General features: G+C 39.6%; 39 protein-coding genes and 16 pseudogenes (1 of these 55 only partly in view). 35 read left to right on the forward strand and 20 right to left on the reverse strand.

Going from position 1 to position 57,671, the window contains the following annotated elements:
• Positions 1 to 375: pseudogene (locus BTN49_RS05645) on the forward strand (IS5 family transposase); it begins 520 nt to the left of the window's first position.
• A gap of 1,078 nt (positions 376 to 1,453) precedes the next feature.
• Positions 1,454 to 2,578: a ribonuclease D gene (rnd, locus tag BTN49_RS05650; protein ID WP_097356366.1), complete on the forward strand. Its 1,125-nt coding sequence runs from the start codon at positions 1,454 to 1,456 to the stop codon at positions 2,576 to 2,578.
• A gap of 647 nt (positions 2,579 to 3,225) precedes the next feature.
• Here rnd and minE read toward each other — a convergent pair.
• Genes minE through minC form a run of 3 tightly spaced genes read right to left on the reverse strand, consistent with a single transcriptional unit; the run spans position 3,226 to position 4,987 of the window.
• Complete coding sequence (gene minE, locus BTN49_RS05655; RefSeq protein WP_097356367.1) at positions 3,226 to 3,489, reverse strand: cell division topological specificity factor MinE; 264 nt, start codon at positions 3,487 to 3,489, stop codon at positions 3,226 to 3,228.
• Between the two features lie 3 nt (positions 3,490 to 3,492).
• A complete protein-coding gene (gene minD, locus BTN49_RS05660; protein ID WP_097356368.1) occupies positions 3,493 to 4,305 on the reverse strand; it encodes a septum site-determining protein MinD in 813 nt (270 codons plus the stop codon).
• Between the two features lie 19 nt (positions 4,306 to 4,324).
• Positions 4,325 to 4,987 (reverse strand): septum site-determining protein MinC, encoded by a 663-nt coding sequence (gene minC / locus BTN49_RS05665; RefSeq protein WP_097356369.1) that lies wholly within the window; start codon positions 4,985 to 4,987, stop codon positions 4,325 to 4,327.
• Between the two features lie 372 nt (positions 4,988 to 5,359).
• Here minC and BTN49_RS05670 point away from each other — a divergent pair, with 372 nt between their 5' ends.
• The 8 genes and pseudogenes from BTN49_RS05670 to BTN49_RS17565 all read left to right on the forward strand — a co-directional run.
• Positions 5,360 to 5,626 (forward strand): YcgL domain-containing protein, encoded by a 267-nt coding sequence (locus BTN49_RS05670; protein ID WP_097356370.1) that lies wholly within the window; start codon positions 5,360 to 5,362, stop codon positions 5,624 to 5,626.
• Positions 5,627 to 5,657: 31 nt separating this feature from the next.
• Positions 5,658 to 6,635, forward strand: coding sequence for a lytic murein transglycosylase (locus BTN49_RS05675; RefSeq protein ID WP_097356371.1), 978 nt, complete (start codon positions 5,658 to 5,660; stop codon positions 6,633 to 6,635).
• A gap of 783 nt (positions 6,636 to 7,418) precedes the next feature.
• Positions 7,419 to 9,173, forward strand: coding sequence for a lipid A ABC transporter ATP-binding protein/permease MsbA (gene msbA, locus BTN49_RS05680; RefSeq protein ID WP_097356372.1), 1,755 nt, complete (start codon positions 7,419 to 7,421; stop codon positions 9,171 to 9,173).
• Positions 9,174 to 9,176: 3 nt separating this feature from the next.
• On the forward strand, positions 9,177 to 10,208 hold the full coding sequence (lpxK, locus tag BTN49_RS05685; protein ID WP_097356373.1) for a tetraacyldisaccharide 4'-kinase: 1,032 nt from the start codon (positions 9,177 to 9,179) through the stop codon (positions 10,206 to 10,208).
• Positions 10,189 to 10,368, forward strand: a complete 180-nt coding sequence (locus BTN49_RS05690; RefSeq protein WP_097356374.1) for a Trm112 family protein — start codon at positions 10,189 to 10,191, stop codon at positions 10,366 to 10,368. Before lpxK ends, BTN49_RS05690 begins: the two co-directional genes overlap by 20 nt.
• Positions 10,365 to 11,120, forward strand: coding sequence for a 3-deoxy-manno-octulosonate cytidylyltransferase (gene kdsB, locus BTN49_RS05695; RefSeq protein WP_097356375.1), 756 nt, complete (start codon positions 10,365 to 10,367; stop codon positions 11,118 to 11,120). Before BTN49_RS05690 ends, kdsB begins: the two co-directional genes overlap by 4 nt.
• Positions 11,121 to 11,356: 236 nt before the next feature.
• A pseudogene (locus BTN49_RS12905) lies at positions 11,357 to 11,792 on the forward strand (transposase); the annotation flags it as partial.
• A pseudogene (locus BTN49_RS17565) lies at positions 11,792 to 12,892 on the forward strand (IS256 family transposase); the annotation flags it as partial. The pseudogenes BTN49_RS12905 and BTN49_RS17565, both read left to right, overlap by 1 nt.
• 15 nt (positions 12,893 to 12,907) lie before the next feature.
• On the opposite strand, the pseudogene BTN49_RS12910 reads toward BTN49_RS17565, so the two are convergent.
• Both BTN49_RS12910 and BTN49_RS05710 read right to left on the reverse strand, forming a co-directional pair.
• Positions 12,908 to 13,255, reverse strand: a pseudogene (locus BTN49_RS12910) (IS982 family transposase); the annotation flags it as partial.
• 590 nt (positions 13,256 to 13,845) lie between these two features.
• Positions 13,846 to 14,373, reverse strand: a complete 528-nt coding sequence (locus BTN49_RS05710) for a septation protein A (protein WP_097356378.1) — start codon at positions 14,371 to 14,373, stop codon at positions 13,846 to 13,848.
• 306 nt (positions 14,374 to 14,679) lie between these two features.
• On the opposite strand from BTN49_RS05710, the pseudogene BTN49_RS05715 reads away from it, so the two are divergent.
• Positions 14,680 to 15,597, forward strand: a pseudogene (locus tag BTN49_RS05715) (IS5 family transposase).
• Positions 15,598 to 15,853: 256 nt separating this feature from the next.
• Here the strand turns inward: BTN49_RS05715 and BTN49_RS05720 are convergent.
• The 5 genes and pseudogenes from BTN49_RS05720 to BTN49_RS12915 form a co-directional block, all read right to left on the reverse strand.
• Positions 15,854 to 15,991, reverse strand: a complete 138-nt coding sequence (locus BTN49_RS05720; RefSeq protein ID WP_097356379.1) for a hypothetical protein — start codon at positions 15,989 to 15,991, stop codon at positions 15,854 to 15,856.
• Between the two features lie 33 nt (positions 15,992 to 16,024).
• Positions 16,025 to 16,303, reverse strand: a pseudogene (locus tag BTN49_RS22090) (transposase); the annotation flags it as partial.
• The gene (locus tag BTN49_RS20555; protein ID WP_158523643.1) at positions 16,273 to 16,422 is read right to left on the reverse strand and encodes a hypothetical protein; all 150 of its coding nucleotides are present in this window, start codon (positions 16,420 to 16,422) and stop codon (positions 16,273 to 16,275) included. The gene BTN49_RS20555 and the pseudogene BTN49_RS22090, both read right to left, overlap by 31 nt.
• A 45-nt stretch (positions 16,423 to 16,467) precedes the next feature.
• Complete coding sequence (locus BTN49_RS20560) at positions 16,468 to 16,698, reverse strand: transposase (RefSeq protein WP_097356380.1); 231 nt, start codon at positions 16,696 to 16,698, stop codon at positions 16,468 to 16,470.
• A 98-nt stretch (positions 16,699 to 16,796) separates the two neighbouring features.
• Positions 16,797 to 17,232, reverse strand: a pseudogene (locus BTN49_RS12915) (transposase); the annotation flags it as partial.
• Positions 17,233 to 17,894: 662 nt separating this feature from the next.
• On the opposite strand from BTN49_RS12915, the gene BTN49_RS05730 reads away from it, so the two are divergent.
• Entirely contained in the window at positions 17,895 to 18,527 is a 633-nt protein-coding gene (locus BTN49_RS05730; RefSeq protein WP_097356381.1) for an L-threonylcarbamoyladenylate synthase, read from the forward strand.
• A 122-nt stretch (positions 18,528 to 18,649) separates the two neighbouring features.
• The gene (gene rluB, locus BTN49_RS05735) at positions 18,650 to 19,663 is read left to right on the forward strand and encodes a 23S rRNA pseudouridine(2605) synthase RluB (protein ID WP_097356382.1); all 1,014 of its coding nucleotides are present in this window, start codon (positions 18,650 to 18,652) and stop codon (positions 19,661 to 19,663) included.
• Between the two features lie 55 nt (positions 19,664 to 19,718).
• Here rluB and BTN49_RS05740 read toward each other — a convergent pair whose 3' ends face one another.
• On the reverse strand, positions 19,719 to 20,459 hold the full coding sequence (locus tag BTN49_RS05740; protein ID WP_097356383.1) for a YciK family oxidoreductase: 741 nt from the start codon (positions 20,457 to 20,459) through the stop codon (positions 19,719 to 19,721).
• 458 nt (positions 20,460 to 20,917) lie between these two features.
• Between BTN49_RS05740 and BTN49_RS12920 the strand changes: the two genes are divergently transcribed.
• The gene (locus BTN49_RS12920; RefSeq protein WP_146679164.1) at positions 20,918 to 21,229 is read left to right on the forward strand and encodes a hypothetical protein; all 312 of its coding nucleotides are present in this window, start codon (positions 20,918 to 20,920) and stop codon (positions 21,227 to 21,229) included.
• A 184-nt stretch (positions 21,230 to 21,413) separates the two neighbouring features.
• A pseudogene (locus tag BTN49_RS22095) lies at positions 21,414 to 22,073 on the forward strand (transposase).
• A 24-nt stretch (positions 22,074 to 22,097) separates the two neighbouring features.
• On the opposite strand, the pseudogene BTN49_RS05750 reads toward BTN49_RS22095, so the two are convergent.
• A pseudogene (locus BTN49_RS05750) lies at positions 22,098 to 22,800 on the reverse strand (IS1 family transposase).
• A gap of 598 nt (positions 22,801 to 23,398) precedes the next feature.
• On the opposite strand from BTN49_RS05750, the gene sohB reads away from it, so the two are divergent.
• A complete protein-coding gene (gene sohB, locus BTN49_RS05755; protein WP_097356384.1) occupies positions 23,399 to 24,457 on the forward strand; it encodes a protease SohB in 1,059 nt (352 codons plus the stop codon).
• A gap of 67 nt (positions 24,458 to 24,524) precedes the next feature.
• Here sohB and BTN49_RS05760 read toward each other — a convergent pair.
• Positions 24,525 to 25,442: pseudogene (locus tag BTN49_RS05760) on the reverse strand (IS5 family transposase).
• A gap of 673 nt (positions 25,443 to 26,115) precedes the next feature.
• Between BTN49_RS05760 and BTN49_RS20575 the strand changes: the two are divergent.
• A complete protein-coding gene (locus BTN49_RS20575) occupies positions 26,116 to 26,211 on the forward strand; it encodes a hypothetical protein (RefSeq protein ID WP_423248245.1) in 96 nt (31 codons plus the stop codon).
• A gap of 40 nt (positions 26,212 to 26,251) precedes the next feature.
• Positions 26,252 to 26,446 (forward strand): transposase, encoded by a 195-nt coding sequence (locus BTN49_RS17575; protein WP_423248246.1) that lies wholly within the window; start codon positions 26,252 to 26,254, stop codon positions 26,444 to 26,446.
• A 988-nt stretch (positions 26,447 to 27,434) separates the two neighbouring features.
• On the opposite strand, the gene BTN49_RS13940 is transcribed toward BTN49_RS17575, so the two are convergent.
• Positions 27,435 to 27,626, reverse strand: a complete 192-nt coding sequence (locus tag BTN49_RS13940) for a hypothetical protein (protein ID WP_150139367.1) — start codon at positions 27,624 to 27,626, stop codon at positions 27,435 to 27,437.
• A gap of 241 nt (positions 27,627 to 27,867) precedes the next feature.
• Between BTN49_RS13940 and topA the strand changes: the two genes are divergently transcribed.
• A complete protein-coding gene (gene topA, locus BTN49_RS05780) occupies positions 27,868 to 30,489 on the forward strand; it encodes a type I DNA topoisomerase (RefSeq protein ID WP_097356388.1) in 2,622 nt (873 codons plus the stop codon).
• 107 nt (positions 30,490 to 30,596) lie between these two features.
• On the opposite strand, the gene BTN49_RS05785 is transcribed toward topA, so the two are convergent.
• On the reverse strand, positions 30,597 to 33,308 hold the full coding sequence (locus tag BTN49_RS05785) for a nitrate reductase (protein WP_097356389.1): 2,712 nt from the start codon (positions 33,306 to 33,308) through the stop codon (positions 30,597 to 30,599).
• A gap of 800 nt (positions 33,309 to 34,108) precedes the next feature.
• Here BTN49_RS05785 and BTN49_RS05795 point away from each other — a divergent pair.
• The 8 genes and pseudogenes from BTN49_RS05795 to BTN49_RS22100 all read left to right on the forward strand — a co-directional run.
• A pseudogene (locus BTN49_RS05795) lies at positions 34,109 to 35,072 on the forward strand (IS5 family transposase).
• 324 nt (positions 35,073 to 35,396) lie between these two features.
• Positions 35,397 to 35,618, forward strand: a complete 222-nt coding sequence (locus tag BTN49_RS05800; RefSeq protein ID WP_146679166.1) for a hypothetical protein — start codon at positions 35,397 to 35,399, stop codon at positions 35,616 to 35,618.
• Positions 35,619 to 36,051: 433 nt separating this feature from the next.
• Entirely contained in the window at positions 36,052 to 36,246 is a 195-nt protein-coding gene (locus tag BTN49_RS12925) for a hypothetical protein (RefSeq protein ID WP_146679168.1), read from the forward strand.
• Positions 36,247 to 36,255: 9 nt separating this feature from the next.
• Positions 36,256 to 38,802, forward strand: coding sequence for a nitrite reductase large subunit NirB (gene nirB / locus BTN49_RS05805; protein ID WP_097356391.1), 2,547 nt, complete (start codon positions 36,256 to 36,258; stop codon positions 38,800 to 38,802).
• 38 nt (positions 38,803 to 38,840) lie between these two features.
• Positions 38,841 to 39,176, forward strand: coding sequence for a nitrite reductase small subunit NirD (gene nirD / locus BTN49_RS05810; RefSeq protein WP_097356392.1), 336 nt, complete (start codon positions 38,841 to 38,843; stop codon positions 39,174 to 39,176).
• Between the two features lie 85 nt (positions 39,177 to 39,261).
• The gene (locus BTN49_RS05815; RefSeq protein ID WP_097356393.1) at positions 39,262 to 40,737 is read left to right on the forward strand and encodes a NarK family nitrate/nitrite MFS transporter; all 1,476 of its coding nucleotides are present in this window, start codon (positions 39,262 to 39,264) and stop codon (positions 40,735 to 40,737) included.
• An 18-nt stretch (positions 40,738 to 40,755) separates the two neighbouring features.
• On the forward strand, positions 40,756 to 42,564 hold the full coding sequence (locus tag BTN49_RS05820) for a bifunctional protein-serine/threonine kinase/phosphatase (protein WP_097356394.1): 1,809 nt from the start codon (positions 40,756 to 40,758) through the stop codon (positions 42,562 to 42,564).
• A 218-nt stretch (positions 42,565 to 42,782) separates the two neighbouring features.
• Positions 42,783 to 43,215, forward strand: a pseudogene (locus tag BTN49_RS22100) (transposase); the annotation flags it as partial.
• Positions 43,216 to 43,282: 67 nt separating this feature from the next.
• Here BTN49_RS22100 and BTN49_RS19040 read toward each other — a convergent pair.
• Positions 43,283 to 43,408 (reverse strand): hypothetical protein, encoded by a 126-nt coding sequence (locus BTN49_RS19040; RefSeq protein ID WP_263363866.1) that lies wholly within the window; start codon positions 43,406 to 43,408, stop codon positions 43,283 to 43,285.
• A 274-nt stretch (positions 43,409 to 43,682) separates the two neighbouring features.
• Entirely contained in the window at positions 43,683 to 43,970 is a 288-nt protein-coding gene (locus tag BTN49_RS12930; protein WP_146679170.1) for a helix-turn-helix domain-containing protein, read from the reverse strand.
• A 946-nt stretch (positions 43,971 to 44,916) separates the two neighbouring features.
• On the opposite strand from BTN49_RS12930, the gene BTN49_RS05830 reads away from it, so the two are divergent.
• The 4 genes and pseudogenes from BTN49_RS05830 to BTN49_RS22105 all read left to right on the forward strand — a co-directional run.
• A complete protein-coding gene (locus tag BTN49_RS05830) occupies positions 44,917 to 47,820 on the forward strand; it encodes a pyridoxal phosphate-dependent class III aminotransferase (protein ID WP_097356396.1) in 2,904 nt (967 codons plus the stop codon).
• Positions 47,821 to 47,891: 71 nt separating this feature from the next.
• Complete coding sequence (locus tag BTN49_RS05835) at positions 47,892 to 49,136, forward strand: carboxynorspermidine synthase (protein WP_097356397.1); 1,245 nt, start codon at positions 47,892 to 47,894, stop codon at positions 49,134 to 49,136.
• Positions 49,137 to 49,198: 62 nt separating this feature from the next.
• A complete protein-coding gene (gene nspC, locus BTN49_RS05840) occupies positions 49,199 to 50,332 on the forward strand; it encodes a carboxynorspermidine decarboxylase (protein WP_097356398.1) in 1,134 nt (377 codons plus the stop codon).
• 587 nt (positions 50,333 to 50,919) lie between these two features.
• A pseudogene (locus tag BTN49_RS22105) lies at positions 50,920 to 51,574 on the forward strand (IS982 family transposase); the annotation flags it as partial.
• 54 nt (positions 51,575 to 51,628) lie between these two features.
• Here the strand turns inward: BTN49_RS22105 and BTN49_RS17585 are convergent.
• Positions 51,629 to 51,937: a hypothetical protein gene (locus BTN49_RS17585; protein ID WP_223825302.1), complete on the reverse strand. Its 309-nt coding sequence runs from the start codon at positions 51,935 to 51,937 to the stop codon at positions 51,629 to 51,631.
• 45 nt (positions 51,938 to 51,982) lie between these two features.
• Positions 51,983 to 52,717, reverse strand: coding sequence for a J domain-containing protein (locus BTN49_RS05855; RefSeq protein ID WP_223823740.1), 735 nt, complete (start codon positions 52,715 to 52,717; stop codon positions 51,983 to 51,985).
• A gap of 342 nt (positions 52,718 to 53,059) precedes the next feature.
• On the opposite strand from BTN49_RS05855, the gene BTN49_RS20585 reads away from it, so the two are divergent.
• Together BTN49_RS20585 and BTN49_RS05860 are read left to right on the forward strand one after the other, a co-directional pair.
• A complete protein-coding gene (locus tag BTN49_RS20585; protein ID WP_146679172.1) occupies positions 53,060 to 53,230 on the forward strand; it encodes a helix-turn-helix domain-containing protein in 171 nt (56 codons plus the stop codon).
• Between the two features lie 434 nt (positions 53,231 to 53,664).
• Positions 53,665 to 54,162, forward strand: a pseudogene (locus BTN49_RS05860) (IS30 family transposase); the annotation flags it as partial.
• 20 nt (positions 54,163 to 54,182) lie between these two features.
• Here the strand turns inward: BTN49_RS05860 and BTN49_RS20590 are convergent.
• A pseudogene (locus BTN49_RS20590) lies at positions 54,183 to 54,278 on the reverse strand (IS5/IS1182 family transposase); the annotation flags it as partial.
• Between the two features lie 90 nt (positions 54,279 to 54,368).
• Between BTN49_RS20590 and BTN49_RS22110 the strand changes: the two are divergent.
• Together BTN49_RS22110 and panP are read left to right on the forward strand one after the other, a co-directional pair.
• Positions 54,369 to 55,111: pseudogene (locus tag BTN49_RS22110) on the forward strand (IS982 family transposase); the annotation flags it as partial.
• 318 nt (positions 55,112 to 55,429) lie between these two features.
• Entirely contained in the window at positions 55,430 to 57,082 is a 1,653-nt protein-coding gene (gene panP, locus BTN49_RS05880; RefSeq protein WP_097356405.1) for a pyridoxal-dependent aspartate 1-decarboxylase PanP, read from the forward strand.
• Positions 57,083 to 57,671: the final 589 nt, after the last annotated feature.

A 57,671-nucleotide genomic window follows, 5' to 3' on the forward strand; every position in this document is an offset into this window, starting at 1 on the left:
TGAGTTTTATCTACATTGCTTAATCTATTACGACGAAAGATACAGCAAGTCAGTGCTGATGGAGTTTATAATACAAGAGCATGTCACCACGTACGGAAAAATATAGGAATAACGTTCAGTATTCCACCTTGAAGCAACATGGAGTACTGGGAAGAATGACATCCTAAAAATGAAGCTGTAAAGGTATTGAAAAAGGACAGGGTTTATCACAAATGCTTATTAGCAGAGACAGCAATGTTTCGCTATAAACAGTTACTAAGTCCTAAACTCACTCTTCATAATTACAATGCTCAAGTTGTTGAAACGATGGTAAATATGAAAGCGATGAACAAAGTTATAAAACTCGATATGCCTGTTTGCCTGCAGACAAATTAAAACTGTAAAACAGATTGAGATCAGTGCGTTATAGGCCTGATTTAATCAACAACGCCTATGTAATATGTAAAATTGTTCATGACTGGTGATGATGTGATGTTCTTGCAATACATTGGTGGTACCACCAGTATCTAAAAATGCGCAGTACTTACTCATCGAAATATGCGGATAGATGTCAATGAGGCTAAATCTACCTACTACTCTACTATTTTTGATGGGAGGGAGTTGCAGAGAAAAGGATTACCAATCCTAGCAAGGCTACTTGCCGCGATCTCAAGCGTAGAAAATAGTTTCGACCGATGATGTACGGAAGTGAGTTGACTATATCGTCTAATTTGATAAAGGTAGTGTATTGCACATTGTCAACCTTAAGAAGGGGATTATTTTATTCTCTGCTTTTAACGTATATACCAAAATAACTTGAAGATGTACGATTTCAGAGGTCATCAGTGTGTTCAGTTCGAGGTAAATCCTTATATGAATAATCACTCCATTTCACTGGAATTTAACAACAAAAGTGGCATATCCATACCTTCCTGTAGGGCGAGATCAATGACGCCACGCTCGGTGTTCTTCCTTTTTTATGGAACTGACTGTGCCTACAAATGGATGCTTTGATTATGACATCAGTAAATCTAGCTGAAACCTCCATCTTCAAGTTATTTTGGTATATATGAATGGAATTGAAAGTATATTTCCATTGTATGGTCATTAGATAACCTCCCAAAATATCAATCGGAGTTGTGGCTATTTGTGTTGTTAAAGATGACCTAGGTATGATATGTGAAGAGTTACCTGCTCATTCCTGTCAACTATTGACTGTTTATAAAGTGCATAAAATTGTTGAATTTTATGAAAAACTTCTAAAACCAGACGTTGTTAGAATTATTCTTCAAGTATTACGTGAAGGGTAAAAAGCAAAAGTAACGGACTCGAAATGAGTAGGAAGTTATGTATGTCCCGTCTGAATAGCACGTACATTGAATACCATCTGGTTTTAGCAAAAAATTTTATTTGCATCCTGACGAACAAAATTGGGTATGCCCATTAAGTTATAAAATAATGACTGGAAGATATTGTGTATTTTGAAATCGTAACTAAATTATCCCAACTGGAACATGTTTGCCAACAGGCAAGAAAGATGCCTGTTGTTATGTTAGATACTGAATTTGTCCGTATTCGTACCTTGTACCCAAAACTTGGTTTAATCCAGATATTTGATGGTAAAACGCTGTCTCTGATTGATCCAATAGAACTCTATGACTTATCTCCATTGTGGGAACTCCTAGCGGATGAGTCAGTGGTTAAAGTACTGCATGCTTGCAGTGAAGATCTTGAAGTGTTTCACCACTATGCGGGTATGATGCCTATACCAATGGTTGATACGCAGATCATGGCCGCTTTTCTTGGTCATAATCTTTCAATGGGCTTTGCATCGTTGGTAAACCAATATTTGAAGGTTTCGCTCGATAAAGGGGAATCTCGCACACATTGGACTGAAAGACCACTAAGTTTAAAACAGCTTGAATATGCAGCCGCGGATGTTTACTATCTGCTCCCTCTTTATAATTTACTTGCTGAGCGAGTGAAACAAGCCGGCTGGGAAGAGGCTGTTCAGCAAGAATGTGCACTGTTGATGATCAAACGCAGTAAAACACCTGATCTTGACAATGCATATTTGAATATTAAGAACGCGTGGAAATTGAAACCAAAACAGCTTGCTGTATTGCAAAAACTGGCAAGCTGGCGGTTTAAAGAGGCGCATCGTCGAGATTTAGCGTTGAACTTTGTTGTTAAAGAACTGCATCTTTGGAAGATGGCGAGTTTAAATATCCGCTCATTAGAAAAAATGGCCGATGAAGGTTTCGACAGATTTGAGATTGAACGTCATGGTAAGCGATTACTGCTATTGGTTGAAGAAGTTGAGAGATTACCAAAAACATGCCATCCGGAAGTGGTTGAGAGATTAGTGGATCTACCTAATTACAAGCAGACGATTAAGAAAATTAAAGAGCAAACCAATGCAGTTGCAGAAACGCTTGGCGTAGTGCCTGAATTCATCGGTTCAAAAAAGCAAATCCACCAATTGCTAAAATGGGCTTGGATTCACGATCGAAATCCGGAAAATATTCCAGATTTATTGTCAGGTTGGCGTAACGCCTTCATTGGGGACAAGATGTTAGCTTTATTGGGAGATATTTGATTAAGTCGGTCATCTGGCCTTTCGTATATTCAATAGGTTAGTCTTCGTATAACACGCCTATTCTCGAATGCTGATCAATATAGCTATAATTACTAAATCTTCCAGCTCCTTTTGATTGTTACAAATCAACATTCATGTTGATATCTTAGTTTTAAAGAACTTACACTACGTTGTGTAACCACATTTTCTCTTGATGTACAAAAAGTGGTACCTATCTGTGAAGTAGATGAGCAATGGTCTTTCGTGGGTAACAATATAACCCTCGCTGGCTCTGGTATGCTTGAGAGCCTCGATCGAAGAAAATTATTGCTCATGCATTCGTGGAAGAAAAGCATTCAATTTATTCTTCCAGCGGTTATCCATATTAAAAATTACATTTTAGTGTACGGCAGGTTTCAATGTGTGCGATAACCTTCCCCATAGTAAACAACATTAATTGGCAAGCTCTATATTCAATACATTTAAGAGAGAAAATTTAATTCTCCGTACACGATTGAAACGATTACATACTCAAAATCGATAGAAATACACAACAAAGTGATGAGTATATTCATTGTACCTGAGTATTACCTTTTAAACATAATCAACTTATTGAATATATGATCCACGATAACACATCGTGAAAGGCAGTGGTTATTAGTTGCACGTTACTTATATGCGTCAGGCAACGTGACGTTCAGTTCAAGTACCGATATATCGTCATCACGTTGCTCAAGTACTACAGAAACTTGCTCTGGGGATATATCCACGTACTTGCGGATCACATTGAGAAGATCCTGTCTTAGCAAGGGTAAATACGACGGCTCATCACTACCTGCCTGCCGACGTTCAGCTACAATGATTTGTAATCGTTCCTTTGCTAAAGATGCAGATGTCTTTTTGCTAGGACGGAAAAACTCTAACAATGCCATTGTCTATCCTCCAAACAGGCGTTTTAGAAATCCTTTTCTCTCTTCTTCAAGAAATCGGAATGGACATTCTTCACCAAGAAGGCGACGAATTGCATCAGCATATGCTTGCCCAGCATCGGACTCTTCGTCCAAGATAATAGGTTCACCCTTGTTTGATGCATGTAGTACGGAAGGACTCTCTGGAATAACGCTTAGGAGCGGTATACGAAGGATTTCTTCAACGTCAGCCACACTTAGCATTTCACCGTGAGTAACACGAGAAGGATTATAACGTGTCAAGAGAAGGTGTGTCTTCATAGGTGTATTGCCGTTCTCAGCGCGGTGAGATTTGGAATCTAATATACCTAAAATACGGTCTGAGTCACGCACAGAAGAGACTTCTGGGTTTGTCGTAATGATGGCTTCATCGGCAAAATACAAAGCCATCAGTGCGCCAGTTTCAATACCAGCAGGGGAATCACAAATAATGAACTCGAAGTCCATGGTTTTGAGATCATCCAGTACACGATTTACACCTTCTTTGGTCAATGCATCTTTATCACGTGTTTGCGACGCGGGCAGAATGTAAAGGTTATCAATACGTTTGTCTTTAATCAGTGCTTGGTGAAGGCTGGCTTCACCATTAATGACGTTGACAAAGTCATAAACAACGCGACGTTCACAACCCATAATCAGGTCAAGGTTTCGTAGGCCGATATCAAAATCAATCACGGCAGTTTTCTTACCAGCTTGTGCAAGACCAGTTGCAATCGCAGCGCTCGATGTGGTTTTTCCGACTCCACCTTTGCCAGAAGTTATAACGATAATTCTTGTCATTCCTCAATCCTTTGGATAGTTAGAGTGTGAGGTGTTTAATGTCTAATGCATTATTTAGAAGTGAAATTCTTACTGATTTTGCTGCATATATATCTGGAATGGTTTCACTGAGCCAATATGTCCCAGCGATAGAAAGTAGTTCAGATTGCAAGTTCAGGCAGAAAATATGGGTGTCCCTTCGTCCGTTGGCACCCGCGATAGCGCGACCACGAAGTACACCATAAATGTGAATACTTCCATCTGCGATAACTTCAGCACCCGCACTTACATGATTCAAGATAACCAAGTCTGCATTCTTAGCATAAACTTGCTGGCCTGATCGGATTGGAGTGGTTATTATTTTCGTATGGGTTTGAATAGGATCGTTAACACGATTTTGATTTGCTGGGCTCATGATGGCTAAGCCGGCTTCTTTTGCGGCCTTGCGAATATCATTTTGCTTACATCCAGTTATTCCTACAACGAGCACACCGGTTTGAGCAATGATAGTTTTTAACATGCTAAAGTCGGGTTTTTTATGTAAACGCGAAATATCGATCACAACGGGTGCACTATCGAAAAATGCAGGGGCTTGGTTAATCTTTTCAGACAACGTGCGCATGGCGCCAAGAAGATCATCGTCGAATAAATGAAGCACCGATAGTGTAAAGGAACTGCCTTTGAGTTCAGCATTTCTTATCATTGTGAGTTGTCCAACTGGGAACGGCTTATGTGAGCGTAGTTAACCACTGCTAATGTTATCATCTGGAAAAAATAGCATAGCAGTAGAATTTATTTAAATTGCGTCACGATGTTTATAAATACTAGTGTTTTCTGAGTATTATAATTAATACGATATCCGAAGCTTCTAAATAATAAAGTAGCATATATATATTATATGACATCTTTGAACATAATATATTCTTGAAAACGTAGGGGCAAGAGTCAACATAGATTATGGTAATTTTATTGCAAATTTAGTGACGTTCCTCAAATTATATTGCTCCAATTTATTATTGAAATAATCAAAGTATTATGATGACGAACCTATAGGTATGACGAGAAGAGGTATGATATGGAGTGCGCGATTCATAAGAGTAGTACAAAAGCTTTGACCTATCTTTATATTAAGCGAAAGGATGATTTTTCAGATGTCCCTATACAATTATTAACAACTTTCGGAAATCCTATCTTCGTCATGATGCTAGATGTAGGAAAGAGAGTAAGATTGGGGAGGGTCGATATTGAGAAAGTACGTAGAAGTCTAAAAACCGATGGATTCTTCCTGCAACTTCCTCTCCCGACAGATACGAGGAACTACATATTAAGGTATGAATCTTAAAGTATAACACACTAAACTATAAAGGATTTCTATGCGTATAGGATTAATAGGCATTATCACTGGGATTGTATGGACTGTTTCTACGCCTGTGATGGCAGAAAAGCCAAGTTTCAAAGGTTACGTCGCCAGTCTTAAGCAAGAGGGAATTAATAAAGGCATTGATATTTCTTTAATTGACAAGGCTTTTAATGGGATTCGTCATCGAGAAAAAGCAGTAAAAGCTGACCGTAATCAACCTGAAATGCGACTGACACTTAATGAATATATTTCTCTTGCGGTACCTGATTGGAAAGTTAAAAAAGCGCGACGTCTTTACGCTGAACATTATAATGGTCTCAAACGTATTGGAGATCATTATGGTGTACAACCGCGTTTTTTAGTTTCCCTTTGGGGAATAGAAAGTAACTTTGGTGCTTTAATCGGTAATTATGATGTTCTCGAGGCGTTAACCACTTTAGCGTATGATGGGCGTCGTGAAGATTTTTTTAGAGCGGAAATATTTTCTGCTTTAACCATTCTTCAGCAAGGACATATTGATGTGCGCGCGATGAAAGGTTCTTGGGCAGGTGCTATGGGGCAATGCCAATTTCTGCCCAGCTCGTTTTTGTCTTTTGCAGCAGATGGAAATAATGATGGTAAAAAAGATATTTGGAATTCTGAGCTAGATGTTTTTGCGTCTTCGGCCAACTATTTAAATAACGTAGGCTGGGATAACAATTACACTTGGGGACGAAAAGTTACACTTCCTAAAAAACTTGATATTAATTTACTAGGGTTAAGTGAGGGAAAGGCAAGATCTCTAGCAGAATGGCAAGCTATAGGTATTAAACCCGTGAATAGAAAAAAATTTCCAAACGTTGATATTAATGCGTGGTTGATTCAACCTGACCATAGAAATGGTCAAGCCTACATAGTTTATGGTAATTATCAGAGTTTGATGAAATGGAACCGTTCACACTATTTTGCACTTGCTGTTAGTCATCTTGCAGACAAAATTAAATCTATCTAGTGGTAGTAAGTGTCTAAATTTACGGTAAGGAATTTGAATACTCTTTCTAGCAGAATTGACGTGATGATCGTCGGTACGTTCTCCTGTAATCCTCTTTACTTGACCATATACGTTCTAATGAACGTGGCAAAGAACAATTAACTATTGGTATAAAATACGTGGGTACAGATCCATATTCACAAACCATTTTGTCTTTAAATTGCACAACCTATCTCTTCCTCCATTTCTAATACCTCCGTATATCTTCATCAGTATTGCGACCACTGCCGATTCGATAAAACTCGTGATAATTTACCCTCCAGAAATGCTTATCTGCTTATCTGTGGTGTTCTTTACCATTCTACTCTGCCTGTAATAATGAATTAGGGACGAGGAGATAGACGGATGTTTTAGGTAGGGTGCTAAGTAATCTCAGATCTGCATAAGTAAGCACTTATGCAGATCTGAGGTTAACTATGCTTTTTAGAGCATTTAATGGCGGCTTAAGATATAACACCTGTGCATTTCAGATGACGGAGGTCTTATCTCTTACCTAAAATAAACACATTATTGGAAAGCTATATACGTAACTCATTAAGAAGGGAAAGTTGCCCTTTAGGACATACTTAAAATGACTCAACCTGAAGGAATGATCATCCCTATTAATTTATGAAGGGGCAAGTAAAAGATTAGAGGTCGTCGGGTTATTACTCAATGGCTTGAAGCTGATCCTCTGAAGATGTTTTGATCGCCTAAAAGAAAAGGGTAGAATGCTTGCTACTTGCAGAAATATAAGCAATTCGAATGACAAATTACCAAGACAGAACTACCTTTGAAATTTTTAAAAAGCTGTGGCCATATATTGCCAACTATAAAGCTGGCTTGATGGTTGCCATCATTGCACTGATTATAAATGCTGCTAGCGACATTTTGATGCTTGCCATGATTAAGCCCCTTTTGGATGAAGGATTTACCTACGACAGCGTAACCGGCAATTTTCTGAAAATGATGCCACTCTACTTGGTAATTTTGATGCTTTTCCGTGGTATTTCAAGTTTTGTTTCTACTTATGGATTATCTTGGGTTTCCGGTAACGTGGTCATGAACATGCGACGGCGCATGTTCAATCATTTCATGCAAATGCCCGTAAGCTTTTTCGATAAAGAATCATCTAGTGAGTTGTTATCTCGTATTACCTATGACTCTGAACAAGTTGCAAACGCTACCAGTAGTTCATTGGTCAGCCTCGTGCGTGAAGGTGCATCTATTATTGGTCTGATGATCTTAATGTTTTACTATAGTTGGTCACTTTCAGCAATTCTGTTGTTGATTGCACCTGTTGTGGCAGGGTGTATCGGTTTTGTGTCTAAGCGCTTCCGTAAAATAGCAACAAACATGCAAGAGACTATGGGGTCAGTTACTGCTTCAGCTGAACAAATGTTAAAAGGACATAAAGTCGTATTGAGCTTTGGGGGCCAACAGGTTGAGCAAGCGCGTTTTGAAAATGTCAGCAACCAAATGCGCCAACAAACAATCAAGTTGGTGTCAGCACAGGCGATTGCTAATCCCGTTATTCAGTTTATTGCATCATTGGCATTGGTTGCAGTCCTGATGTTGGCTAATACGGATACTATCCGTTCTGAATTGACGGCAGGTACATTTGCTGTGGTATTTTGTGCCATGTTTGGTTTGATGCGTCCCTTGAAAGCATTGACAAATGTTACGCAACAATTTCAACGTGGTATGGCTGCGTGTAACAGTTTGTTTGAGCTAATGGAAATGGAAACTGAGAAAGATAATGGTGTGTACCATGTTAATCACGTGAAAGGTGATATAACAGTGAGTAATGTTGTCTTTACTTATCCAAATAAAGACAAACCTGCACTGAATGGAATCAGTTTCGACTTGGCGGCTGGGAAAACGTTGGCTCTTGTAGGGCGTTCTGGATCGGGTAAGAGTACCATTGCTAATTTGTTGACGCGTTTTTATGATATCGACAGTGGTTCCATCATGATAGATGGTATTCGCATTGAAGATTACACGTTGAGTAACCTCCGGAATCATGTTGCAAGTGTTTCCCAGAACGTGCACCTATTTAACGATACGATTGCCAATAATATTGCTTATGCTGTGGAAAAAAGTTACACCAGAGAACAGATAGAGCGCGCTGCTGAATTAGCATACGCGGCTGACTTCATTAGGAATATGGAAAATGGCTTTGACACCATAATCGGTGAAAACGGTATGCGTTTATCGGGTGGTCAACGTCAGCGAATTGCCATTGCTCGTGCATTGCTGCGTAATGTGCCTATTTTGATTTTGGATGAAGCAACTTCGGCATTGGATACTGAATCTGAACGTGCTATTCAAGCGGCACTTGATGAACTGAAGAAAGACCGTACAGTCTTAGTTATTGCACACAGACTCTCTACTATTGAAAACGCGGATGAAATCCTGGTCGTGGACGGAGGTAAGATTGTTGAGCGTGGTGTTCATACAACGCTGCTGGAAAAAGAGGGGGAATACGCGCAACTTTATCACGTTCAATTCGGAGATTAAATCGTGGAAGGATGGATAGATAAAATTTGGTTTGATAATCATTTGCTTGGTTGGCTAGGTGCGCCCTTATTATGGCCACTGAGCAAAGTGTTTGGTGCTATTGCGCGTCATCGACGCAATTTATTCCTAAAAGGTAAGAATAACGCGTATCGAGCATTTGTGCCCGTGATTGTTGTGGGTAATATTACCGTCGGTGGTAATGGTAAAACACCTGTCGTGATTTGGTTGGTTGAGAAACTGATAGCCCTCGGGATGACACCAGGTGTAGTATCACGTGGTTATGGTGGTAAAGCAGAAAGTTATCCTTTAGTATTGGATAAAAATAGTAGAGCCTGTGAAGCGGGTGATGAGCCTGTATTGATTTACCAGCGTACGGGTACACCGGTGGCGATTTCTTCTGTACGCAGTGATGCTATTAAATCACTACTGCTTCTTGGTGTAGACATTATTATCACTGATGATGGCCTTCAGCATTATAAACTATATCGAGATGTCGAATTGGTGATTGTGGATGGAAAACGGCGTTTTGGTAACGAACAATACGTGCCATTTGGTCCCCTCAGAGAACAAACTGATCGTCTCAGTAGTGTAGATTTTGTCATTTGTAATGGTGGAAAACCGCACCAAGGCGAAATAGCCATGTCATTGACACCGAGAGAACTTGTAAACATAAGAACTGGAGATAGAGTTAGTGCTAACTCTCTTGAACAAGTTATCGCTATGGCAGGTATTGGCCACCCACAGCGTTTTTTTGATACGTTAATGTCGATTGATCTCATCCCACAGCATTGCGAACCGTTCGCTGATCATAAAGACTTTAAATTTGACCAGTTGACTGTACTGGCAAACAAAGGGCGTCATCTAGTAATGACAGAAAAAGATGCTGTTAAGTGCCGAGATATGTTGCGACATAACCCAGATATTGATAATTGGTGGTATCTTCCGGTTGATGTAAACATTAACAAAGACGACACCGCTAAAATAATGAAGACTATTAAGAAGTTGAGGTATATATATGGATCACAGATTGCTTGAAATTGTGGCGTGCCCTTCCTGTAAGGGAAAATTGAACTATAATAAAGATAACAATGAGTTAGTTTGTAAATTTGATCGATTAGCGTATCCTATCCGTGATAGCATTCCAGTAATGTTGACAACGGAAGCACGTGAATTAACTTCTGAAGAAGTAAAATGAAGAAATTCATAGTCGTTATCCCTGCTCGCTATGCTTCTACCCGTTTGCCTGCAAAACCACTGATGGATATTGCTGGCAAACCTATGGTGCAGTGGGTTTACGAACAATCAGTCAAATCTGGTGCAGAAAGAGTGATTGTTGCGACGGATGATCGTCGCATATTTGATGCAGTTGACTCTTTCGGTTGTGAAGTATGTTTGACCAGCAAGGATCACCAATCTGGCACTGAACGTTTGTCAGAAGTGGTAGAAAAGTACAGGATTGCATCCGACGAAATAATCGTCAATGTTCAGGGTGATGAGCCATTAATTCCACTGAGTGTAATTCGTCAGGTTGTTAAAAATCTTACGACCTTTGTTGCACCAATGGCGACACTTGCCGTGAATATTGATCATGTCGACGAGGTGTTTAATCCTAATGTCGTGAAAGTGGTGACAGATAAAGATGGTTATGCGATGTATTTTAGTCGTGCGACCATCCCATGGAACTGTAATAATTTCGCTAAAATTTCCATGGAAAGCTACTCTAATTTGAAGCGACACATTGGTATTTATGCTTATAGAGCTGGCTTTATCAAGGCATACATTAATTGGTTACCAAGCCCAATTGAGTATATTGAGTGTTTAGAGCAGCTTCGTGTATTGTGGTATGGTGAAAAAATTCATGTAGATATGGCGATAGAAGTACCGCCAAAAGGTGTTGATACGCTTGAAGATTTAGATCTTGTGAGGAGGTTGGTTCAAGAGTTATAAATGACGCTGTTGATTAAATCAAGCCTATAACACACTGATCTTAATATTTATTACAATCTTAATTTCTCTGCTGGCGAACAGGTATACCGAGTCTTATAACTTTGTTTATCGTTCTTATATTTGCCAGCGCTTCACTAACTTGAGCATTGTAATTAATCTGATCTGCGCATAAGAAATGAACTAAATTCCCAATTTGCGATCTGATTGTTTAAAAAAACTATTACCTGCATAAGGACTTGGGTAAAAATAACTTAGACGCTGTTTTCATCGAAATCGAAGATTTCTGCCAGACTTTCCTCCCTACATGGAAAAAATACCTCATTTCTTCCGGTGTCAAAGAAAGAAGCAAGCCTTCTCATCTCTCAGTTAGCGAAGTGATGACGATAGTGATATCTTTCCATCAATCTTGGTATCTAGACTTCAAAACCTATTACATCCACTTTGTTTATCGCTACCTCACCAACGAATTTCCTGAGTTAGTCAGCTACACGCGATTGCTCAAGCTCATGCAAGGTATTTTAGCTCTGCTTTACTCTTACCTCACTCACCGTCAAGCAAAGCCGATAGGGATTGCCTTCGTTGATTCGTCCAAGTTACAAGTTTGTCACACCTCTGCATACTTAGATATCAGATTTTGAAGGTACTGAGAAGCGAGGAAAAGGAACGATGGGGTAGTGTACAATGACCATTTGCCTGAGCGTCACCTACAAACTGAGGTCGGCGACATTACCGTCAAAGTCCCAAAGATTTGAGATAAAACAGGGAGCAGGATCAAGTTTAACAGCACACTGATTCCGCCTTATCTCAAGCGAGCCAAAAACATAGAAGAGCTTATCCTTTGGTTTTATTTGCGGGGGATCTCCACGGGCGATATGCAGCCAACCCTAGAAGCGCCCTTAGGTAAGCAAGCTAAGAAGTTGTCAGTAAACAATGTTTCTCGACTCAAGCAGCAATGGGAAGCAGAATGCAACCAGTGGCGTAAGCGCGACCTAAGTAAATGGCGGTATGTCTACATTTAGGTCGATGGTATTTACTGCAAAGTTTGAATGGATGACAATCTTTGCCTGCTTGTTGTTATAGGTGTCGATGATACCTGCCGCAAGGAAATGCTAGCCGTTGTCGATGGGTACAGGGAGTCAGAGGTCAGTTGGTTTCGAGTTCTGTCACAGCTAACGTCCCAAGATATCAGTATCGCTCCTGAACGCGCCATTGGTGATGGCGCTCTCTGTTTTTGGAATGCAGTGACAAAGCATTGTCCAACGCCAGCATCATCAGTGCTGCTGGGTACACAAAACAGCCAATGTATTAAACAAAGTTCTAAAATCTGTTCAACTAAGAATGAAAAAACGCTTCACGATATTTGGATAATGGAAACACAACAAGAGGCACAGAAAGCCTTCGGACAGTTTAAAACACGATAGGGTGCTAAATATCCCAAAGCTGCGGAGTGCCTGACCAAAGATAAAGTAGAAATGCTGGCATTTTACGATTTCCCAGCCGAGCACTGGACATATATTTGAACAACAAACCCAATTGAATCAATGTTTGCAACGGTGAGACGAAGAACGAATAAAACTAAGAATTGTGGAAACTGAAAAACGACACTGGCAATGGCCTGCAAACTGATACGAAATACTGAGATTAACAGGCGTAGCCTGCGAGGCTTTAAATTACTCTCGGATATCATCAAAGGAGAGAAATTTAGAAATGGCATTCGTGAAACAAACGTCAATCATCAGGATACTGCTCTGGAAGCTGTATACCAGATTTGACCATAAATAGACGAAATCACCGAAGGTGATTTCTATCGGCTTTGCCTGACGGTGAGTGAGGTAAGAGTAAAGCAGAGCCAAAATACCTTGCATGAGCTTGAGCATTCGCGTGTAGCTGACTAATTCAGGAAATTCGTTGGTGAGGTAGCGATAAACAAAGTAGATGTAATAGGTTTTGAAGTCTAGATACCAAGATTGATGGAAAGATATCACTATCGTCATCACTTCGCTAACTAAGAGATGAGAAGGCTTGCTTCTTTCTTTGACACCGGAAGAAATGAGGTATTTTTTCCATGTAGGGAGGAAAGTCTGGCAGAAATCTTCGACATCGATGAAAACAGCGTCTAAGTTATTGTTACCCAAGTCCTTATGCAGGCAATGGTTTTTTTAAACAATAAGATCGCAACTTGGGAATTTAGTTCATTTCTTATGCGCAGTTCAGGTTATTTAGAGTTTAATCATCTTGCCGTTATTTTTAGAAAATGGCATTAGCAGTTTGATTGAGGAATGTCACACTTTAGAGCTAAATTCAGGAACCAACAGGTTCTTTAATAACGATTTTCTCTACTGAGATTGTAATGTGAATCCATTCGATTAAATCCGCGTAATCCAACTGAAGCAGGGCATGATCCAGTCATAAAAAGTATCTCAATTTAAATTGGCGTCTGAAGTTATGTGTACAATAAGTTGTAGAGGATCGTCAGCCTGACTATTAACGTGGCAGCCTTGGTATTTAATATTACAGATACCCTTCTTTAATTAACAGTTATTGTCACCATGTGAAAGTTAGGAATCTTGTACGGAGATATATTTAATATATGATCGACGTCTGATAGTGGTACCAGCATGTTACTGTTTCTGAGAAATAAAAAGATGGTCGGTATCGAAGTTCCGACCTTATGTGGACACTATTATTTGAACTTTATTTTATTTTCCTTGTATTCCTATAAGATTCATTTTTTAGATAAGTGTTTATAGATATACATGCCTGTTGCCAATGTATATGACAGTGTCACTGCAAAAAGACCGAATACTTTGAAATTAATCCAAACATCCAACGGATGTGTGTAGGCAACGTACAGATTTACTACCGCTAATATGGAAAATAAGGCTATCCAAGCGAGGTTGATGTTATTCCAAACAGAATTAGGAAGAGAAATCCCTTTGCCAAGTATACTTTTAATAAGTGGCTTTCCTAGGTACTGAGAGATAATCAAACCACCTGCAAACATTGTATAAACGATAGTAACTTTCCATTTGATGAAGTCGTCATTTTGAAAGAAGAGTGTCAATCCACCAAACACAGCTAACAGTGCCGCAGAAACTACCTGCATCTTTTCCACTTTATTGTATAGTATCCATGTTGCAATTACTTGCATGATCGTGGAGATGATAAGTGCACCTGTGCCTACATAAATGCCATAAAGTTTGTAGAAGAAGAAGAAGATGACCAATGGAATAAAGTCGAAAATCTGTTTCATTCAGATACTTATCCTTGTTAGACATAAAATGGCTATTTTAGCCAGGATGCTTGAGTTTACTTAAATCTGGCTAGATATAAAGAGCCTATATATATCTTAACTTGAAGTTTTCGCGGTGTTGACCGTACAACCTACTAGGTTCTATATAATACAAATTACTGAGGACTGTCTATATATAAATAAACTCATTACTCCGAGGGATGATCAACTTGCACCAGTATACAAGAATTGGTGTGTTTTCCCAAATATCTGAACTAATCACAATTCCTAGGATCAGATCGTCATGGAGTTAAGCGGGAAGTTATGATGGGAAAAGCCAAGCACAATATCAGCAACTGGAAACAATATAATCAAGCATTAGTAAACCGTGAATCAGTGACTTTTTGGATAGACGTCTCTACTATTAAGGCTTGGCATTATCTAAAGCATCAAGGTCATCGTGGATGTAGGTTTATATTTTCGGATACCGAAATTTAAACGGCACTGGTGGTGAAAAATATTTTCAAACTCCAACTTCGTGGATTTGAAGGGTTTCTCAATTCGGTTTTTACGTTGATGAATATCCCGCTTAAATTCCCTACATATACCTGTATTAGTAAGCATGCGAAGAACTTAAAAGTTAAGTACCGTTTGATGAATCAAGGAGCTGTTGCCCACGTCGTTATTGATGCTACAGGCATTAAAATATATGACGAAGGTAAATGGAAAACGCGTAAACAAGGTAAGGAGAAGCGGCGTATTTGGCGGAAACTTCATCTTACTGTTGATGTGTCTACTCATGAGGTTATTGCTGCAGAAGTTAGCCTATTTTCTGTGGGTGACAGTGAAGTTTTACCTATCATTTCTTAATTAATTACGACGAAAGATACAACAAGTTAGTACTGATGGAGTATATGACAAATGAGCATGTCACCATGTACTGAAGAACAAAGGAATAACGCCCAGTATTCCACCTCGAAGCAACGCGGGATATTGGGAGGAAGGGTAGCCTATAAATGAAGCTATGAAGGCGTTGAAATGAGACAAACTGGAGAAGTGGAAAAGGATAGGAGTTATCACAAAGGCTCATTAGCAGAGACAGAAATCTTTTGCTATGAACAGTTGTTCAGTCCTGAACTCATTCTTTGTAATTACAATGATTAAGTTGGTAAATCACTGGCAAATGTGAAAGCGATGAATAAAGTTATAAAACTAGGTATGTCTGTTTGCCAACAGACAAATTAAGACTGTCAAAGAATTGGGATCAGTGCGTTATAGTCCTGATTTAATTAATCTGAGATCTGCAATAGCGCTTGCTTATCAAGCCGAGTTATCTTGAAGCTCGGCTTCTTTGGCTGAAATGAATACGCGATGAGTCCTGCCAGCAAGTTAGCCATAAAACTAATATAATTATGGTGCCGAGAATGTTTGATTTGGGATATGTCTTTTAGTTAGTCAAAACGGTTTCAATAATAAATCGTTTCTGGAGTATCGGGCAGTTCTAGAGTTTCCCACTTTGGAGTTCATGTTTTTTCATACCCGTTATCAGTTTCACTCTCTTGTCTGCAAGTTCCCGACCCAATGGATCAGATACATAACCTTTGTTTCCGTAGAAATCCACCAAAAGCTCGTTAGCCATTTCCGATACTGGTTTTCTATCATTGAGCTATGGTCAAATCTGGTATACAGCTTCCAGAGCAGTATCCTGATGATTGATGTTTGTTTCACGAATGCCATTTCTGAATTTCTTTCCTTTGATGATATCCGAGAGTAATTTAAAGCCTCGCAGGCTACGCCTGTTAATCTCAGTATTTCGTCTCACCGTTGCAAACATTGATTCAATTGGGTTTGTTGTTCGGATATATGTTCAGTGCTCGGCTGGGAAATCGTAAAATGCCAGCATTTCTACTTTATCTTTGGTCAGGCACTCCGCAGCTTTTGGATATTTAGCACCCTATCGTGTTTCAAACTGACCTCTGACTCCTTGTACCCATCGACAACGGCTAGCATTTCCTTGTGGCAGGTATCATCGACACCTATGACAACAAGCAGGCAAAGATTGTCATCCATTCAAACTTTGCAGTAAATACCATCGGCCTAAATGTAGACATACCGCTATTTACTTAGGGCGCGCTGACGCCACTGGTTGCATTCTGCTTCCCATTGCTGCTTGAGTCGAGAAACATTGTTTGCTGACAACTTCTTGGCTTGCTTACCTAAGGGCGCTTCTAGGGTTGGCTGCATATCGCCCGTGGAGATCCCCCGCAAATAAAACCAAAGGATAAGCTCTTCTATGTTTTTGGCTCGCTTGAGATAAGGCGGAATCAGTGTGCTGTTAAACTTGATCCTGCTCCCTGTTTTATCTCAAATCTTTGAGACTTTGACGGTAATGTCGCCGAACTCAGTTTGTAGGGGACGCTCAGGCAAATGGTCATTGTACACTACCCCATCGTTCCTTTTCCTCGCTTCTCAGTACCTTTAAAATCTGATATCTAAGTATGCAGAGGTGTGACAAACTTGTAACTTGGACGAATCAACGAAGGCAATCCCTATCGGCTTTGCTTGACGGTGAGTGAGGTAAGAGTAAAGCAGAGCTAAAATACCTTGCATGAGCTTGAGCATTCGCGTGTAGCTGACTAACTCAGGAAATTCGTTGGTGAGGTAGCGATAAACAAAGTGGATGTAATAGGTTTTGAAGTCTAGATACCAAGATTGATGGAAAGATATCACTATCGTCATCACTTTGCTAACTGAGAGATGAGAAGGCTTGCTTCTTTCTTTGACACCGGAAGAAATGAGGTACTTTTTCCATGTAGGGAGGAAAGTCTGGCAGAAATCTTCGACATCGATGGAAACAGCGTCTAAGTTATTTTTACCCAAGTCCTTATGCAGGTAATAGTTTTTTTAAACAATCAGATCGCAAATTGGGAATTTAGTTCATTTCTTATGCGCAGCTCAGATTAATTACAATGCTCAAGGGAACTAACTTCAAAGAAGTCAGTAATGAGGAAATTGCCGAGATAGAACACATCCTCAATACATGTGGTAGAGCGAGTCCTAAGTATAGCTCTCCTAACGATGTGTCTTTAGAGTATTTGATGTTGGTTTAAGATATAACACCTGTGCATTTTAGATGACGGAGGGCGTGTTCTTAAAAAATTCAGGTTATGTACCACTAAATTGGTATTCCATCTCAGGAGCAGTTGAGGTTATAAATAAATTTGGTGGGAGATCTGTAGTTAACATATGTTGGACGTTATAAACTCAGGGATAAATGGATAAAACCTTTACAAGAGTCGTTTAGAGGAACTGGTACGATGGTATGCTCTTTTCTTTAATAACAAGATGTTATCTTGTATCGTAATTTGTAGACGATGCAATTTACTATGAGCTATTTGTTTCTCAGGGCTCTAATTTTCATTATCCATTGATTTGCTTAGGACTAGGATACAGTCTTTATTTGATAACGGTTATTATGGGATGTGGAAAACTGGTTATTATCCTGTGATTAAAGGGGCAGAGATAAACTCGGAGGAATAAAAGTGAGCCAATTTTTTAACGTTCATCCTGAAAATCCGCAAATTCGCTTGATGACTCAGGCGGTTGCCATTATTCGAGATGGAGGTGTTATCGTTTACCCAACAGATTCCGGATATGCACTCGGTTGTCAGTTGGAAAATAAACAAGCGTTAGAGAGAATTTGTCGCATTCGTCGTTTGAATGACAAGCATAATTTCACACTCTTATGCCGTGATTTATCAGAGCTCTCAGTTTATGCACGTGTTGATGACACAGCATACCGTCTGATTAGGAATCACACACCAGGACCCTACACTTTCATCTTAAAGGCTACCAAAGAAGTGCCCCGTCGTTTGATGAATCCAAAGCGTATGACTATCGGTATACGTGTACCAGATAATCGTATCGCATTGGGTTTATTGGAATTACTTAGTGAACCCTTGATGTCAACTTCCCTTATCTTGCCCTGCAATGATTATACTGAGTCCGATCCAGAAATGATTCGTGATCAGCTTGAGTATGCCGTCGATGTTATTTTGAACGGTGGCTATCTTGGTGAACAACCTACTACCGTTATTGATTTTAGCAAAAAAACGCCTGAAATTATCCGTCGTGGTATAGGTGATACTGTACCCTTTGAATGGACTCTAAGGTAGGTGAAAATGCATGGTTTGTTTAAATCAAATTTGGCATAATACGATATTGATCCAAATTCCTATTTGAGGATTATTTTTTCTGACATCTACACATATTAATACGACAGTAGGGTAATGTTTTAATGAGCGAAAAATTACAAAAAGTTCTAGCCCGTTCAGGTATTGGTTCTCGGCGTGAGATCGAAATCCTGATACAGGCTGGGCGTGTCAGCATTAATGGTACAGTAGTTAAGTTGGGCGATCGGCTAGATAATACCAATGTGAATATCCGTGTAGATGGGTATTCCGTGCAAGTTACCAACGCTTCTAATGTTGTCTGTCGCGTACTAGCGTATAATAAACCTGAAGGAGAATTGTGTACACGCAGTGACCCAAAAGGCCGTCGTACCGTATTTGATCGCCTTCCTCGTATTAACGGTACTCGCTGGGTAGGTATAGGCCGTTTGGATGCCAATACATCTGGTCTCATGCTATTCACAACCGATGGGGAGTTGGCTAACCGCCTGATGCACCCAAGTCGCCAAATAGAACGTGAATATATGGTGCGAGTCTTTGGTGAAGTGAATGAGGAAATGATTAAAAATATGGTTAGAGGCGTAGATCTTGAAGACGGACCAGCCCGTTTTGAAGACATCGTTTATGCTGGTGGTGAAGGTATGAACCGCACCTTTTATGTGGTGATCACTGAAGGGCGTAACCGTGAAGTTCGCCGTTTGTGGAAAACACAAGGTATTACTGTGGTAAGCCGTTTGAAGCGTGTACGTTATGGTAACCTTTATCTAAACAAAGAACTGCCTCGTGGTGGCTGGATGGAGCTTGAACTGGATGATGTGAACTATTTGCGAAAATTGGTTGAACTCTGCCCAGAACGTGTAACCATGATGTCTCCAGAAATTATAAAACGTAAAGCACGTCGACAGAAAATACGTCATGCTGTTCGTCGCCATGAAGAGCGTGTTGAATTAAACAAAACGCGTAAACCTTTCCGTGGTGGTGGGATACTTAGTTCTGCAGGTAAGTCGGAGGATAAGTTCTGTAATGACTGTCTGGGTAACACAGGGAAAAATCGTTCCGAGAAATTTCTCTCTCGTCATAGGGTTCCAAACAAATCACGTACTCGTTTGGGATCAACATGAAAAAAGCCAGTACAGACTGGCTCTGTGTGAAGTGCGGAGATTTATATAGGTAAGTTTATCTCTGTTGGGCGTCAATGCATTGACCATTGACTGCTATCCCTTCTGGAGCCATCAGATAAAGATACAGTGGCATGATATCTGCTGGTGTTCTGAGGTTATTTATATTTTCTGCAGGAAATGCCGATGCGCGCATTTTAGTGCGCGTACCCCCTGGGTTGATTGCATTCACCTTTACTTTCGTATTTCTAAGCTCATCAGCAAGTACTTGCATCATACCTTCAGTTGCGAACTTTGATATTGCATAGGTGCCCCAGAAAGCGCGCCCAGTATGACCAACAGAAGAAGACGTAAACACGATGCGCCCATCATTAGATTTGTGCAGTATAGGCAGCAAGGCTTGTGTCATCATGAAAGGGGCTTTTACATTAACCTCCATGATCTCATCATAGGATTTTTCTTCGATCTGATCGAATGGGCATAATACACCTAAAAGACTTGCGTTGTGAAGAACCCCGTCAATATGGTTAAATTGACGCTCAATGATATTTACCATAGCCAAGTAATGTTGACGGGTGGCTCGAAGTAGATCTAACGGAATAATTGTCGGTTTCCTACCGCCAGTGGCTTCTATTTCATCATACACGTGTTTGAGTTTGTATACTGTTCGTCCTAGCAATATAACAGTTGCACCATGTTGAGCGTAACTAAGTGCGGTTTGTCGCCCTATACCTTCACCTGCTCCTGTAACTAAAATAACTTTTCCGTTTAATGCATCGGTTGTTACTTGATACTCCACGTTATAATATCCCTTATATACCAAAAGCACTTGAGGATGTAGGTTTGAGTAGCTCTATTTTATCGTTTATTCTAAATGTCAAAGAGTCTGCAATATCTGAAAAACTTGCAGTGAAACATTGGTTAATGGTCTATTTAACATCTTATTTTTTAAGGTAAACGTTGTTCATTAACCTTTGATTCATCAATTTACAAAGCTTTTCTATTAGGATTTAGATACAGATTGTAATTAGGTAGACAGTAAAGCTAGATATTGAGGATAAATGTGGCACCTATAACTAACCTAAGATCTGTATAAGCGTGGCTTTTTAAAATCGAGTGATCTTAATGCTGCTTTTTTCGTGGGAACATATAAACAATGAATCCAGCAATAAGGTTGCCCATAAATCTTCCATCACTTCGGTGCCGAAAATACTCTATTTTGAAACATAACAATTTAATTGTTCAAAGGCTGATTCGATGATAAATTGTTTTTTTAATAATAAGATGATCCCAAAACTTCATCACCTTTGGTTTCATGTGCTTCTGTGTATTCGTGGTGAAACTAACCCCTTTCTTGGCGCGTTGTTTTTTCAAGGTAACCCGAGATATGCCCTCTATTTCCATAGAGCAATCCCCAGAGACTATCTGGCCATATCAGGTACGGGTTTTTGCCATCAACATTGGTTGTTGTTATCTTTACCTAAATTATATTCCTTGGTCGTTGATGGTAAAGTAAGATTTAAAGCCATAGAACCCTTCCATCGTCTGGTTATGTATTCAATAGGTTGAATGGTTCGTCAGTATAACTTGCAAGCCAGTTGTCTACTACTGAAAATAGCCTAAGATACGCATAAGAAATGAACTAAATAGCCAAATCGCGCTCTAGTCGTTTAAAAAAAACTATCGATTGCATAAGGACTTTGGCATGAATAACTTAGACGCCGTTTTCATCAATGTCGACGATTTATGCTAGATTTTCTTCCCTGAATAGGAAAAACGCCTAATTTTTTCCGGTATCCAAAATATAAACCTTCTCGCCTCTCAGTTATTGAAGTGATGACGATAGTGCTAGCTTTCCATCAATCTGGATATCGAGACTTTAAAACCTATTATATCTACTTTGTTTTCCGCTACCCCACCAACGAATTTCCTGAATTATTCAGATACACGCGAATGCTCATGCAAGGTATTCTGGCTCCTCTTTAGCTCTTCCCTCACTCACCGTCAAGCAAAGCCAATAGGGATTGCCTTCGTTGATTCGTCTGAGCTACAGGTTTGTCATAACCTATACATTCTCAGATATCAGGTTTTTAAAGGTACCGCGAAGCGAGGAAAAGGAATAATGGGGTGGTTTTTCGGCTTAAAATTACACCTCATTATCAATGACTAAAGGGGCATTATCTCGGTCACAGTGATGAAACTATCGGACTGCCTGATGCTTCGGAAATGATTTATTATTCAACCCATTTTTGACCAACTAAACAATATCTCCCAAATCGAGCATTCTCGGCACCGTAGTTGTATTAGCTTTATGGTCAACTTGGTGGTAGGGCTCATCGCGTATTCATTTCAACTAAAGAAGCCGCGTATCAAGATAATTCGGCTTGATAAGCAAGCGTTTATGCAGATCTGAGGTTATTCAATAGTTTTTTATGGTTTAAAGGAAATACTCCCGTTTAATGAATGTACCGGTCACTTTGTCGTGAATTTCCGTTGATTTTGAGTATCTGATCGTTTTCTGGTTGAGTCGTTTAAAGCGTATACGGAGGGTTGAATTTTCCCTCTTAATGTTTTGTGTATAGAGCTTGCCAATAAAGTGTTTATTCTCGGGAAGAGATATCTTACACATTGAAACCTTTCAGTGCATAGTGCACTAAAATGAAAAATTGAATATGGATAACTGATTTAAAAGTAAATGGAATGTCTTTCTTCTACGACACCAGTATGCGTGAGCAATGATTTTTTCAATCTAAGCTCCCAAGCTTACCAACGTCGGCTAGGGTGTTTTTCTTACCTACGAAAGACCATTGCTCATCTACATTTTCAGATAAGCATGACTTCTAGTACATCAAGAGGGAATGTGGTTACACGGTGTGGTGTAAATTTTTTAAAACTCGTATAACTGATATCAATGCTGATGTGTAGCACTCGAAAGGAGTTACGAATACCTGAATTATTCATAGTAAGTTCAACAATTTTTCTTTTATCCCCGCCTGATAAACCCTGTATGTATATCCAAGCTGGAAGGTTCGGCAACATGCTTGGCAACGATAGAGTTGGTATCCACCAAGGTAGATATCTTACTTTTTAACCGTTTTTGTTTGCGGGAAAAAACGACATTTAACGTCAACGGTAGCTATGATAATTACCATGTAAAAGCAGATATTTTACACGAAGAAAAATCTATTGAATACAGAACCTTCCCCTTCTACGCTAGATCATAACTGTTACAGTTATGATCTGAACTCAGGGAATTTAGGCTTAAACTATTCATTGTTTTAGGTGGGGAAGGACGGTTATTTTATGGCTACGAAGAGCTTAATAAACCATCACCATCACAATATTCTAATCTTCTAATCCGAGCAGTATCTCTTCTACTCGGGATCGAATTCTACCATTACGTGTTGCACTTTGTTCGGTTTTAAGTGTTGGTTTTCGCTTCCTTTGCCAAGTCACTTTCATAGCTCGCTACTTGACCCTGATTCTGACTAGAATCAAGTATTTTGGATGATTACTGGTATATAAACGGCATTCATGCCAGTTAATTGTATTGCTCACTCCTTTGGTTAGATAATGCTAATTAGCAAGACAAAAAACACCGAGCTATACTAATAAATTAGAATTTTTCCGATGGAACTGCCGAGATAGATTAGTGGTAATTATCAGTGTCAACTAGTAGTGAGATGATGAGTAGTAGTAGAATAACAGGGTATGTTATTTGATATAGAGGAATATAGTTTGGAATTCTTGCTTGATTATGGTCTATTTCTGGCCAAAATACTGACTTTTGCCGTTACAGTGATCGCTGTTCTATTGATTGTAAAAAGTGCAGGGGGTAAACAGGATCAGAAAGGAAAATTGGAAATCATCAACCTGACGGATAAGCACAGAGACCTTATCCACGTGATGGAATCTCACCTTTATGATGAGATAACACTGAAAGCTTTTGATAAAGAAGAAAAAAAGTCTAAAAAATCAAAAGAAAAAGAAACTAAAAATAAATTAAAAAGGCATGTTGAAATTGAAGTGCTGGAATCAAACCGCAAACCGCACCTGTTCGTGATCGATTTTAAAGGAAGTATTGATGCTCGAGAAGTAATGTCATTACGTGAAGAAATAACCGCGATTCTGGCGGTTGCGAAAGACGGTGATGAGGTCATGCTTCGCCTTGAAAGTGGCGGTGGAATGGTACATGCCTACGGCCTTGCATCTTCTCAACTTAATCGTATCAAACAAGCAAAAATTTTATTGACCGTTTCGGTGGATAAAGTGGCAGCTAGTGGTGGTTATATGATGGCATGTGTTGCTGATAAAATTATTGCTGCTCCATTTGCTGTTGTTGGTTCAATTGGTGTGATTGCACAGTTCCCAAACTTCAATAAGTTACTTAAAAAACATAATGTTGAATTTGAACAGTTGACGGCAGGTGAGTTCAAACGCACATTAACAATGTTCGGAGAAAACACTGACAAAGCCCGTGAAAAATTTGTCAGTGAACTGGATGAAACCCATATTCTTTTCAAGAATTTTATCGTAAATCATCGACCTTTACTGAACTTAGAAAAAGTATCAACAGGCGAGCATTGGTTTGGTAATCAGGCATTGCCACTAGGATTGATTGACTGTATAGGGACCAGTGATGATTATCTGGTTTCTGCAGTGAAAGAAAGGGATGTTTTAGGCGTCCGTTATGTGCAACGGAGGAAGCTTTCTGAAAAGTTAGCAGGTTCTGTGGCTGAAGCAACCGATCGTTTGCTGTTGAAATGGATTCTCCGAGGTCAGCGCCCAATTGTTTAACCGTTTAAATAGGAGTTGTTGATTAAATCAGGCCTATAAAGCACTGCTTCTAATCTTTTTTACAGTCTTAATTTATCCGATGGTGAACAGGAATACCGGATCTTATAACTTTATTCATCGCTTTCACATTTGCCAGCGCTTCACCAACTTGATCATTGTAATTACGAAGAGTGAGTTTAGGGCTGAGCAACTGTTTATAGCGAAACATTGCTGTCTCTGTTAATGAGAGTTTGTGATAACCCCTGTCCTTTTTCATTCCGCCAGTTTGTTCTCTTTCAACGCCTTTATAGCTTCCTTTTTTGGATGCCTTTCCTCCCAAAATCCTGTGTTGCTTAGAGGTGGAATACAGGGCGTTATTCCTTTGTTTTTCAGTACACGGTGACACGCTCTTGTGTCATAGGCTCGATTAGCACTAACTTGCTGTATCTTTCATCATCATAGGTTAAGTAATATAGGTAAAACCTCATTGTCACTCATAAAAACTAAGCTAACTTCTGCAGCAATAACCTAATAAGTAGACACATCAACCGCGAGATGAAGTTTGCGCCAGATACGCCACTTATCCTTACCGTGTTTACGCGTTTTCCATTCACCTTGGTCGTATACTTTTAGGTCTGTGGTATCAATAACGACGTCGGTGACCGTTCCTCGATTCGGCAAACGTTACTTAATTTTTACGGTCTTAGACCGATTACTAATGCAGGGTGTATGTCGGGTATTTCAGCGGGACATTCATCAACGTAAAAACAGAATTGAGAAAACCTTCTAATCCACGAGGTTGGAGCCTAAAAAGACCTTTCATCATCAGTGCCGTTTTAATCTCGATATCCGAGAATATAAACTCACGGCCATGATTACCGTTATGCTTTAGACAATGCTATGCCTTAATAGCAGAGAGTTTATCCAAAAAGTCACTGAGCCACGGTTTACTAATGCTTGATTATATTATTTACAGATTGCTAATTTTGTGCTGGGTCTTTCCCATTATAACCGCTCGCTTAATTCCATGATAATCTGATCGGAGGAATTGAGATTAGTTCAGATATATGGAAAACAACGCAGGTTGTGATGATTTAAGCTGAACTGCGCATAAGAAATGAACTAAATGCCTGAATCACTACCTAATCGTTTGGATCAAATCATCAGTCGTAAATGGACTTTAGCATGCATAATTCGGATGCTGTTTTCACCGATATTGCTGATTTCTGTCAAGTTCTCCTTCCTGCTTATAAAAAACATCGGATTTCAAATTTCAAAACAAAAAATCGAGCCTATCGCTTTTCAATCGGTGAAGTCATGACAATTATTATATTTTTTTATCAATCGGGATTTCGTTATTTTAAGATGTAGTACATTTAATTTGTCTACCTGTCACTTAACAGGTAAATTCCTTGGTTGAGTCAGCTATACACGGATGCTTAACTTGATGCAAAAAGTTTTGCTCCCCTTTCTTTCTTCTTATCTGACTCCCTCCTAATCAAACCTACTGGTATCACGTTCGTTGATTCTATCAAGTTACAGGTTTATCACAATTTACATATGCTACGGTATCGCTTGTTTGAGGGGTGGTTAAACTAGGTAAAGGGATGATGGGCTAGTTCTATAGTGTTAAACTTCACCTTATCATCAACGACCAAGGTGGTATTATTTCGGTAAAGGTGACAACAACCAATATTGATATCAGAAAATCAGTGTCTGATACGGCCGATAATCTTTGGGATTACTCTATTAGAGATAGAAGGGCATATATCTAGCCCTCTTAAAAAATTCTACACCACGAAATGGTGTAGTCTTATCACGAATACAGGGAAGAACATGAAACTAAAGGTGATGAAGCTTTGGAACCGTCTTATGTTGAGACAAAAATATATCATTTTGACAGTCTTTGATCAACTAAGCAATATACCCAAAATCAAGCATTTTAGGCACCAAAGTTGGGTGAGGTTTATGGTCAACCTTATTACTGGATTCATTGCTTATACGTTCTAACCAAAAAACCGTACCTTAAAATCACTTAATTCGAAAAAGCTACGCTTATATGGATTTTTGGTTGATTGAGGTTATCTTCAAGGAACTGAAAGAAGAAAACGCTCACAAATTTATAATTGTGAGAACCACAGCATTGTAAGAGCTACACCCATAATCATTGAAGATGCTTGATTTTTAATAAAAAGGAGGATCAAGCTATACACTATGACAGTAATTTTGATCAAAAAGCAAAAATAGATACTCGAAACCCAGCATGATAGAATGCGTCATAGGTGAGTTACCGCCCGTATCAAAATAAAATCAGGACAACTTTCATCAGAAAGTTAATTTGCTTTGATGCTTAATCAAGCTCTCCGAATCTATGGAACAACCGTCCTCCTCCACCTCAAAAGCTATGGACAGTCTAAAAATGGGGATTTAAACAGCCACCTTTCAACCACCGTAGCAATGGTACGCATCGAACATGTCAGCGATTTTATTTATCCTCTACACCTTTTTAAGGTGTCGTGTATGTTAAACGGAAATTTGGCGTGTAATGTACAATTACGGGCAGGGAGAAATGGTTCTATTACGATGGCTTCAGTTATAAAGTGCCTCCTTGCAGATTTCATGTAGAAAAACAACGGGCTTTTATCTGTCACTATGATTTAGATCAAAGCCTGTTGCACCAATAATGAAACCCTTTTATTCATTGACGCCGTCCATTTAACGCAAGCGACAATAATCACCTATGGATAGATGATCTCGGGACAAGACAACGCATTTGCAACTACAGGAAGTCGCAGCTGCCTGAATATTATTGGCTCGCTTAACTGTTCGGATATTGTATTATATAGTTGTTAGCGAATGAACCACCCTCGACAGTGCAAATATTGTTCATTTTTTCTGTAAGTTAAGAGAGAATTATCCATTTTTTCATAAACTGCATATAATCTTAATACGCATCTTAGGTTAGTTAGTTTATTCCACAGAGATTTAACAACAAACTTTACGTCCAGATTCCCCTATAGTAGGTAGTGAGGGTCAGTTTACTAATAATATCGACCATGTCATAAGGAATACTCGCCAGAGCCTGCATTTTTAGGTTATTTTGGTTATAAAAGGCAATATAATGAGTATTATACTGGCATGATTGTGATCTAATGCGGAAAATATTCATGGCAAGATAGTAAATAGACACCCGTGAATGGTAATAATTATCTTTTTTGTATAATGGAATTATGGGTGTCCTCTGATAAGTGCGGTTTATTGGTTATATAAAGAACAATTTAGAAGCTGCAAACAATTGGGGATCTAGGAAAAACTGGTTGATATTTAGATCTAGTCGCTCAATATTATAAATAGTGTTGGAGTGTCGCATGCAAAATCATACGATTTAAATCAATAGATTAAATTTTAGACGCGAGGGCGTATTGGTCACTATGGGTAAATCTCTCGTTATTGTGGAATCCCCAGCGAAGGCAAAAACGATTAATAAATATCTGGGCAAAGAGTTTATCGTTAAATCGAGTGTGGGGCATGTTCGAGATTTGCCTATCAGCTCAGCTCATGGGAGAAAAAAAGTCGTACCTAGTTTGACCAGACGGTTGAATGCAGCAGAAAAAAAGTGTGTAAAAAATGAAAGAGAAAGAAATTTGCTGATTAACAAGATGGGTATCAATCCTTTTTGTGATTGGAAAGCTGACTATCAGATATTGCCAGGTAAAGAAAAGGTCGTATCTGAACTCCGAGAGCTAGCGAAAAAAGTGGATGTTATATATCTTGCAACGGATTTAGATCGTGAGGGAGAAGCTATAGCTTGGCACTTACGGGAAATTATTGGTGGTGATGCAAAACGCTTCAAACGCGTAGTGTTTAACGAAATAACTAAAAATGCTATACAAAAAGCATTCCAAACTCCTAGTGAGTTGAACATGAATGGCGTGAACGCTCAGCAGACACGTCGCTTCCTAGACCGTGTGATGGGTTTCATGGTTTCACCACTATTATGGAAGAAAGTAGCCCGTGGTTTGTCTGCTGGACGTGTTCAATCCGTCGCTGTGAAGTTACTGGTTGAACGTGAACATGAAATTAAGACGTTTATCTCGCAAGAGTATTGGGATATTCACGCCGATACAATAACGGAGAGCAAAAACTCACTTCGTTTAATGGTCGTTCAGAAAAATGGTGAAGTATTCAAACCGGTGAGTGAAGTGGAAGTCATGGCTGCAACATCAGCCTTACAAATCGCAACTTATAAAGTCTCATCCTGTGAAAATCGTCCAACTTCTAGCAAACCAACAGCACCGTTTATTACGTCTACGTTGCAGCAATCTGCGAGTTCCAGAATGGGGTTTGGTGTTAAGAAAACTATGATGCTGGCGCAGCGTCTATATGAAAGTGGCTATATCACCTATATGCGTACAGATTCAACTAACCTGAGCAAAGAAGCAGTTGAAACAGTTCGTGAATTCATTGATAGTGAATATGGTAAGAATTACCTACCGTCTGCAGCAATCGTCTATCCTTCAAAAGGAAATTCTCAAGAAGCGCATGAAGCAATTCGACCTTCAAGGATTGACGTAAAAGCAGACAATTTACAAAATATGGATGCAGATGTACACCGTCTGTATGATCTGATTTGGCGCCAGTTTGTTGCTTGTCAAATGATGCCAGCGAGATATGACTCGAGTACCATTACCGCAAAAGCGGGAGAGTTTACCCTGAAAGCAAAAGGACATATGTTGTGTTTCGATGGTTGGATACGTGTTCAGCATCCAATGTGGAAGAACGAGGGTATCACGTTACCTCCCGTCGATGTGAATGAGATGCTGATATTGAAAAAAGTTAATTCAAAACAGCATTTTACCAAGCCACCATTTCGCTTCACTGAAGCTGCGTTAGTTAAAGAACTTGAGAAACGCGGTATAGGTCGACCGTCGACCTATGCTTCTATTATTTCGACTATCCAAGATCGTGGTTATGTTCGCGTTGAACAACGTCGTTTTTATACTGAAAAGATGGGTGAAATTGTAACGAATCGCCTTGATGACAGCTTTGCTGACCTTATGGATTATGATTTTACTGCGCGTATGGAAGAACACCTTGATCAAATTGCCATGGGTATCAAGGATTGGAAAATAGTACTGGATAATTTCTTTAAATCTTTTAGTGATGATCTGAAGAAAGCTGAATTGGACGAAGTAGATGGGGGTATGAAACCCAATAGTATTGTACTAACTGATATTGATTGTCCTATTTGTTTTAGAAAAATGGGGATCCGTACCGCATCTACAGGTGTGTTCCTCGGTTGTTCTGGCTATGCATTACCACCTAAAGAACGTTGTAAAACCACCATCAATCTAATGGACGAAGAAGGCATAATTAACGTTTTAGAAGAAGATGTTGAAACCGCAGCATTGCGCGCGAAAAAACGTTGTCAAAAATGTGAAACGGCGATGGATGCTTACCTTATCGACAGGGAACGCAAGCTACATGTTTGTGGCAACAATCCAAGTTGTGATAGTTATTTGGTTGAGAAAGGTGAGTATAAACCACGTGGTTTTGACGGTCCTGTGGTTGAGTGTGATAAGTGTGGTTCTGACATGGCATTGAAAAATGGCCGCTTCGGGAAGTACATGGATTGTATTTCTGTAATCTGTAAAAATACGCGTAAGGTATTGAAAAATGGAGAGGTTGCAAAACCTAAGGAAGATCCTGTTCACTTTCCTGAACTTCCATGTAAAGATTCAGATGCATACTTTGTATTACGTGAGGGTTCTTCAGGCTTGTTCTTGGCAGCAAGCAACTTTCCGAAGTCTCGTGAAACTCGTGCACCCTTGGTTGAAGAATTAACTAGATTTAAAGATCGTATTCCAAAAAAATATCAATATCTTGCTGACGCACCACAAAAGGATCCAGATGGCCGTAAGTCTATAGTTCGTTTTAGTCGTAAGAGTAAAGAGAACTATGTTCGTACCGAAGAAGGTAGTAAACCATCAGGTTGGCTCGTCTTTTTTACCGATGGGAAGTGGATCATTACCGACAAACGAAAGAAACAATAAACATTGTTGTTTCAATCAAGAAGGGCGTATAAATACCTCTAATGTTATTTGATGCTTCCTTGAAATATACCCTGACTGCTATCATAGCGAGTAAGAGCTGTAGGGTGCTAATTTGCATCTTCCTGCTCTATATCTCTCTCACAAACATGACTGATGATTTGTACTAGTTCTGCGATGCAGCTTCCACAACCCGTCCCTGCTGATGTGGCCACAACCACGTCCTCAACGTTTATTAAATTGTCTTTAATTATGGCTTGTTCGATGGTCTCTAACTTGACCTGTTTACATGTACAAATGATGGGAGATATTGCGACCAAGCATCCTGATAGGAACGTATGAATATCTTGTTCTCTAAAACCTGAAGTGAGTAGCTGAACGATGTCTGGTTGTATCCTTTCCCTTTCTATGGAGCTAATTGAGAACGCCAGACATGGTGTTGTTTGACAGTATATTATGCCGCGCCACCCTGTGCTGCCATGTCCTTGAATTAACGATGAACCAGAGTGTTCTAGCATAAGAATTAGATGTGAATAGACATTTTTAGAGCTTTCTTTAAATAGAAAACGATAAAAATATCCACCTTTAATGGTTTGTTTTACCCAATAGTCTGCGCAGATAGTTTTTAGCTGTTTGTCATTTAAGCCTTTTGGTGTTATTAGGGTGGCAACAGAAGATATCATAAGTGGTTCTATAGCCACTGGTGTAGTTTTAAACGCAGGCTGACCAGATATGAGGTCTGTCTTTGTAGGAATGAGAGAATTAACTTTTCCGCTGGAGCAGTTTGTTTTACTCCAATGGATCGGAGCAAAACACTGTCCCACCATTACATCATTGCTGAGATGTGCCTTGAATATTTGTTTACCAGTATTGCTTGTAATCATAACCAACTTATTGTTTTTTATTCCTCTGGTCGTCGCGTCAAAAGGGTTAATATCTACTACGGGCTCGGCTGCATGTGCACTGAGAGATGCAGAAAGTCCCGTTTGTGTCATGGTATGCCATTGATCTCTATTTCGGCCTGAGTTTAATAACAATGTGAATGGTGATGTAGTACAAGGGGTAGAAAATCTGTGATCAATTGCGACAAATCTTGCTTTCCCATCTGGTGTTGAGAAATGCCCATCGCTAAACAGTCTCTCTGATGAGATTTCATTGTTTATTAATGGCCATTGTTTAGGGGAAAACGCCTGATAATCTTTTGTCGTCATTGTTTGGATTGCAGCTAAGTTTAGCTTCCTTTCTGTACACTTATCTTTAGTATTGCCAGCTGCTGTCAATTTTGCGTATTCACTAAAAATGTCCGCTTCAGATTGGTAGTCAAAAGCCTCTTTAAATCCCATTCGTTTCGCGACTTCGCAAACAATCCACCAATCTGGTTTTCCCTCCCCAGGTGTAGGCATTATGCGTCGTTGCCTAGAGATGGTTCTTTCCGAATTCGTGACGGTACCTGATTTCTCACTCCAACCTTGTGCAGGGAGACGAACATGCGCGTGCTGCATTGTATCAGTACAGGAAACGCAATCGGAGACAATAAGAAATGGACAGTTTGCAAGGAGGGTGTTGATCTTTTTGCTGTCAGGAAGGCTTACGGCAGGGTTAGTCGCCATGATCCAAAGCGCTTTTATTTTTCCACTATCGATGGCATCAAACATGTCAATTGCTTTCAAACCAGGTTTGGTAGCAAGCTTATTTGTCTGCCATACGTCCTTAAGTAGGGCTATGTGATCCTCATTGCCAAATTCTAAATGTGCTGCGAGTGTGTTAGCTAGTCCACCAACTTCTCGGCCGCCCATCGCATTTGGCTGTCCTGTAATAGAGAACGGTGAACTCCCTACACGACCAATGCGGCCTGTGGCTAGATGGCAGTTAATTATACTGTTCACCTTATCTGTACCACTTGTGGATTGATTCACTCCTTGAGAAAACAGTGTGACTGTTTTTGGATTTTCGCAAAACCATTGATAAAACATTTCTATATCGGATGATCTTAGCCCAGTTACCGATGATACGGATGAGATGGTAGAGAATCGTTGGGAATATTTTAATGCAGTATCAAAGTTTGATGTGTGTTGCTCAACATAGGAATGATTAACGTGGTTGTGCTGAGAAAGGTATGCCAGTAATCCGGTAAATATTGCAATGTCAGTACCTGGGAAAAGTGGAAGGTGCAGATCAGCAATTTCACAGGTGCTGGTTCGTCGCGGGTCGATAACCACCACTTTGGTACCGCCTTGTATTTTTGCTATTTTAAGGCGTTGATACAGAACGGGGTGGCACCATGCGAGGTTTGATCCTACTAAGACTACTAAATTAGCTAATTCCAAATCTTGATAGTTACCAGGAACACAATCTTCACCAAAGGCACGCTTGTGTCCGGCTACAGCTGATGCCATGCAAAGTCTCGAGTTTGTGTCGATATTTGCGCTACCTATGAACCCTTTCATTAGCTTATTGACAACATAGTAATCTTCGGTTAACAATTGACCAGATACGTAAAAAGCGACGGCATCTGGACCATGCTTATTGATGACATCATTAAGTGATGTTGCTACATTAGTAAGTGCATCATCCCATGAACACTCCTCATCTTGGATTGAAGGGGTTAAAAGTCGTCCTTTTCTTAGGATAGTCTCTGCCAAAGCCAATCCTTTGGAGCACAACCGCCCATAATTTGCAGGGTGTTCCTTGTCACCTCTGATGTCTAATTTACCTGAGGTAAGAACTTTAGCTTCGATACCACAACCAACACCACAGTACGGACAGGTTGTCTTTATCCATCCTTTATTATCTTTTGATGTGTTACGTTTAGTATTAGGCATAGTGCTAAATTCCCATATCTTTCACTAGTTATGAACAATAGACAGCAACTAGTGCGCCAAATTTAAATTTTAATAAAGTGAAATTCTAAGTTGATGTCCTTAGTGCATTTTTCATTTAAATGAATATACCCAATCAACTTGAAGATGGTTGATTTACAGCCATGTAATCAATAGATTATTCTTCGTGTAAAAAGGTTGATTTTCTCAGGGTGATTAGGTTCTGTTAATCTTTGATAAATTCTTTTAAACAGCATGGTGAAGTGTTGTAATCACTTCGACAGAAATAATCTAACTTACAATATCATTGCTAGAACTATTATAACTGATAATCGATGGGAACTGTTACTCCAACTAATGAAGCGTACTGGTCGTGTTTATGATAAACCAGAATAAAAAATATCTTTTAGAAGGATTTGTCAAAGAGTTATCTTGGAAGGTTAACTATAATGGATCTTTATTGAGGGCTTATTGTTGGAACACATCAACACAATACTGTGGCGACGATTCCAAACCATGATCTTTATGAAAAAGATGTGGCGATTATTCACCAAAGACTTATTTTATCGTAGATAGTAGCAGATTGTCTATCTACTTCAGGTTACAAGGAGGACAAAGGCACTATATTGTATATACAATATTATATAGACCCGTATTGACTAAGTCAATACGATTGTTGTTGCTAAAAGTGATATAGATCGATCTCTATGTAAGTATCCTTATTTAGGGCGTTTTTTCCAAAATATCTGAACTAATCGCAATTCCTACGATCAGATCATAATGAAGTTAAGCGGGAGGTGATGATGGAAAAGGCCAAGCAAAAGATCAGCAACTGGAAACAATATAATCAAGCATTAGTAAACCGTGTTTCAGTGACTTTTTGGATAGAGGTCGCTGCTATTAAGGCATTGCATTTTCTAAAGCATCAAGGTCATCATGGCCGTGGGTTTATATTTTCGGATACCAAGATTAAAACAGCACTGATGGTGAAAGGTATTTTTCAGTTCCCACCTCGTGAATTAAAAGGCTTTCTTAATTCGTTTTTTACGTTGATGCATTTCCCGCTGGAATCACTTACATACACTTGTATTAGTAAGCGTTCGAAGATCGTAAAAGTTAAGTACCGTTTGCCGAGTTGAGGAGCTGTCGCACACATCGTTATTGATGTCACAGGCTTAAAGGTATACATCGAAGGTGAATAAAAAACCATGTAAACACGGGAAGGAAAAGAGGTGTATCTGGTGCAAACTTCATCTTGCGGTTGATGTGTATACGCATGAGATTATCACTGCAGAAGTTAGCCTAATTTCTGTGGGTGACAATGAGGTTCTACCTACATTGATTAACTTATTACAACGAAAGATACAATAAGTCAATGCTGATAGAGCCTATGACACAAAAGCATGTCACCATGTACTGAAAAATAAAAGAATAACGGCTAGTATTCTACCACGAAGAAACGTGGATCATTGGTAAGAAGTACATGCTAGAAATGAATCTGTACATGCATTAGAAGAAGATAAATTGCTGGAGTAAGAAAAGGACAGGGGTTCTTACAAACTCTCATTAGCAGAGACAGCAATATTTCGCCATAAATAGTGGCTTAGCTCTAAACTCACTCTTCGTAATTAAAATACTCAAGTTGGTGAAGCGCTGGCAAATTTGACAGTGATGAACAAAGTTATAAGACTTGGTATGCCTGTTCACCAGAAGAAAAATGAAGACTGTAAAAAAGATTGGAAGCAGGTCTTGATAGACCTGATTTAATCAATAACGCCAGTTCTGATTATAAAACTGATCATTTATTGATTTTAAACCGTTCGTGATCTTGCCCTAATATTGAGATATAGGGAGCATTAAAACTCGGCGTTTGATCGAACGGGTGCAAGATAAAGGATGAATTGCACAGTTAAAGTGCAGGTTATTAACGCCGTAGTTATATTAGCGAAAATTTATTTTGATTGGGTACGCCAAATTTTTTACAAAAACAGCTTGTTATTTATACAATCAATTTTTTTCATATTGGCACTATATTTGCTTTCTTAGATTCATATATACCAAAGTAACCTTGAATTAATGGGGTATAGGAACATGCATCCCAATAAAATATCGGTTGTAGGAAATATGCGTAGTATTCTTTTACACAACACAGATTTATCTTCGATTCTTTTTTCAGGAAAGCCTGATCTTCCTTTTATCAAACGAAATAAACAGCTAGGAACCATCTTCCCTGTTGGAATAGGGCTGTACGATCTAAATTTTCTCATGGTAAAAGCGCTTTGTTGTATTAAAACTAACGACGTAATTATTTAGGATCCCCTTGTTAGGGATATATATAGTATGCGTTCGTACCTCCATAAAAAACTACTATCTATTGTGGATTAAAGCAAAAGGTCAGCATAAAGTTCATCGGGAAGATATTAACCAATTACGCATCAATTCAGCACTAGTCGATAAAATAGTTTGTAGATGGAAAGGTGGTGATGCTTTTATCTTTGGGAGATGAAGTGTTTGGAATTACCAATGAGTCTAGCTGTACCAGTTATGTAATCATCCAACTGACTAATAGAAGTATTTTATAGGTCATTCTTTGGTACCTAGTACAAAAAAAGAATTGTTGGTGAATTGATGTGCATCAGTGGATTTAATTGGAGATTTGTATTTTACAGTGGTTTGTCTAAATTAGTTTTGATTTGTAACCAACCCCAATCGGCAGATATACCACTTCCAATATCAATTACTGTTATTGACAAGGTTAGTCCTCCGGATAAAAGTGTTTGGCATAAGCAAGCTAGGGAAAATGTACGCAATAATTGAAGGGCATATGGTTACATCACTTTCGCGTATTGTCAGCGGTCATGTTGTATTTCTGTCGGTTGAATTGGACTGGTTTATTGAACATGCCTCTACCTCTACACACATCAAAAAATTCTTTGTATAAGGAATCCTTATGGATAAGAAACGGATTGTTATTATTGGAAATGGTATGGTGGGACATAGATTCATTGAAGATATTTGTGATAAAAAAAGAAATAGAGAGTTTGAAATTATCACTTTTTCAGAGGAACCACGCCTTGCATATAACCGAGTTAAGTTAAGCAGTTTTTTTAGTGGAAAGACTGCCGAAGATTTAATGCTGACAAGTGGAAATGATTATACTAGACAGGGTGTTAAGTATTACTTAAACGAAAAAGTTATTGAAATAAAACGAAATAATAAGTGTATTGTGACTAACAAAGGGACGGAGGTATTTTATGACTTCTTAGTATTGGCAACGGGTTCTTATCCTTTTGTCCCGTCAATTGAGGGTAACGATCAAACGCATTGCCACGTTTATCGTACCATCGAAGATCTTGAAGGTATTAGGTCCTCGGGTGAACAGAGTAACGTAGGAGTAGTTATCGGAGGTGGACTGCTTGGGTTAGAAGCGGCCAATGCACTGCAACATATGGGTTTAGACACCCATGTTGTTGAGTTTTCAGCACGTTTGATGGCCGTTCAACTTGACGACGGTGGCAGTGAATTGCTTAAGCAAAAAGTCACAGCGTTGGGTGTTAAGATTTATACAGGAAAAACTACTAAAGCAATTGTTGTAGGTGACAATTGCCGCTACAAGCTTAAATTCGAAGATGGTACTGAGCTAGAAACTGATATGGTGGTTTTTTCTGCGGGTATTCGCCCACAAGATGCATTGGCTAAAGCGCATGATATTGAGGTAGGTGAACACGGTGGCATAGTCATTAATGACGCATGCAAAACTAGCGACAATGCTATTTATGCGATTGGTGAATGTGCATTGTGGCGGGGGCGCGTCTATGGTCTTGTGGCGCCAGGCTACCAAATGGCCAAGGTAGTTGTGGCACAACTGTGCGGGGAAGATACAGTGTTCAAAGGTGCTGACATGAGCACTAAGCTGAAATTGTTGGGTGTGGATGTTGCGAGCATAGGTGATTCACAAAGTATCACACCAGGTGCACAGTCCTATACCTTCTCTGATGGTATTGAACAGGTGTACAAACGCATTGTTGTATCTGAGGCCGGAGACAAGCTATTGGGTGCGGTACTGGTAGGTGATGTAGAAAGCTATCAGACTTTGTTGCTTACCATGCTCAATGAGTTGCCTTTGCCTGAATTCCCATCAGTTCTGTTGCTATCAAACAGTACAGTAGATACTGGACTTTTTGGAGTTGTAAATCTACACGATGATGCACAAATATGTTCTTGTTATGATGTATCCAAAGGCACGATTAGAAATTTAGTTGCTCAAGGCTGCACGTCTATGGCTAAGATTAAATGTGAAACAAAAGCAACCACAGGTTGTGGGGGCTGTAGTTCTCTAATAAAAAAAATAGTGGACGGTGAGTTGATTTCCTTGGGGCATAAGGTTAATAACAATCTCTGCGAACACTTTCAATATACGCGCCGAGAACTGGTGGATATTATTCGTGTTAAGAAAATTAAAACTTTCAGTTACCTGCTTGAGAACTACGGTTTAGGACTAGGCTGTGACATTTGTAAACCCACGGTAGGCTCTATCCTCGCATCCTTCTGGAATGACTATGTGCTAGAAAACGAGCATATAGGGTTACAAGATACAAATGACATTTTCCTAGGTAATATGCAAAAGGACGGGACTTACTCTGTGGTACCAAGGGTTGCAGGGGGTGAAATTATGCCTGACAAGCTAATTGCTTTGGGTCAAGTGGCTAAACAATACAACCTTTATACTAAAATTACAGGTGGTCAACGTATTGATCTCTTTGGTGCACAGTTACACCAACTCCCTGAGATTTGGAAAGTCCTAGTTGATGCGGGTTTTGAAACTGGACATGCGTACGGAAAATCCTTGCGTACTGTTAAATCCTGTGTAGGTTCAACATGGTGTCGTTATGGTGTTGATGATAGTGTAGGGTTTGCTATTGAGGTAGAAGAACGTTACAAAGGGCTTAGATCACCGCATAAAATTAAATTTGCTGTATCTGGTTGCACCAGAGAGTGTGCAGAAGCCCAATCCAAAGATATCGGTATGATCGCGACGGAAAACGGTTGGAACCTTTATGTGTGTGGCAATGGTGGTATGCGTCCTCGTCATGGTGATTTATTTGCATCCGACTTAGATAGAGAAACACTGATCAAATATATAGACCGCGTACTGATGTTCTACATTCGCACAGCTGATCATTTACAACGGACTTCCGTATGGCTTGAAAGCCTAGAAGGAGGTCTTGATTACCTAAAACAAGTTGTTATAGAAGATAAGTTGGGTATAGCTGACGAACTTGAAAAAGAGCTTAGTGAAAGTTTGATTAACTATCAGTGTGAATGGAAAACCACTATTGAATCACCAGAAAGACTTAAACGTTTCAGACACTTTATCAATAGTATGGAAAGCGATAACAGTTTAAAATATGTCACTGTGAGAGGTCAGAAAGTACCAAAACCTGTGTCCATCAAGTTAGAAAATATCAACCGAGACAAAGGCATTGACCAAAAATGAAAATTAATGTTGTTACAATTGAAGGATAAGGAAAATGCATGATCCAATGGCAAACTATTTGCAGTAAGAGTGATTTGGTTAAAAACACTGGTATCTGTGCTTTGTTTAATGAAAAGCAGGTAGCAATTTTTCTCTGCGGACATTCAGACAGACTTTTCGCTATCGATAATTATGATCCCATTGGTAAGGCACATGTTTTGTCGCGCGGAATTTTGGGATCTGTGGGGGATAAAACAGTGATTGCTTCGCCGCTCTACAAGCAACACTTTTGCTTGGAAAGTGGGGTATGCATTGAGGATGTGTCCATTACAGTTGGGACTTATCATGTGAGATGTTACGAAGGAAGCATTCAACTCGGATTGTCTAACGTGTAAAAGGATTCAGGACTACATTCCTTATAGGCGCTTAAACGCATATTCTGCCGTCGCGCAGGGGATTACTCATTGAATAGGACGTTACATGGCGGGACATAAAGAATTTAAGTTATTTTCATTTTCAGGGAAAATGAAAATACTTCATTTAAGTTGGTTTGCCTTTTTTATTACATTTCTGATCTGGTTTAATTTTGCGCCATTGCTTCAACATGTTAAAGAATCATTAGGATTAACAACGGCAGAAATTAAAACCCTGTTGATTCTGAACGTCGCATTTACAATTCCTGCAAGAGTTGTTGTGGGTATGTTGACAGATAAATATGGTCCTCGCCTTGTTTATTCACTCTTATTGGCTATCTGCACCATTCCATGTTTTGTTTTTGCTTTTTCAGCTAACTTCGTTCAGGCTGCCATTGCTCGTTTTGCGTTAGGGATGATTGGTGCTGGTTTTGTTATCGGTATCCGACTTGTCTCTGAATGGTTCCCCCACAATGAGTTGGGTATTGCGGAAGGCATTTATGGTGGCTGGGGTAATTTTGGTTCTGCTGTCGCGGCATTCGCCCTTCCGACCGTTGCGGTCATGTTTGGTCGTGAAGACGGGTGGCGCTATGCCATGGCGATCACTGGTGTGATGAGTTTACTATTTTCTATTGTGTTTTATCGTAGTGTGACAGATACCCCAAAGGGTGCAACCTATTACAAGCCAAAAAATGCAGGGACGATGGAGGTCACATCCACAGGTGATTTTTATCTGCTATTAATAATGAAAGTACCAATATACGTATCCTTAGGATTACTGGCATGGAAACTATCACTATCCAGTGTGGGACTGTTTTCTTCGTTTACCGTTATGACGATATATCTGGTATTGGGACTAATTTATATATTTGATACCTTCCATTTGTGGAAGGTCAATAAGCACATATTTGTTGAGGAAGTACCAGAGATCCACCGATATAAGTTTAAACAGGTGGCGGTATTAAACGTGTTGTATTTCGCCACGTTTGGATCGGAGTTGGCTGTGGTGTCTATGTTGCCACTGTTTTTCGCAGACACGTTCGGACTTACGCCTGTTGTTGCTGGTATAGTGTCTTCGACGTATGCTTTCATGAACTTAATGTCTCGTCCTAGTGGAGGCTGTTTGTCTGATAAATTCGGGAGAAAAGCTACCTTGCTGATCCTCACTGCGGGTCTCGCAGTTGGCTATTTCTTGATGGGATACGTAAACGGAAGTTGGCCAATATGGTTAGCGGTTATTGCAGCGATGGGGTGTTCTTTCTTCGTTCAATCAGGAGAAGGGGCTGTGTTTGCTGCTGTACCCTTGATAAAACGCCGTATGACTGGGCAAATAGCTGGGATGACGGGTGCATACGGTAATGTGGGCGCGGTCGTGTATCTTACTATTTTATCGGTGGTGGATTACAGTACCTTCTTCTTCATTATTGCTGCTACGGCTATGCTTGGATTTCTCACGCTAGTCTTTATGAAAGAACCATCAGGGCAAATAGCAGAAGTGAATGATGATGGGACCATCACCATGATTGATGTAGCTAAAGCATAAATAATTCCTATATTAGGCATGGTACAAAGACCTATACCAACTATGAAGTTAGAGCTAAAAACTGAGACGAATAATGAATATCCTCCCCAGCTTGTGGTTCGTACTGGGGGCTGCTCTGTGACGGGTCGAAAACCACTGAATCAGGATGCGTTTGCGGTAAAAATTCCAACTAATATTGCCGAACTCAAATATAAAGGCGTTATTGCCACGATTGCAGACGGTATTAGTTCAAGTGATAGCAGCCAAAAAGCTAGCGAAACAAGCGTAACGGAATTTATTGACAATTATATGGATACGCCCACCCTATGGTCAGTGAAGATGTCTGTAGGTAAGATACTAAAATCTTTGAATAACTGGTTATTCCATCACGTGCAGCAAGGGAATGCATCTTCTAATACCATGGTTGCTGCTTTTACTGGTGTGGTATTAAAATCCAATACATCTTATATTTTCCATGCAGGAGATTGTCGCGTATACCTTTATCGTGATCAGCAATTGACCAAATTGACACAAGATCATCGCCGCTATACCAGCAAATCACAACACCATCTAACCCGTGCTTTGGGTATAGATAGTCACTTAGAAATCGATTATCAATCGATTCCCATTCAGCAAGGTGATCTCTTCCTACTTTCCACAGATGGCATACACGATACGCTCACTGAAAAACAAATGACGGTATCGATCTATCATGCTCTTTCAACTTCGATATGTGATTCAGAAAGCAGTAATTTAGAAGTCACTGCGAAATATTTGGTTGATAGTGCGTTGGATGCAGGCAGTAACGACAATGCAACCTGCTTATTTCTCTCCGTCGATGCGTTGCCACCCGCCTCTTTTGAGGAGTGTTTTAGGGATAGGTCGGAGCAAGTCACTCCTCCCGTGTTTACTAATGGTCAACGAATCGATCACTACCACATTATCCGTGTGATACATAGTGGGAGTAGGAGTCATATATATTTAGCACAAAGTGAATTAGACGGCAAACGTTACGTGCTTAAAATGCCCTCTCAGAATTTCTCTGACGATGTAGTTTATCTCTCAGGATTTATTCGTGAGGGTTGTGTTGGTGAACAGGTTCGCCAACGAGGTGTTATGAGAATATATCCACATTCAGTGCGTTCTCCGTTCCTTTACCACATTTGTGATTATGTTGATGGTGTGACATTTCGTCAATGGATGCTTGATCACCCTACACCTTCATTGTCAGAAGTCAGAGTGCTTGGAAAAGGTGCTATTAAAGCGATGAGAGTGTTACAAAGGATGGCAGTAGTACATAGAGATATTAAACCTGATAACTTCATGGTTGATGGGGATATGAATGTCACGCTGATTGATTATGGAACTGTTCAGTCAGAGGGTTTAAAGGAGATTTTTGGTCATGTTAAAGAAAATTATCCTGTAGGGGATCTTAACTACGCTGCGCCTGAATATCTCAGAAGTAATCAGGCGACTTTGGTTTCAGATGTGTTCTCATTGGGTGTTACGATCTATGAATTATTGAGCAATCATTTACCATATAAGCCAGTAAACGCATCTAACTCGATAACGGATAACCCAAAGAACTACACTCCAGTTACCGTGTTTCGGACTGATATTCCTGATTGGTTTGATGCGTCGCTGAAAAAAGCCTGTCATCCTATTTCTACAGTTCGTTATCAGGTGTTATCTGAATTTGAGAACGATTTAATGAATCAAAATCAAGAACTCACACAACCGAGAGACACTATTTCACTTATGGAAAAGAACCCACTCTGGTTCTGGAAGGGATTTTCCGCCATTTTGTTCGTGTTTGTATTACTCGAATTAGTGTTATTGGTTTGCTGATCAGCCGGCGACCTTCAATCTAAGAAATTTGGATGTTATCCATTGTGTGGTTGACTCCATGATAATCTGATCGTAGGAATTGCTATTAGTTCAGATACTTGGGAAACAACGCCCCACGTTGTGTAACCCTATCCCTCATGATGTACATGAGGTGGTGTTTCTTTGTTAAGTAGATGAGAAATCGCTTTATCAGACCATTGCTCTGCTCATTTAGCCCTAAATTATACCTGATTATCAATGACCAAGGTGGCATTATCTCGGTCAAAGTTACGACAATTAACGTGGATGATAGAAAGCCTGTATCGGAAATAGTTGACGAGTTTTGTGGGTGTTTATACGGAGATAAAGGTTATATTTCTGGTCCATTGGAGCGGGAACTTGAAGTTAAGTGAGTGACACTGATAACGGGTATGAAAAAAATATGAAACCCAAAGTGATGAAACTTAGGAACCGCCAGATACTCCGAAAATGATTTATTATCAAAACCGTTTTTGATCAACTAAAAAACATATCCTAAATCGAGCATTCTCGGCACCGTAGTTGTATCAGCTTTATGGGCAACTTGCTGGCGCGGGGCTTATCGTGTATTCATTTAAACCAAAGAAGCCGAGCATCAAGATGACTAGATTTGGTAAGCAAGCGCTTATATAGATCTGAGGTTAGCCCTAAATTACTTGACCAATAAGGTTTGGCAAAATAGAAATCAGCGTCTGTGATTTCAGTAACCTCTATGACCGGAGAACTCTGTACTATTGTCTGACGTGAGGGTTTTAAAGTTATGGAAGGTAGAATTTACAATATCAATAAACGCCTCCACCACTATACCCGCCTGCTTATTAGGCATCTTTTTGATGCAGCAGAGTTTATTGGCTTTATCCACTACGGTAAGAAGAAAGGATTTGTGCTAAGTCCAGACAACGGTGTCAATTTAGAAATGATTAGACTTGCTCTTCTCGTCTATAATATCAGGCCGTTTCTCCAATGCCAACACGGTTCTTTATCTTTACTTTATCGCCGTTGCTCATTTTTATTTTGTAGGGTTTGGCATTATGGAAAAGATACTAGTTTAGTGCTCCGTCATTACCTATGTCATGTAATATATACTGGTAAATACAGTTTTAACTGAGCATCCCATCGTGCTTCAGATCCAGTTCGCCGCTAATCGCATCAGGTGACGTATATGTGTTAAAATACTCATTAATGAACTTATTTTTTCTCTTAAATATGGCAAAAAGCCAGCCAGTTCGTAGCATTGAAGCGGGTTTATTTAGCCTGTTTTGATGAGAAATTATATCAATATACGTCGTAAAATTGTTTGGAAGATGGCGCTTTATTTCGCGACTGATAGTTGAGTGAACACAGCCAAGTGTTAGGGAAATCTGGCTAAATGAATTACCCTTAGCCAATCATTGCTTAATATAAAATGGGTTATTGTCATTTAACTATTTATAGGCCATGCACATCTCCAAATAGAAAGAGAATGCGTAAAGTGTATTTTAGTCTAATTGCACTATAAACCCATCCAATCAAAATTGGATGGGTTAAAACCAGAAGTATCATGATTTCATCGGTTGTCAAATCTGGAAGATTTGTCACCATCTTGAATAATAAATTATTTTATTGATGATGTGTATCATTTATTATTTGATCCTGTATTCAATAAGTAGCCTTTCGTGCAGAAATCATTTTTCTTTCATGTTGATAAGCACTGTCAAAAAGCATGGTATCTGTAATGTTGTGAACAAACACTGCCATGTTACCCTCCAGACTGATGTGCCTGATAACTTATTAGATACCTGACCTATTATTTTAGGTTAAGAAAACACTTGTGTTCTAAAAACATGCCGTGTTACCTTTCGCACAATCTCGAATATCAGGTTTTTCGAAGACATACACCGTAGTCGTGCTCTGAAGCATGTCGTCGTTCCGTAGGTACTGGAGAATCGTTACTCCAGCAGAAGGGCATTGATAGAGCTGTCCGACCTGAAGAAGGTTAGGGGCATATTGAGGAACCCAACAGTGACTAAATCATATACTCACTTCGCATTTATTCTACACAACTCTTGTATCATCACTGAGCCTTGAATATTACGTTCTTCTGAGTGATTCCTGCATATCCGTTGGTTGCACATGGCTTAAAGCATGTGAACTTGACGTGAGTATTCCCGTCGCTCTAATTCATACATATAAAGCCCGTATGCGCTGTAAATATTCACAATAATTTGGCGTGTACTCAAGAATTCCAAGAATTTAATCCATATCAAACTAGGTGGCTTAAGGCGACTGCCACTTGTTGCAAGTGGCCTATGTGGTTGTTTGGTTTCGTGGAAAGACAAAGGATGAACAAAAATAATGATCAATCTAACCGTTGATATTCAGGGTATTAACTTAAAAAGCCCAATACCCGTCATGCGAGGCCTTTACGATCTGACACCAGATGAATTGCTACTTAGCCAAGAGTATTATGAATCTGAGGTTCGTTCTTACCCTAGGCGTTTACCGCTCGCAATTGCGAAAGCGTCCGGTGTCTTGGTGGAAGATACTCGAGGGCAGGTCTACTTAGATTGCCTAGCAGGAGCCGGAACGATTGCTTTGGGATATAACCACCCGGAAATCAATCAGGCTCTGATAGAGCAGCTGAATTCTGGTATTCCCTACCAAACGTTAGATATCACCACCCCAGCTAAAGATCACTTTATCCGTGAGTTGATGGCATTTTTACCACATACTTTTTCGGAAAATGCCAAGGTGCAGTTCTGTGGCCCTTCAGGAGCTGATGCTGTGGAAGCGGCAATTAAGCTGGCAAAACAAACCACGTCCCGTAACACCATCGCTGCATTTCATGGTGCCTATCATGGTATGACCAATGGTACGATGGCGATGATGGGTAACCTTGGTACCAAATCCAGACGTCAAGGTTTAATGGCCGATGTTCATTTTCTACCTTTCCCTTACGATTTACGATGTCCGTTTGGTCTACATGGTGAGCAAGGTGCGCGACAGGGATTACGGTATATTGAACGTATGTTGGCTGATGACGAATGTGGCATTCAGACACCAGCAGCAATTATAGTTGAACCCATACAAGGTGAAGGAGGTGTGATTCCAGCGCCTGTATTTTGGCTTAAGGAACTACGCCGTATCACTGAAGAATATGGCATCTTATTGATTTTTGATGAGATCCAGTGCGGTATTGGTAAAACTGGTGCTCATTTCGCGTTCGAAGAATCTGGTGTGACGCCTGATATTTTATGTCTTTCGAAAGCAATTGGCGGCGGTCTTCCAATGTCACTTCTCGTATTTAATAAAAGAATTGATACGTGGAGACCAGGTGAACATACTGGGACGTTCCGCGGTAATCAATTAGCGATGGTATCCGGTGCAAAAACAATGGAAATTATACGGCGAGATAATCTTGCTCAACAAGTAAAGATTACAGGTGAATACTTTCGACACGGACTGGAGAAAATTGCCACTAAGACACGCTGTATAGCGGAAGTTCGTGGCAAAGGCTTGATGCTTGGCGTCGAGATTTGTGATCCAGAAGGAAGTAAAAATAAGTTTTTCGAACCCTTGTCGGCACCTGAACTGACTCTCTCTATTCAGCGTGCAGCACTGGAGCGTGGACTGATTATTGAAAAAGGTGGGAGAGAAGGTTCTGTGTTGCGTTTTCTTCCACCGCTGACTATTAGTTTTGAACAAATCGACTTTGCACTTAAGGCATTGCAAAATGCGATTGACTCTCTGGTAAAACCGAAACAATTTTCTCAGTCTCCGGATACGCTTCAGCAAAACTGGCGTGATCATTTCATCCATACTGGAAATAGCGGTGCCGATAGCTTTGAGATCGCTATGAACCAAAGCACACAAGCGTTGAAAAAAATATTTGAGCATACAGATACACCGTATAGCGGTATCGATCCAACGGTACTTGCGGCTCAGATACGCCATGCAAACCTTGGTAAATCACCACAACCACTTAGTAATGTTATTGAAGAAACCCAAAAACTGATTGGGGAAAACTCGATCATTGTTCAGCATCCTCATTGTATAGCGCACCTTCATACACCACCTTTGCTACCTGCCGTCGCCGCTGAATCCTTTATTACAGCACTTAATCAATCGATGGATTCTTGGGATCAAGCTAGTGCAGGAACCTTTGTTGAACAGGAGGTAACCGACTGGTTATGTCGCAGCTTTGGTTTCAGTGATACTGCGGATGGTGTTTTCACTAGTGGAGGAACACAAAGTAATTTAATGGGATTGTTGATAGCTCGTGACCACGTTGTGAAAGTGCGCTCTGATTGTAATGTACAGAAAGAAGGTTTACCAAATTATGCTAGTAAGCTTCGTGTTATTTGCTCAAATAACACCCACTTTTCCATGAAAAAATCAGCGGCGTTGCTGGGATTAGGTGAGAATGCGGTGGTGTGTGTGAACACTTATAGTGACGGGAGTATGGATGTTGAATCAGCAGAAGTGATGTTAAAAGCTTTAGAAGCTGATGGACTGATTCCATTTATGATCATAGGAACGGTAGGTACGACTGACCATGGTGCGATTGATAATCTGGATGATGTTGCAAACTTTGCTGAAAAACATGACTTATGGATGCATGTAGATGCTGCGTATGGTGGTGCGTTAATGTTGAGCCGTCACCAAGCCCGATTAGAGGGTATTAAACGTGCAGATTCAGTTACGGTCGATTTTCATAAGATGTTTTTCCAACCGATCAGTTGTGGTGCTGTGATCCTCAAAGATAAAATACACTTTAGTTACATCCGCCATCACTCGGATTACCTCAATCGTGAAGATGATATTTTGCCTAATTTAGTCGATAAATCGATTGCAACAACACGCCGTTTTGATGCACTGAAGCTTTGGATGACACTACAAAATATTGGTTCGAAAACCTTAGGTTCAATGATTGATTATTTGCTAAACCTAACACAATTGGTTGCTGATATGGTTAATAACCGTTTGCAATTTGAACTTCTGGTCGCACCTTGTTTATCAACTGTATTATTTAGGTATGTTGGTGTAGAAAATGGATACGATCTGGATTATCTGAATCGGCAAATTCGTTTAGACGCTTTGGTGAAAGGTCGTGCTGTCGTGGGAGAAACGACAGTGGATGGTAAGGTGGCATTGAAGTTCACATTGCTCAATCCATGTTTGAGGCTAAGTGATTTTGATCAATTGCTGAATGAATTAGAAAGTCTTGCTGACGATGCGGTTAAGCAAATACAAAATTAAATTAAGATTGATATAATTTTCACATTGCGTTTTTTTATAAGAAAAACTTGCAAGACAAGGACATACATAAAATGGCTATTCTACAAATTGGTGCAGGTAGTGTTGGTTGGGTAATTGCTCATAAAGCGGCGCAAAACAACGATGTGCTGGGTGATATTACCATAGCGTCTCGTACTGTTAGGAAGTGTGAGGCCATCATTGCCTCAATTAAAGGACGTAACAACATGAAAGACCCAAGCTTTAAGCTGGAAGCGCTTGAGGTAAATGCAGATGATATTGAGGCTTTGGTTGCACTCATCCATGGTGTCCAGCCCGATTTGGTCTTAAACGCAGGACCTCCTTGGATAAGTGAAGCCATCATGGAAGCTTGCTATCAAACAAAAGTGTCTTACCTTGATACTTCTGTTGCAGTTGATTTGTGTAGTGAACACCAACAAGTGCCAGAAGCGTATGATTCACAGTGGATATTTCGTAGTAAATTTGAAGAAGTTGGTATCACTGGTATTCTTAGTTCTGGCTTCGATCCGGGTGTCGTGAGTGTGTTTGCTGCGTATGCAGTGAAGCATTTGTTTGACGAAATCGATACTATTGACGTGATGGATGTAAATGCAGGTAATCACGGGAAGATGTTTGCGACTAATTTTGACCCTGAAACCAACCTGCTTGAAATCCAAGGCGATTCGTTCTATTGGGAAGGTGAGCAATGGAAACAAGTAGCCTGTCATACTAGGATGATGGAATTCGATTTCCCAGAGGTAGGTATCCACAAGGTGTACTCCATGGCTCATGATGAAGTGCGATCAATGAAGGAATTTATCCCCGCAAAACGTATTGAGTTTTGGATGGGTTTTGATGATTGTTACTTGAACCACTTTAACTTCATGAAGGATATCGGTTTGTTAAGCCAAAAACCTATCACATTGCAAGACGGTACAGTTGTTAAACCGTTGAAAGTACTGAAAGCTTTGTTGCCTGAACCGACCTCATTGGCTTCTTGTTACACGGGAAAAACCTGTATAGGAACTTGGATCCAAGGCATTAAAGAGGGTAAAGCGCGTAGCGTGTTTATTTATAACATTTCAGACCATGAAGTAGCATACAAAGACGTTGAGCATCAAGCTGTTGCCTACACCGCTGGGATTCCTGCTATCACGTCGGCTCTGCTTTATTTTAAAGGAAATTGGAAAGCTGCCGGTTTGTTCAATATGGAACAATTTGACCCAGATCCGTTTTTGGAACTGATGCCTTCTATTGGACTCAATTGGGTTGTTAAAGAGCTTGAACCAAAAACGCTCTTAATCAACATTCTGAAATAACTTTAGTGATCAAACCCGTGTGTATTTGAATTATAAAACACAGGTCATTTATGAGAAATGAAATGAAGTCATTGCAGTTAAAAACGCCTTATTTCCTAATCGATGAAAATAAACTGATTAAAAACCTAGAGATAGCTAAGAAACTGAAAGAGTTATCTGGGGTGAAATTAGTTTTAGCACTCAAATGCTTTTCAACATGGGGTGTATTTGACATTATTAAGCCTTATCTTGATGGCACCACTAGTAGTAGCCCATTTGAAGTAAAATTGGGGCATGAAATGTTCGGTGGTGAGACTCATGCGTACAGTGTTGGATATAGCGAAGATGATGTCCACGAGGTTGTAGATATTTGTGATAAGTTAATATTCAACAGCCAGTCGCAGCTGATAGCATATCATCATTTAGTAGAAGGAAAAGCCTCACTTGGGCTTCGTTTGAATCCGGGTGTGAGCTATGCTAAACAGGATTTAGCTAATCCTGCACGGCAATTCTCTCGCTTAGGTGTTCATGCCGATAATATTGACCCTAAAGTGTTTGCGTTGCTTGATGGAGTGATGATCCATATGAATTGTGAAAACAAAGATGTGGATGTCTTTCTTCGGTTACTTGATACTGTCTCAGATAAGTTTGGAACGTATTTTAACCAGCTCAAATGGGTGAGCTTAGGTGGTGGTGTGTTTTTTACATGGCCGGGTTATGATGTCCAAAAACTTGCGAGGGCACTGAGAGCATTTGGTGCTCGACACACTGTACAGCTTTACCTTGAACCTGGTGAAGCAATCATCACTAACACGACCGATCTAGTAGTTACAGTGGTTGATATTGTTGAAAACGAAATTAAAACAGCTATTCTGGATAGTGCGACAGAAGCTCACCGTTTGGATACCCTGCTTTATAACGAACCGGCTTCGATCGTAGAATCTAGTAATAATGGGGAGTACACTTATGTGATGGGAAGTTGCTCATGCTTAGCGGGTGATCAGTTCTGTGTAGCCAGCTTTGATACACAACTGAACATTGGACAACGTCTTCACATCACTGATAGCGCAGGGTACACTATGGTCAAGTTGAATTGGTTTAATGGTATTCGTATGCCTTCAATTTATTGTCAGCGGGAAAATGGAAATATTCAGTTACTAAATTCATTTCATTATCAGGACTTTAAACGCACATTGTCTCAATGGTCTGTAAGCTAAAAGGATACGTATTTTGCTCGTTAAGAGGAGCTGTTTATCTTTTTTGTATAAAACTTGTTCAATAATACACCGGCAACCACATCAACATATATGTCAATGACAGCATTGCTAACGTAATTTATTTCCAATTTATTAGCTCTAGTTGAAACTAGAGCTATATTGTTTAATTCACTCAACGACGCTCTCTACTAAAGGACGATATTTATAGAAACTGGTTTATACCCCTTTTCTCAATATATCGCCCTTGACTTCGTTTAGCACTGACGGTCTTTCTACCTTTAACCTCTTCATATTTCCTGAATAACGTGCTGTTATAACCTTTAACAACAACTATCATGATGCCTTCGGCAAGGTGGTCTAAAAGACTTTCTACATGAATAATATCGTGCTTTCGTCCCTCCGATAACTTGAAGTTAGATAGGTAATCCGCCAGTATCTACGAAAGATGAATCTTTATCGAATTACCGTCATAGCTTTTTTCTATTGAACCTGAGCTGCGAATAAGAAATGAACTAAATGCCAGAGTCGCGATCTGATCGTTTGAAATAAACTATTGACTGCACAAGTCCTTGTGCATGAATAATTTACCTGAATTAGTTAGTTACACGAAGATGTCCTTGCGCATGCAAGGTGTCCTAGTTCCGCTTAGCTCTTACCTCACTCACCGTCAGGCAAGGCCGACAGGGATTGCCTTTGTTGATTCATCTAAGCTACAGGTTTATCACAACCTACGTATTCTCAGACATCAGGTTTTTAAAGGTACCGCAAAGAGAGGAAAAGAAACGATGAGGGGTTCTACGGTTTCAAATTACACCTCATTATCAATGACCAAGGTGGTATTATCTCAGTCAAAGTGATGACGCTAACGTTGATGATAGAAAGCCTGTATCGGAAATGGTTAACGAGATTTGGGGGTGTTTATATGGAGACAAAGGTTATATCTCTGGTTCATTGGAGCGGGAACTTACAAACAAGGGAGTGACACTGATAACTGGTATGAAAAACAATATGAAACCAAAAGTGATGAAACTTTGAAACCTCCTTATGCTCCGGAAACGATTTATTATTTAAACCGTTTTTGACCAACTAAAAAACATACCCTAAATTGAGCACTCTCGGCACCGAAGTGGGGTGGGCTTTATGGTCAACCTAATTGCTGGATTTATTACTTCTACGTTCCCACCAAGAAAACATAGCCTTAAAAATCTTCGGCTTGAGAAAGTCGCATTTATACAGATTTGAGGTTATTTATTCATTTTGGCATTTGCTTTCTAATATTAATTTACTTGAATAAAATTATTCACTGGTAAAATACTCTTTGTTGATTTGAAGTTTACGGCTTTGCAACCAACTTTCTGGTGATGACCCTTGTCCATAGGGGATCTGGTCTACATGAAAATGCTGATTTTGACGAAGATAGATTAAATTGGCAGCAACACGAAGGGGTTTAAAATGCTTGTTGATGTACAAAGTAAATTTTCCTGCACAAGCGTTGACAATGTATGATCCTTTGTCGCTGCGAATCGAGATATAGGGCTTATTAGAAACTGTATATGACCCAAGTAACCAAATACCTGCCTTGTTTGTTAAACGTAGAAAAGGCAAGGGTTGTTATGCCCTCACTAAATGACTACTATGAGATTTAACATGTTAAGATAAAGGCTTTTCGTCAATGTTTATATTGGATTCAACAGTCTTAAAACGAACGACAGAGGGGGAAGGCTCACTAGGCATTTCACTCAACCAACCTAAAAATAATCTCCAGTTGACCTGTTTTCCCTCTATGGTAATAATACCAATGACTGAAACCGCAGACAACCAGAATTTCCTAGTATACAGTAAAGTACCTGTGCTTTTAGAGTCGGAATTTCGAACGCGTTCCGTTGCTAACACGTCACTTTCAGACAGAACCGACCGAATCTCACCTGTGAGTTTCTTTTCCGCCGGTATCGCACCTATTTGGGACAGTAATTGATCCCTCGCATTCTTCAATAACAAATTTTCTCCTTCTAACTGTGCAACTTTCTTAATGAAATCTGCATTTATCACAAAGTCTTCCTTCGTGTTTAAACTATTCTGTGTCTGATAAAGTTTAACTTTAAGTAATTTATTCAATAAAACCAGTTCATTCCGCTCGTTTTTTACTTGTTGAAGTTTTCTACCAAGGGCTTCACATTTTTTAAATGAAGCCGATGTAGGGAGAATAAGTTGGTGTTCACCTTTACCTATAGAAATTTTCTCATAGGCTTGATGAACGAGCTGCATTAGAACTTTAGACCCTTCTTTGTCTGGATGTACACGGGTAGAAAGGAGCTTATAGCGCTGCTTTATTGTTAAAGATGAATCATTAGATGTTGTGCCCAGTAATTGGTTAAACGTGGTCATGGCAAATTAATCGCCAACTTTCGTAGAAAATATATCAACGTATAATGCAGTTTCACGTATGAGGATGGTCAACATAACCTGTTTATGTTGTATATTTGATAGATTGATATTCATATAAAATACCTATTTTGTACAGGTGATCATTATAGCTACCGTTAATGTTAAATGTTATTTTTCCCCGCATACAAGAATAGTGAAAATCGCCCTACGTAAGGTGAAATGTAAAACCTATTGGAGCGTTAGCGAGACTGAAGTACACTTTCCTCATCTACTTTTACTATGGAAATGTGCATGACTCATAAACAGTTCAATGATAAAAACTGGGTTTATATTGAACAATGATTGGCTGAGGGCTATGCCTTTAGGCATCTTGCCCGAACACTTGGTTGTGCTTACTCCACTATCAGTCGAAAAATAAAACGCCATATCCTAGATAATTCTCACGGCGTGTACTGTCATCATTTTTCATCACAACAGGGCAAAGAAATCTACTTCACCACACGAACGTACTAGCTTTCAGCAATATTTCAGAGAGAACCAAGACGGGTAATTCATGAGCGTTCCAGTACATATACGTCACCTGGGTAATGTCACCAAGCCACGTTTGTAGGTACCGACCAGGTAAATGACCATTGTGTACCACTTCCTGCTTTCCGTTAGCTTGGAGTGATGTAAAATTATCAAGCAATGATTAAATCTCGGCTTCTATAGCTCAAGCCAACAACTGCTGTGCGCTTTGTTTCAGTAGTTCATTAAGCGGGTTTTCTAGTTTATGAAGCTCGGTAACGTTACGATTATTGTTCATGCTGTCTATTCCTTGTAGGTTGTTGATCTGGCGAGATCAATTAACAGGTTATACCGCATTATTTCCTACCCATATACCAGAAATCACTATAGCTCAAATGAAAAATTGGCATCAGTGATAAGGTAAAGATAAAAAACGTGTTGGCATTAAGAAATGCCATGATATCGCTGACGAAAAAACAGAGTTTTTTCATTTTGAAATTGACACTGTCATCGGGACTGGATACACGTTATTTCTGCTTACCGTGGTGGATAAATCCAATAAACTATGTTGGATCAAAAGGATGCCTAATAAGCAGGCGGGTACTGTGGTGGAAACGTTTATTAGAATTGTAAATTCCATCTTCTATGACCTAAAAAGTTTCACGGCAAACAACGATGCAGAGTTTGCCGATTATGAGGAAGTTGCTAAAATTACAGACGATTCCGGCTATTTAGCTAAACTATATTGGTCAAGTAATCGGGGGTTGAATGGGTATATCAATGGTCTGATAAAGAGATTTCTATCCAAAGGAACTAACCTCAACGAAGTTAGTCATGAATATATTCCCAAGATAAAATACATATCCTCAACACACGTGGTAGATCTAATTTTTGGTATCATCCGTATGATTGATGAAATTATGCCTATAACACACTGATCCCAATATTTATTGCAGTCTTAATTTGTTTGCAGGCGAACAGGCATACCGAGTCTTATAACTTTGTTCATCGCTTTTATATTTGCTATGGCTTCACTAACTTGAACATTGTAATTAACCTGAGTTGCGTATAAGAAATGAACTAAATGCCCAAGTCGAGATCTGAACGTTTAAAAAAAACTATCAACTGCATAAGGAGTTGAGCATTGAATAACTTAGACGTTGTTTTCGTCGATGTCGCCAATTTCTACCAGACTTTTATCCCTGCATGGGAAAAACACCTAATTTCTTTCGGTATAAAACAAAGAAACAAGCCTTTTTGCCTCTCAGTTAGCGAAGTGATGACGATAGTGATAGCTTTCCATCAATCGGGGTATCAAGACTCCAAAACCTATTACATCCACTTTGTTTGCCGTTACCTCACCAACAAATTTACTAAATTAGTCAGCTAAACGCGAATGCTCAAGTTCATACAAAGTGTTCTGGTTCCACTTTGCTCTTACTTCACTCACCGTCAGGTAAGGTCGACAGGGATTCCCTTCGTTGATTCGTCCAAGATACAGGTTTGTCACAACCTACGCATTCTCAGACATCAAGTTTTTAAAGGTACCGCGAAGAGATAAGAAGGAATGATGGGGTGGATCTACGGCTTCAAACTACACCTTATTATCAATGACCAAGGTGGTATTATCTCAGTCAAAGTGACGACGGCTAAGGTAGATGATAGAAAGCCTGTATCTGAAAGGGTTGACGATATCTGGGGTGTTTATACGGAGATAAAGGTTATATCTTTGGTCCATTGGAGCGGGAACTTGCAAACAAGGGAGTGACACTGATAACGGGTGTGAAAAACAATATGAAATCCAAAGTGATGAAACTTTGGAACCGCCTAATGCTCCGGAAATGATTTATTATTTAACCCATTTTTGACCAACTAAAAAACATATCCTAAATCGAGCATTCTTGGCACCGTAGTTGTATCGATCGTTTAAGATATAACACCTGTGCATCTCACCTAACGGAGGGCGAAAGAATGGTATCGGTGTCCATCATGCTAGAAACCCTGTTTCTTAACCATTTTCATGTGCATGCAAAATATATATTTTATATGAATAGCAATGTATTGAATACATACTAGAAATTTTGTTATACCACCTCGATATTCTCTATTATCACATTATCTTCATTCTTATTCATGTGATGCTAGGTTGTATCTTCATAAAACATCGTGTAAACCATGCACATTAATATTCAATAAAGTATCCAGATGGCTAAGAAATATAAGCAAGTAAAGGCATCACTAGATAGTCTACATCGTATATTTACCGTACCAGAAGCATCGAATTCCAAACTAAGTTCCATTGAGAAAGCCATTTCTAAAAACCTAAATAGTTTCCTGCAAGATCACGTTCCTTTGATAAATTGTTCACTCACAGACATCGAAAAAGACTTTTGTGATCCGTATATTCCTGAACAAACCACATTTGTTTCTGACCACACCGAATTTTTACTGGAAAAGCTGATTGCACAATCTGTCCACACGTCTTCACCACGTTTCATTGGTCATATGACATCGGCGTTGCCCTATTTCTTAATGCCACTTTCAAAAATCATGATAGCCTTGAATCAAAATACGGTTAAGATCGAAACATCTAAAGCCTTTACTCCTCTTGAACGCCAAGTGCTAGGTATGTTACACAATTTGATATATCAACGTGATGCTAATTTCTATAATAGTTGGATGCACAGCTCTGCACATTCATTAGGTGCTTTTTGTTCAGGTGGAACCATCGCTAATATCACTGCACTTTGGGTAGCAAGAAACAATCAGCTTAAACCTGAGGGTAATTTCAAAGGTGTAGCTGAAGAAGGTATTTCACATGCAATGAGGTATTATGGTTATAAAGATTTAGTTGTTTTGGTTTCTGAACGAGGTCATTATTCACTGAAAAAATCCGCGGATATTCTCGGTATTGGTCAACATTCACTAATCGCTATACCTACCGACGACAACAACCGTATTCACCTAGATAAACTTGAAGCAGTTCTGATTGAGCTCAAAGAAAATAACATCAAACCTTTTGCCCTTGTGGGCGTTGCAGGTACTACTGAAACAGGCAATATTGACCCGCTAGACAAAATGGCAGATATTGCTGAACGTGAATGTATCCACTTTCATGTTGATGCTGCATGGGGTGGCGCAAGTTTGATGTCGAATAAGCAACGTCCAAAATTAAAAGGCATTGAACGTGCTGACTCAGTCACCATTGATGCACATAAACAACTATATGTGCCAATGGGTACGGGTATGGTACTATTTAAAGACCCCTCCTTAGCATCTGCTATCGAACATCATGCCGATTACATTCTTCGAAAAAGTTCAAAAGATCTAGGTTGTCATACCCTAGAAGGTTCGAGAAGCGGCATAACCATGTTATTGTTTTTTAGCCTGAAGATTATTGGACGGCAAGGTTATGAATTGTTGATTGATCAAAGTGTCGATAAAGCCATGTACTTCGCCGAATTAATTAAGCAAAAGGAGGATTTTGAATTAGTAAGCGCCCCTGAACTTTGTTTGCTGACTTATCGCTACTTACCCACTCTAGCTCGTGAAGCGCTAGCGTTAGCAACATCAGAACAGACCGACCAGATCCACGCTTTACTCAATACCTTGACCATCTTCATTCAAAAACGTCAACGAGAAATGGGATATTCTTTTGTGTCACGCACACGGTTGACTCCTTCAAAATGGAACCGACGTCCAACAGATGTGTTCAGAGTTGTCTTAGCCAATCCGCTTACTACGCATGACATATTAAATGACGTGTTGGAAGAACAAAGAGTTATTGCTCAACAAAGCACCACAGCATTACCAACATTGATTATCCTAGTAGATTCTATACTCTCGAAATTCAGATAATAATTAACCTATTGAATACATAACCAGCAGCTTGATCTGGAGATCTCTCTTTTTAGATTTGAATACAGGTCTATCTTACAAACCTATAAATAACTCTGTGTAGTGGTTTCGTGGGAATCGCCAGTGTGCGTAGTACCTCATCGTTCGTCAGGTGAAATGCATAACTTAGCAGAAAGCAGATAGACTGCAGTACACTCTACACTTTTCGCATCCTCTTTTGAGATGGAGATTTGCATTCCTATATACAGTTAAATGATGAAAGTCAGTTTTATATTGAACAACGACTGGTTGAGGGTGATTATTTTAGCCAAATTGCTAAAATATTTAACTGTACTCACTTCACTATCCGCCTGAAAATAAAGTGATATTATTACAGGTAATTTGCACGACGTATACTATCATCGTTTTCATCAAAAAAGGCTAAATAAATTCTCTCAAACGCTATGATCTGGTTGGTTATCAGTAGAATCTTAGAGAGAAATAAGAAGTTCATTCATGAGCGTCTCAGCACACATACGTCACTCGATTTGAAAAGACGCGCTTATACAGATCTGAGATTAATCTAGGGCACTTACCATCAATAGTTAGT

This window comes from Candidatus Enterovibrio escicola (genome assembly GCF_002464935.1).
Classification (GTDB): Bacteria; Pseudomonadota; Gammaproteobacteria; order Enterobacterales; family Vibrionaceae; genus Enterovibrio; species Enterovibrio escicola.

Coding starts and splice junctions, on each gene's coding strand:
- BTN49_RS05675 (WP_097356371.1), top strand. CDS start 5,658: ATGCGTATAGGATTAATAGGCATTATCACTGGGATTGTATGGACTGTT.
- BTN49_RS05820 (WP_097356394.1), top strand. CDS start 40,756: ATGGTACAAAGACCTATACCAACTATGAAGTTAGAGCTAAAAACTGAG.
- minC (WP_097356369.1), bottom strand. CDS start 4,987: ATGATAAGAAATGCTGAACTCAAAGGCAGTTCCTTTACACTATCGGTG.
- BTN49_RS05710 (WP_097356378.1), bottom strand. CDS start 14,373: ATGAAACAGATTTTCGACTTTATTCCATTGGTCATCTTCTTCTTCTTC.
- kdsB (WP_097356375.1), top strand. CDS start 10,365: ATGAAGAAATTCATAGTCGTTATCCCTGCTCGCTATGCTTCTACCCGT.
- BTN49_RS05815 (WP_097356393.1), top strand. CDS start 39,262: ATGGCGGGACATAAAGAATTTAAGTTATTTTCATTTTCAGGGAAAATG.
- BTN49_RS05690 (WP_097356374.1), top strand. CDS start 10,189: ATGGATCACAGATTGCTTGAAATTGTGGCGTGCCCTTCCTGTAAGGGA.
- BTN49_RS05670 (WP_097356370.1), top strand. CDS start 5,360: ATGGAGTGCGCGATTCATAAGAGTAGTACAAAAGCTTTGACCTATCTT.
- BTN49_RS05830 (WP_097356396.1), top strand. CDS start 44,917: ATGATCAATCTAACCGTTGATATTCAGGGTATTAACTTAAAAAGCCCA.
- topA (WP_097356388.1), top strand. CDS start 27,868: ATGGGTAAATCTCTCGTTATTGTGGAATCCCCAGCGAAGGCAAAAACG.
- msbA (WP_097356372.1), top strand. CDS start 7,419: ATGACAAATTACCAAGACAGAACTACCTTTGAAATTTTTAAAAAGCTG.
- minD (WP_097356368.1), bottom strand. CDS start 4,305: ATGACAAGAATTATCGTTATAACTTCTGGCAAAGGTGGAGTCGGAAAA.
- BTN49_RS05835 (WP_097356397.1), top strand. CDS start 47,892: ATGGCTATTCTACAAATTGGTGCAGGTAGTGTTGGTTGGGTAATTGCT.
- nirD (WP_097356392.1), top strand. CDS start 38,841: ATGATCCAATGGCAAACTATTTGCAGTAAGAGTGATTTGGTTAAAAAC.
- rluB (WP_097356382.1), top strand. CDS start 18,650: ATGAGCGAAAAATTACAAAAAGTTCTAGCCCGTTCAGGTATTGGTTCT.
- BTN49_RS05800 (WP_146679166.1), top strand. CDS start 35,397: ATGCATCCCAATAAAATATCGGTTGTAGGAAATATGCGTAGTATTCTT.
- BTN49_RS12920 (WP_146679164.1), top strand. CDS start 20,918: ATGATAAATTGTTTTTTTAATAATAAGATGATCCCAAAACTTCATCAC.
- BTN49_RS19040 (WP_263363866.1), bottom strand. CDS start 43,408: ATGCCTAATAAGCAGGCGGGTATAGTGGTGGAGGCGTTTATTGATATT.
- nspC (WP_097356398.1), top strand. CDS start 49,199: ATGAAGTCATTGCAGTTAAAAACGCCTTATTTCCTAATCGATGAAAAT.
- BTN49_RS05785 (WP_097356389.1), bottom strand. CDS start 33,308: ATGCCTAATACTAAACGTAACACATCAAAAGATAATAAAGGATGGATA.
- BTN49_RS20555 (WP_158523643.1), bottom strand. CDS start 16,422: ATGGATGACAATCTTTGCCTGCTTGTTGTCATAGGTGTCGATGATACC.
- minE (WP_097356367.1), bottom strand. CDS start 3,489: ATGGCATTGTTAGAGTTTTTCCGTCCTAGCAAAAAGACATCTGCATCT.
- BTN49_RS05720 (WP_097356379.1), bottom strand. CDS start 15,991: ATGGCTAACGAGCTTTTGGTGGATTTCTACGGAAACAAAGGTTATGTA.
- nirB (WP_097356391.1), top strand. CDS start 36,256: ATGGATAAGAAACGGATTGTTATTATTGGAAATGGTATGGTGGGACAT.
- panP (WP_097356405.1), top strand. CDS start 55,430: ATGGCTAAGAAATATAAGCAAGTAAAGGCATCACTAGATAGTCTACAT.
- BTN49_RS05855 (WP_223823740.1), bottom strand. CDS start 52,717: ATGACCACGTTTAACCAATTACTGGGCACAACATCTAATGATTCATCT.